Below are 57,671 nucleotides of genomic sequence, written 5' to 3'. Positions count from 1 at the left end.
GCCTGGTGGTCACCCCGGTGCCCGCCGTCGGTTACGGCGAGGTCCGGGTACGCGTCGCCGGCCAGCCGGTGAAGCTCAACGCCCGTGCCGACCACCCGATCCCGGTCGGCGCGCAGATCTTCGTGGTGCAGGCGCTGAGCGAAACCAGCGTCCACGTCGAGACCTACTGACCACCCCCTCCTCACCCCCCTTCGCAGAGACGGAACTGCCCATGCCCCTTGTCATCGCCGTCGGCGGCGCGGTCCTGCTGGCGCTCGTCCTGGTGCTCTTCGTGCTCTCCCGGATCAAGGTCGCCGGCCCCAACGAGGCGTTCATCGTCACCGGCCGCAAGGGCCGGACCACGCAGACCGCCGACGGTGGCCGCTCCACCGACATGTCCGGCCAGAAGGTCGTCCTCGGCGCCTCGGTCTTTGTGCTGCCGGTGGTGCAGAAGCTCCAGTCGCTCGACCTGTCCAGCCGCCGCATCGACGTGGGCATCCGGGGCGCGGTGAGCAAGCAGGGCATCCGCACCGACCTGCACGGTGTGGCGATCGTCAAGGTCGGCGGCACCGAGGACGCCATCCGCGCCGCCGCCCAGCGCTTCCTGCACCAGCAGGACGAGATCGACAACTTCACCCGCGAGGTGCTGGCCGGCGCGCTGCGCTCGATCGTCGGCCGGCTCACCGTCGAGGAGGTCATCCGGGACCGGGCGGCGTTCGCCAGCGCGGTGGCCGAGGAGGCCGAGCACTCGATGACCAACCAGGGTCTGGTGCTGGACACCTTCCAGCTTCAGGACATCCTCGCCGAGGGTTCCTACCTGCAGGACCTGGGTCGGCCGGAGGCCGCCCGGGTGCTCAAGGACGCGGCCATCGCCGAGGCGCGCGCCCGGCAGCAGGCCGAGCAGGAGCGGCTACTCGCCGAGGAGGCGATTGCCGAGGCCAACCGGAACCTGTCGCTCAAGCAGGCCGCGATCCAGGCCGAGATCGACGCGGCCAAGGCCCGGTCCGCGGCGGCCGGCCCGCTGGCCCAGGCCGAGCGGGACCAGGCAATCCTCTCCGAGCAGCAGAAGGTGGCCGAGCGCAACGCCGAGCTGAAGCAGCGCCAGCTCGACACCGAGGTGCGCAAGCCGGCCGACGCGGCCCGCTACAAGGTGGAGCAGGAGGCCGAGGCGGCCCGCAACGCGGCGGTGCTCAACGCCGACGCGCAGCGGCAGGCCGTCATCGCCGCCGCCCAGGCCGCCGCCGAGCAGTCCCGGCTGACCGGTGAGGGCGAGCGGGCCCGCCGGGCCGCGCTCGCCGAGGCGAACGCGATCGAGGGTGCCAAGGAGGGTGAGGCGGAGCAGCGCCGGCGTTCGGCGATCGCCGAGGCGGTCGAGCGGGAGGGCCAGGCGGAGGCCGCGGCCATCCTGGCCAGGGGGCAGGCCGAGGCCGACGCGATGGCCCGCAAGGCGGAGGCGTTCGCCGCGTACGGCGAGGCGGCCGTGCTGGACCTGCTGGTCAAGGTGCTGCCGCAGGTGGTCGAGGCGGCCAGCGCCCCGATCGGGGCGATCGACAAGATGACCGTCATCTCCACCGATGGCGCGTCGTCGCTGACGAAGTCGGTGGCCGGCAACGTGGCACAGGGCCTCCAGCTCGGCTCCGACCTCACCGGCATCGACCTGCCCGGCCTGCTCGCCCGGCTCGGCTCGGCGTCCGCCGGCGGTTCGACGTCGGCGGGCAACGGCAAGGCCGCGGTCGACGGCAGCGCGGTCGAGACCCGCTGACCAGCCGCCGAGGGCGCCGTCGGAGTCCGACGGCGCCCTCGGCGTCAGCTCTGGCCGATGATGCCCTGCTCGCGGGCCCAGCGCAGCAGCTCCGCCTCGGCCTCGTCCCGCTCCAGCGGGCCGCGCTCCAGGCGCAGCTCCTTGAGGTACTGCCAGGCCCGCCCGACGACCGGCCCCGGCGGTACGCCGAGCAGCTCCATGATCGCGTTGCCGTCGAGGTCGGGGCGGACCCGGGCGAGGTCCTCCTCGGCGGCGATCCGGGCGATCCGCTCCTCCAGCGCGTCGTAGTCCGCCGCGAGCTGGGCCGCCTTGCGGCGGTTGCGGGTGGTGCAGTCCGAGCGGGTCAGCTTGTGCAGCCGGGGCAGCAGATCACCGGCGTCGGTGACGTACCGGCGCACCGCCGAGTCGGTCCACTCGCCCCGGCCGTACCCGTAGAACCGCAGGTGCAGGGCGACCAGGGTGACCACCTGCGCGGTGACGTCCTTGGGGTAGCGCAGCGCCTTCATCCGGGCCTTGGTCAGCCGCGCGCCGACCACCTCGTGGTGGTGGAAGCTGACCCGGCCGTCCGGCCCGACCGACTTGGTGGCCGGCTTGCCCACGTCGTGCATGAGCGCGGCCATCCGGAGCACGAAATCGCAGCCGTCGGTCTCGTACGAGACCGCGTTGCTGACCACGGTGAGGGTGTGCTCGTAGACGTCCTTGTGCTGGGCGTGCTCGTCGATCTCCAGCTTGAGCCCGGTCAGCTCGGGCAGGAAGCGCTCGGCCAGCCCGGTGTCGACCAGCAGCCGCAGCCCGGTGATCGGGTCGGCGCCGCAGAGCAGCTTGCTGAACTCGTCCCGGATCCGCTCGGCGGTGATCCGGTCCAGGTCGGCGGCCATCCGGGTCATCGCCTCGTGCACGTCGGGGTGCACGGCGAAGCACAGCTGCGCGGCGAAGCGGGCCGCCCGCAGCATCCGCAGCGGGTCGTCGCCGAAGGACTCCCGGGGGGTGCCGGGGGTACGGATCACCTTGGCCGCGAGGTCGTCCAGGCCGCCGTGCGGGTCGGTGAACCGGTGGTCGGGAACACTGACCGCCATCGCGTTGATGGTGAAGTCCCGCCGCCGCAGGTCCTCGGTGAGGCTGGTCCCGTACTCGACGATCGGGTTCCGGCTGACCTGGTCGTACGCCTCGGCGCGGAAGGTCGTGATCTCGATCCGGAGCCCGTCGCGCTGGAGGCCGATGGTGCCGAACTCGCGGCCGGTCTCCCAGATCGACTCGGCCCAGCCCTTGATGATCCGCAGCGTCTGGTCGGGATGGGCGTCGGTGCAGAAGTCCAGGTCCTCACCGAGCCGGCCGAGCAGGGCGTCGCGGACGGAACCGCCCACCAGGTGCAGCTCGTGCCCGGCGCGCGCGAAGCGGCGACCGAGCTCGTCGGCGACCGGGGACACGCGGAGCAGTTCGGCGACGGCGTTGCGCTGCGCGGCGGTGAGCTCGCGGCGGTCGGCGGCGTGGGGTGCGGAGGCAGCTTCGGACATGGGATCGCCAGCCTATCGGGCCGGGGCGGGATCTGATCCGCCGGGCGCGGGTATGAGGGCGGCGTTGACTAAGGTCTTGGGCGTGCGGGCCGGTCGTCCGGCTCCGACGTACCCCCTTGGAGGCAGGAGATGAGCGGCGGGCTCTACCGCAGCGCGAACGCCACGCCGGACGGTGCGATCCCGCCGACCGACGAGGCGACCTTCATCTCCGCCGAGCCGCTGAACCAGCCGGCGGTGGAGGCCACCGCGCCGCCGCCAGAGCAGGTGGGGGAAGCCAGCGCTGCGGCGAACAGCGCGGTGATGGCGGTCGGCAGCCTGATCAGCCGGGGTACGGGCTTCATCCGCAACCTGATGATCGGCGCGGCGCTGGGCAACCTGGTCGGCAACGCGTACACCACCGCCCAGTTCCTGCCGAACCAGGTGTACGAGTTCCTGCTCGGCGGCGTGCTCACCAGCGTGCTGATCCCGGTGCTGGTCCGCCGCAGCAAGACCGACGCCGACCGGGGCGAGGCGTACGCGCAGCGGCTGCTCAGCCTGGCGGTGATCACGCTGGCCGTCGCCGCGCTGATCGCGGTGACGTCGGCGTCGGTGCTGACCGCCATCTACGCCAGCGGCAAGGACCGGGACTACACGGAACTCGTCACCAACCTGTCGTACCTGATGCTGCCGATGCTGTTCTTCACCGGCGTCAGCGCGCTGGTCGCCGCGGTGCTGAACACCCGGGGCCACTTCGCCGCCCCGATGTGGGCGCCGATCCTCAACAATCTGGTGGTCATCGGCGTCTTCGGCCTCTACATCCTGGTCTACGGGGCCGAGGCGCTGAAGCCCGGAGACCTGGGCGTGGGCCAGATCCTGCTGGTCGGCGGCGGCACCCTGCTCGGCGTGGCGGTGCAGGCCGCCGGGCTGCTGCCGGCGCTGCGCAAGGTCGGCTTCCGGTGGAAGTGGCGGTTCGACTTCCGCGAGCTGGGGCTGCGTGAGCTGGCCCAGCTCGGCGCCTGGATGTTCTGCTACGTCGCGGTCAACCAGCTCGGCCTCTTCGTGGTGGTCAACCTGCTCACCCGGGCGGCGGGCGAGGACAGCGCCGGCATCCTGATCTACAACAACGTCTTCCTGCTGCTGATGATGGCGCACGGCATCATCGCCGTCTCGATCATCACGGCGCTGATGCCGCGGATGAGCGCCGCCGCCGCGGACGGGCGCTTCCGCGACGTCACCGCCGACCTGTCCCGGGGCACCCGGATGGTGACGGCAGTGCTCGCCCCGATCGCGGTCTGCTACGCGGTCCTGGCCGGCCCGATCTCCCGGGTGGTCTTCCAGTACGGCGCCTTCGACGCCGAGAACGCCCGTGCCACGTCCACCGTGCTGCTGGTCGCGGCCGTGGGCCTCGTGCCCTTCGCGGTCAGCCAGCTCTTCACCTTCGCCTTTTACGCGCTGCCGGACACCCGCACCCCGGCGCTGGTCAACATCCCGGTGGTGGCGCTGCGGGTGCTGCTCCAGGTGGGCCTCTTCGTCGTCTTCTCGCCCGCCTTCGCGGCGGCGGGCATGATGCTCGGCAACGCGATCTCGTACGTCGCGGCGGCGGTCATCTCGGCGATGCTGCTGCGGCCGCGGGTCGGCCGGATCGGGCTCGGCGGGATCATGCGCACCATGGGCAAGGTGATCGTCGCTTCGCTCGGTGCGGCGCTGGTCGGCCTGCTGGTGGTCAACCTGCTCCCCGGCGACCCGGCCGACCTGGGCTGGCTCGCGGCGGCGGTCCAGCTGGTAATCGGCGGCGCGGTGATCGGCGCGACCTACCTCGGGCTGGCCATGGTGCTGCGGATCGGCGAGATCACCGAGGTCGTCGGGATGGTCCGCCGCCGGCTCGGCCGCTGAGCCGGCGACCGGTCGGCGGCCGGCCGCCGGCCGCCCGGTGCGGAGGGTGAACGAGGATGACCAGCCTGGGGACGTGGCTGTGGATAACCCCGCGTTTCCCCGGTCAGCTACCGAATCGGCCTGTGGACAACCAACCGTACGGCTGAGCATGGAGGGCCGTTCGGAGGGGAACCTGACAGGACGTCGGCGGACCGCCACACGAGGGCCGGCCCCTGCTGCGATCACTTGCGGTCAACCTCTAGATTGGCTAGTACATGTGCCAGCAACGTGGCTGACAACGGTCGTAACCGGGCGAGGTCGTCCACATCCGGCACGGTCGTCGGGCACGGCGGGAAGATGACATGTCGGGATGACGGGCAGTCCAGGTAAGGTCGCTCTCGACGGATACGGCAGGTGGCCGACGTACGCGTCGAGACGCCGGCCGGTTCCTTCGAAGGCAGAGCGGGAAGCCACATGCCCAGCAGCGCGGGTCCATCGATCGACACGATCACCGAGGGAGGACGGGTGACCCAGGTCGGCGAGGGTCAGGAGGCGGAGGAGACTGCTCCGCCCGTCATGACCTTCGGTGCTCCCACGGCCGGTGAGATCCTCGCCGAGCGGTACGAGCTGGTCGAGCACATCAACAACGACAGCGCCGGGCGGCTGGTCTGGCGGGGGGTCGACGTGGTGCTGCGCCGGCCGGTCGCGGTCGTGCTGCGCTACCCCGGCGGCGACTCCGCCACCGAGATGCTCCAGGCTGCGGTGGCCGCGAGCCGGGTCATCCACCCCAACCTGGTCGGCGTCTACGACGCGATCGACGAGGACGTGCGGGCGTACGTCGTCCGCGAGTGGGTCGACGGCAACTCCCTGCGCGAGATGGTCGCCGACGGGCCGATGGACCCGGCCCGGGCCACGGCCATCGGCAACGCCGTCGCCAGCGCGCTGGCCGCCGTGCACGCCACCGGCATGGTGCACGGCAACGTGCACCCGGGCACCGTGATGATCAGCGACGACGGCCGGGTGGTCCTGGCCGACGCGCGCACCGACGGCGCGGACAGCCAGGAGAACGACATCCGGGCGGTCGGCGGCATCCTCTACTTCGCCCTGACCGGGCACTGGCCGCACGCCGAGGCCCCGCTGCGCGGCGCGACCGCCGGGCACGGTCGGGCCGCCATCCCGGACGCGGTCCGGGACGCCAGCGGCGCGATCGCCGCGCCCCGGCAGGTCCGGGCCGGCGTGCCGGCGTACCTCGACGACCTGACCATGGACCTGCTCGACGCCGAGATCGCCCCGCCCTCGTCGGACGTGCTCGCCGCCGAGCTGGCCCGGCTCGACGTCCCAGCCGAGGACCACTTCCTCGACCAGACCGGCACCATCCGGTTCACCGCGGACCCGGGCGACGACCCGTCCCCGCTGGCTGCCGCCGGTGGGCGGAAGGTCGCCGTGGGCATCGCCGGCCTGCTGGCGGTCGCCCTGGTCGGCCTGCTCATCGGGATCAGCGCGCTGGGCGGCGACGACAAGTCGCCCGACACCGAGCCGGTCGCCCGCCCGTCGAACAGCGCCCCGTCCAACCAGGCGAGCGCACCCGCGCCCGCCGTGCGCAAGCTCAACGTCGAAGATGTCCGGATCGTCGACCCGGACAGCCGGGACCGCGCAGAGGTGCGCGACGCCGAGAAGGTGATCGACGGCGACGAGGACAAGGGCTGGGAGACCCAGAGCTACCGCAACAACGGCAAGTTCGGCGGCCTGAAGGATGGCATGGGCATCTGGATCGACCTGGGCGCGCCGCACACGGTGAAGTCCGTGCAGGCGGTCCTCTCGTCCACCGGGGCCTCCGCCGAGTTGCTCGCCGGTGAGGCCGACTTCCCGCCCAGCTCCGCCGGTGACAAGCAGCTGAAGGCCGCCTACACGACCCGGATCGGGCAGCCGTTCGAGGGGCACGACGGCACCAAGATGACCTTCAACGGCTTCGACGCCGACAAGACGTACCGCTATCTGCTCTTCTGGATCACCGAGCTGCCGGAGAAGGACAGCGGAGACGGCTGGAAGCTCGGCGTCCAGGAAATCACGGTCCAGGGGTCGTGAGCCGCCCGCCGCGCGCCCGGCACCGCATCCGACGGACGTGGTGATGGCCGGTCGCGGCGGGCGTACGCCCGATCCGGCGACCGGCGAGGCGGTGCCGGTCGTACCGCCGCGCGCGGTCCCGCCCGCCGAGGCGAGCGACGTCGAACTGCTCCGCGCCCACGTGGCCGGTGACCGGGACGCGTTCACCGAACTGTTCCACCGGCACCGTGACCGCCTCTGGGCGGTGGCCATGCGGACGCTCGGCGACCGCGAGGAGGCCGCCGACGCCCTCCAGGACGCGCTGCTCTCCGCCCACCGGGGCGCCGCCCGGTTCCGGGGTGACTCGGCCGTCACGACCTGGCTGCACCGGATCGTGGTGAACGCCTGCCTGGACCGGATCCGCCGCCGCCAGGCGCACCCGACCGTCCCGCTGCCCGACGGCACCCGGGTCGACGAGGGTGGCTCCGGCGGCATCGAGCCGGCCGCCCCGGCCGCGGACCACGACACCGCGCTGGTCGTCCGACAGGCCCTGGCCACGCTGCCGGTCGAGCAGCGGTCCGCCCTCGTGCTGGTCGACGTGCAGGGCTACCCGGTCGCCGAGGTGGCCCGGATCCTCGGCGTCGCCGAGGGGACGGTGAAGAGCCGCTGCGCCCGCGGCCGCGCCCGGCTGGCGGTCCAGCTCGGGCACCTGCGGACCGGCTCCGACGACGCCGGGCCGGATGCGGTCCCGGTCGCCGGCCGGGGCGTGCCCGGCGTCACCCTCGGGAACCCCCGGGCCTCGGAGGGCGTCGGATCGGGGTCGGGGCACTCCCGACGGGACCCCAACCAGGAGGACGCGTGACGGCCGGGAAGTTCAGCGGGGTCGACCACGACCTGCTCGCCGACTACCTCGGCGGGGCGCTGGACGGCACCCCGGAGGAGGCCTCCGTCGCGCGACTGGTCGAGCAGGACCCGGCCTGGGCCGAGGCGTACGCCGCGCTGGCGCCGGCCGTCGCCCGGGTCCGCGCCGACCTGGCCGACTGGGCCGAACCGGCCCCGCAGATGCCGCTCGCGGTCACCGAACGACTCACCGCCGCGCTGGCCGGCGCCGGGCCCGCCCCGGCCGACGCACCGGCGCTCACCACCCCGGCGGATGCCGTGACGCCGGCCGGCGAGCGGCATCCGCCGGTGCCGGCGCAGTCCGTGCGGGGTCCGGGGCGTACCGCCGGTGCCGGACGGGACGACGCGACCGGGCCGGGCCGTCGGCGCCGGCGCTGGGCGCGGCTCGCCGCCCCCGTCGCGCTGGCCGCGGCCTCGCTCGCGGCCGTCGGGCTCGGCGTCGACCACCTGCTCGACACCTCGGGGGGCGGCGGCACGGCCGAGTCGACGGTCGCCGGGGGCGACGCCGCCTCGGCGACGGCGCCCTTCCGGGTCACCGGCGCACCGCAGACCAGCGGCACCGACTGGACGCCGCAGACCCTGGCCGGTGGGGCGACCTCGACCGTGCTGCCCCAGGTGGCCACCGACCGCCCCGGGCTGGCACCGGGCGGGTCGACCGAGAAGGCCCCCGAGGCGGACCGGCGACCGTCCCCCGGCGGGCTCCTCCGGCTCGCCGCTCCGGACGCGCTGGACACCTGTCTCACCGAGGTCGCCGCCGAGCACGGACGCGGGGCGATCACGGTGGAACTGCTCGACTACGCCAGCTTCCAGGGGGAACCGGCGCTCGTTCTCCGGTTCGCCGATCCGTCGGGAGAGCGCTGGGCCTGGGCGAGCGGCGCGGAGTGTGGCGTGCCGGGATCCGGCGCGGACACCCGCTACCGGGCGCGGGTAGGGTGAGGTCAGGTCGCCGGCCATCCGTCGCCGCGTGACGTGACCCACCGGATGACCGGTTCGGGAATCCCCGGTTCGTACGATGACGTTCTGCAAGTCAGCCGCCGGCGTCGCTGAGCCGTCGGCACTCGGATCGGCGTCGTCCCGGCGGTGGGTCAGCCGGGGGCGGATGTCGAACACACACATCGGGAGACGGCAGTGGACGAGGTCCGCAACCTGATCATCATCGGCTCCGGGCCGGCCGGTTACACGGCGGCGGTCTACGCCGCGCGCGCCAACCTCAAGCCGCTCGTCATCGAGGGTGTGCAGTCCGGCGGCGCCCTGATGACGACCACCGAGGTGGAGAACTTCCCCGGCTTCGCCGACGGCATCCTCGGCCCCGAGCTGATGGACAACATGCGCAAGCAGGCCGAGCGGTTCGGCGCGGAGTTCCTCACCGACGACGTCACCCGGGTCGAGCTGCAGGACACCGGCATGATCGGGTCGGACGCGGTCAGCACCGTGTGGGTCGGCGAGACCGCCCACCGGGCCAGGGCCGTCATCCTCTCCACCGGTTCGGCCTGGCGTCCGCTGGGCGTGCCGGGCGAGCAGGAGTACCTGGGCCACGGCGTGTCGTCCTGCGCCACCTGTGACGGTTTCTTCTTCCGCGGCCAGCACATCGTCGTCGTCGGCGGTGGCGACTCCGCGATGGAGGAGGCGAGCTTCCTCACCCGGTTCGCCGACTCGGTCACCATCATCCACCGGCGCGACTCGTTCCGCGCCAGCAAGATCATGGCCGACCGCGCCCTCGGCAACGACAAGATCAAGGTTGAGTGGAACAGCACCGTCGAGGAGATCCTCGGCGAGGACGGCAAGGTCAGCGGCGTACGGGTCCGCAACGTGCACACCGGTGACACCAAGGTGCTCGACGTGACCGGCGTGTTCGTGGCGATCGGCCACGACCCGCGCAGCGAGCTCTTCCGGGGGCAGGTGGAGCTGGACGACGAGGGGTACGTGAAGGTCGAGGCGCCGAGCACCCGGACCAGCGTGCCGGGTGTCTTCGCCGCCGGCGACGTGGTCGACCACACCTACCGGCAGGCCATCACGGCGGCCGGCACCGGCTGCGCCGCCGCCCTCGACGCCGAGCGCTTCATCGCCACGATCAGCGGCTGAACAACCGAACAACGAAAGTCCCGGAGGAGGGTCATAGTGGGAGCAACAAAGGTCGTCACCGACGCGAACTTCGCCACTGACGTGCTGAAGTCCGACAAGCCGGTACTGGTGGACTTCTGGGCCGAGTGGTGCGGGCCGTGCCGCAAGGTCTCCCCGCTGCTGGAGGAGATCGCGGGCGAGATGGGCGACCAGGTCACCATCGTCAAGCTCAACATCGACGAGAACCCGGAGACCGCCCGCGCCTACCGGGTGATGTCCGTACCGACCCTCACCATCTTCAAGAACGGCGAGCCGGTGCAGTCGATCGCCGGCGCCAAGCCCAAGGGCGAGCTGGTCCGGCTCATCGAGTCGGCGCTCTGACGTTCGCAGCACCGGAACCCCCGTACCCTCCCCGGGTGCGGGGGTTCCGTCGTTCCCGGCCCTGAGCTGGGCGAACGCCGGGTGGACGGCCACCGGGCACGGTACGCTCCGTAGGCATCCGCTACGCGCCAGAGCACTCCGGTCGCGCGACCGTGGCGCCCGCCCAGCCAGCATCCGTGCAGAGGGGGTCGTGCGTGCGTCCGATCCGACCCGGTGACCGTGGGCCTGCGGTGACGGAGATCCGCACGGTCCTGACCGGCCTCGAACTGCTTCCGCCCGCCATCGGCGACGAGTTCGACGTCGCCACGGAACGCGCCGTCCGCGCCTTCCAGCAGTCCCGGGGGCTCAGCGTCGACGGTCGGGTGGGTGCCGAGACCTGGCGCGCCCTGGACGCCGCCCGCTGGCGGCTCGGCGCCCGCACCCTCTACCACGCGGTGCCCGAACCCCTCACCGGCGAGGACGTCCGGTCGCTCCAGGAGCGGCTGCTGGAGATGGGGTACGACGTGGGCCACGCCGACGCCATTTACGGCGTCCGCACCGCCCGCGCAGTGGCCCAGTTCCAACGCGAGGTGGGCCTGAAACCGGACGGCTCCTGCGGCCCGCACACCATGGGTGCGCTGCGCCGCCTCGGTCGCAAGGTGGTCGGCGGCCGGCCGCAGTGGCTCCGCGAGTCCGACGCGATCCGGCAGTCCGGGCCGACCCTGGTGGGGCGGACGGTGGTGATCGACCCCGGCCACGGGGGCACCGACCCGGGTGTGGTGGTGCCGGACGGCCCGCTGCGCTGGAGCGAGGCGGATCTGGTGCACGACCTGGCCAGCCGCTTGGAGGGGCGGCTGGCCGCGGCGGGCGTACGGGTGCAGCTGACCCGTGGCCCGACGCCGGCGACGTGCCTGCCGGACCCCGACCGGGCGCAGCTGGCCAACTCGCTCGGCGCGGACGTGTTCATCTCGCTGCACACCGACGGGCACGCCAACCCCGAGGCCGACGGGGTGGCCACCTACCACTACGGCACCGACAACGGCGTCACCTCGGCGACCGGGGAGCGGCTGGCCGGGCTGGTGCAGCGGGAGATCGTGGCGCGTACCGGGCTGCGCGACTGCCGTACCCACGCCAAGGCCTGGGACCTGCTGCGGCTGACCCGGATGCCGGCGGTACGCGTCGAGGTCGGCTACCTCACCTCGCCGCGGGACCGGAACCGGCTGGTGGACCCCCGGTTCCGGGACAAGGTGGTCGAGGCGATCGTGGCCGCCGTGCAGCGGATGTTCTTCCCGATCGAGCGGGACGTGCCGACGGGCTCGATCGACGTCAGCGAGCTGCGCAAGGTGGTGGCCGCCGGCGCGGTGATGGACTGAGCCGCCATCCAGGGCTTCCTTCCGGCGGGCCGGGCGTCAGCCGGTGGTGGCGCGGGTGGCCGGGGCGGGGCGTACCGGGCGGAGCAGGGTCTCCGGGCTCATCGAGCCGAGCAGCTTCTCCAGCGCGTACTCGACGTCGGACTTCCAGCTCAGCGCCGTGCGCAACTCCAGGCGCAGCCGGGGGTAGCGCGGGTGCGGCCGGACGGTCTTGAAGCCCACCGAGAGGAAGAAGTCGGCCGGGGCGACGCAGGCCCGGGTCGGGTCGTCGCCGTCGCCGAACTTGGCGTCGCCGAACGCCTCGATCGCCTTGATGCCGCGCTTGGTGAGGTCCCGCGCGACGCCCTGGACGAGCATCCGGCCCAGCCCGCCGCCGGCGAACGAGGACACCACGTTGGCGGTCATCAGCAGCGCCGCGTCGGCGGAGACCGGAGAGGTGGGGAAGGCCATCGACCGGGGGACGTAGGCGGGCGGGGCGTACATGACGAAGCCGGCGGGCATGCCGTCGACGTAGGCCAGCTTGCCGCAGGAGCCCCACTCCAGCAGGGTCTGGGAGACCCAGGCCTCCTTCTCCAGGCCGGGGTCACCGGCGGCGCAGGCCCGGTCGGCGGAGACCGGGTCGAGCTCCCAGTAGACGCACTGCCGGCACGGGCGGGGCAGGTCTTCCAGGGTGTCGAGGGTCAGACTGACCAGACGTCGCGACATTGGCGCATCCCCACAATAGGCTCGGAGGTGAAACCAGCGCGGAGGAGACGCCGCCGCCTTCCTGCCCCCCGACGAGCGATCGTACGCCGCCAGCCGACCGTACGGGAGGGGACGCGCGAACGACCACCCGAGCCGGGGACGGCGGTCCGGGATGTGGACGCGGCCCACGTCAGGGGTTCCGGGGTGGCGGCCGCGGACTAGGATCGACCAACCGGCGTCCCGCGCCGCCATGGTCGCCGGTTCCGCGGGTACCACACGGGGCGGGAGCCCGACCGACACCCGATCGAGGTGATGTCATGACCGGCACGACGCTCGACGACTACACCGACCGGTACGCCCGGCGCGTCCGCGGGATGACCGCCTCGGAGATCCGGGCGCTCTTCGCGGTGGCCAGCCGTCCGGAGGTCGTCTCGCTCGCCGGTGGGGCACCCTACATCGCCGCGCTGCCGCTCGACGCGGTCGGCGAGATGCTGGGCCGGCTCGGCTCCGAGCACGGGGCGACCACCCTCCAGTACGGCATCGGCCAGGGCACGCTGGAGCTGCGCGAGCGGATCTGCGAGGTGATGGCCCTCTCCGGCATCGACGCGTCCTGCGGCGCCTCCCCGGACGACGTGGTGGTGACCGTCGGCGGCCAGCAGGCCCTCGACCTGGTGGCCCGGCTCTTCCTCGACCCGGGGGACGTGGTGCTCGCCGAGGGCCCGACGTACGTCGGCGCGCTCGGGGTGTTCCAGGCCGCCCAGGCCCAGGTGGCGCACGTGCCGATGGACGACGAGGGGCTGATCCCCGAGGCGCTGGAGGTGGCCATCGCCGACCTGGCCCGCGCCGGGCGCCGGGTCAAGTTCCTCTACACCATCCCGACCTACCAGAACCCCACCGGCGTGACGCTGAGCGAGGAGCGCCGCGAGCGGGTGCTGGACATCTGCGAGCGCGCCGGCCTGCTCGTGGTGGAGGACGACCCGTACGGTCAGCTCGGGTTCGAGGGCGAGGCGCCCCTGCCGCTGCGGGCCCGCCGCCGCGACGGGGTCTTCTACCTGAGCACCTTCTCCAAGACCTTCGCCCCCGGCCTGCGGGTCGGCTGGATCCTCGCCCCGCACGCCGTCCGCGACAAGCTGGTGATCGCCAGCGAGGCGCAGATCCTCTGCCCCAGCGGCTACGCCCAGGCGGCCGTGGCGACGTACCTGTCGACGATGCCGTGGCGGCAGCAGCTGAAGGTCTACCGGGAGGTCTACCGGGAGCGGCGGGACGCGATGCTCACCGCGCTGGAGGACCTGATGCCGGACGGCACCACCTGGACCACCCCGGCCGGTGGCCTCTTCGTCTGGGCGAACCTGCCGGACGGGCTGGACGCCAAGGCGATGATGCCCCGCGCCATCGCCGCCCGGGTCGCCTACGTGCCGGGCACCGGCTTCTACGCGGACGGTTCCGGCACCGGCAACATGCGGCTCAACTTCTCCTTCCCGTCGCCCGAGCGGATCCGGGAGGGCGTCCGCCGCCTCGCCGGCGTGATGGAGCAGGACATCGCCATGCGCCGGGTCTTCGGCACGGTGACCCCGGCCGAACGCCGGCGGCAGGGCGGCGCGGACGCGCCCGGACCCGACTTGGCATGATTCCGGCATGGCCGTGACCTCTGCCGGGGCAACCCCCGTGACCGATCCCGCCGTCACCGCCGACCTGCACGTGCTGGTGCTCGCCGGTGGCCTCTCCTACGAGCGGGACGTCTCGCTGCGTTCCGGCCGCCGGGTGCTCGACGCGCTGCGCGCCGTCGGCGTGGAGGCGGAGCTGCGGGACGCCGACGTGGCGCTGCTGCCCGCCCTGGCCGCCGACCCGCCGGACGCGGTGGTGATCGCGCTGCACGGCGCGACCGGCGAGGACGGTTCGCTGCGCGGCGTGCTGGACCTCTGCGGCGTGCCGTACGTCGGCTGCGACGCCCGCGCCTCCCGGCTCGCCTGGGACAAGCCGTCGGCGAAGGCCGTGCTGCGGGAGAACGGCATCCCCACCCCCGACTGGGTGGCGCTGCCGCACGACCGCTTCTCCGAGTTGGGCGCGGTGGCGGTGCTCGACCGGATCGTGGACCGGTTGGGGCTGCCGCTGATGGTGAAGCCGACCCAGGGCGGTTCCGGCCTGGGCGCCGCCGTGGTCCGGGACGCCGCGGCGCTGCCCGCCGCGATGGTGGGTTGTTTCGCGTACGACTCGACGGCGCTGGTGGAGCGGTACGTGCCCGGCATGGACGTCGCCGTCTCCGTGGTGGACCTCGGTGACGGCCCGCGCGCCCTCCCGCCGGTGGAGATCGTGCCCCGCAACGGCGTGTACGACTACGCGGCCCGCTACACCGCCGGCCGGACCACCTGGCACGCCCCGGCCCGGCTGGACAGCGCCGTCGCCGACACGGTCGCCGAGGTGGCGCTGGCGGCGCACACCGCCCTGGGCCTGCGCGACCTGTCCCGGGTCGACCTGATCGTCGACGCCGACGGCCGACCGCACGTGCTGGAGGTGAACGTCTCGCCGGGCATGACCGAGACGTCGCTGCTGCCGCTGGCGGTCCAGGCGGCCGGGCTGGACTTCGGGCGGGTGCTGGGGTCGCTGGTCAGCCGCGCCGCCGTCCGGCGCGGCTGACCGCTTCCCGCGCATGCTGCGGCCTGCCGATGCGGCGGCCGCTTTGAACTACCCGCCGGCTGCATTGGGCCGGCGCGTCGGTGAACGACCGCCGAGTCGGCCCGGGCAGCGGTGACTCGCTCTCGGGAGCAGGACGACGACCGCGGCCAGTGGGTCGACGTTCCCGGCTACTACTCCACGACGGGTGTTCGCCCGCCGTGCGCTCCCGGTAGCTCCCTCACCTCGCGCTCGTTTCCGCGGCGTGGGCTACGCAGCGGACTGGCCGCCGACGCCGTTCCAGTCCCGTTGACTGCCTGGCGTCAGCAGAGCGATCAGCGTCGCGGGATCTGTCAGCGTCGCGGGATCTTTCACCGTCCCGGAGTCGTCGCTGTTCCCGGGCCCGTCGCTGTTCCCGTGCCCGTCGCTGTTCCAGACTTCGTCGCCGGGCCGGAGCTCGCCGCCGGGCCGGGAGCGTCATCGTGCCGGGGGCGTCCGCCCTGCCGGGGAGCGTTGTCCTCCTGGCCGCCGTTGCTGCCCTCCGCGTCGGCGCTGTCCGCGTCGGCCGTCATCTCGGTGTCGGCGGTCACCTCGGCGTCGTCGCCCCCGTTGCCGTCGTCGCCCGCTCTGACATCGCCAGTGTCAGCTCCTGCGGCGGCGTCGTCCGGGTCGTCCGCCGGTACGGGCGTCTCCTCGTCCGACTCGATCACCGACACCGGCTCCTCCTGCTGCTCTGCGGCGGCCTCCTGCTCCCGAGATGCCTGCGCGGACAGGCTGGACGGCGCCTGCCACTGGATGCGCGGTGGCTCGGCCAGTGGGCGTCCGCCGAACTCGGCCAGCCAGGCGGCCACCATGGCCAGGTTCTCCCGCCACTGGGACTCGGAGATGGGCGGCAGGATCGAGTCCCACAGCGACAGGAAGGTGCCCCGGAGCTGGAGCCGCCCGTACGGCCGGGCCAGGAACCACATGTGCAGGTGCGCCGACCCGTCGCCCCAGCGGTTGACGTGCACGCGGGCGACGCCGTCCAGCGACCGGATGGCGCGTTCCAGTCGTACCGTCATGACCCCCAGCTCGGCGGCGAGCAGGTTGGGCAGGTCGCCGAGGTCGAGGTGGGAGCGGGACTCCAGGATCAGCACCATCGGCAGGCCGGTGGGCCGGTCCATGGCGCGTACCCGCCAGCGCTCGCCCACCCAGATGTAGGCGTCGTCGGGGGCGTTGCAGGCCGTGCATTCCCGGTGCCCTTCGCCCTTGCGGGGCGGCTCGACCGGGACCGGATCCTCGAGTTGCTTGACGCGGAGGTCCCCCTCGAAGGGGAAGGAGGGCCACTGGGTGAAATCCGGGACTGCGGGAGGGGTGTCGTGCACGACGCTGACCCTAACCGAGTCGGAGACCGCTGTCCCTACCCGAACGACGGCGATCGTGAGTCCGTCTCGTGGGCGGCAGGGGTGCCGACCGAGGGCGTGCGGAGGCCGCCGGAGAGCAGTTGTCCACAGGCTGGTGAGATCACCACCACACCACGTCATCCACAGGCCAGGACGCCATCTGACACCGTGTTTCACGTGAAACGAGGGGTGCCTGTGGAAAACCGCTGTGGATAACCGGGGAGTCGAATCCACAGCCCTGACCACAGGCAGGGCGGGCCCGCTTCTCCCAACGAGCGAAGCGCCGGTTGGCTGCTGCCGGAGGCGGCGTTTCTGCCGAGCGTCGCGCGCCGAGAGGGCACCGGGATGGCCTTCCAGTCGACGACGGACGCCTCATCTTCAATCTGCCGCAGTTGGTGCTCCGGCTTCACCATGCCTGCGCCGCAGGGAGCGGTCCTCGGTCCGGATCGCTTCCACGTCGGTCGCGGGCGTCGGAGGTTGGAGCGGAAGCAATCCGGGGTAGGCCCGTCGCTCGTTTCACGTGGAACCTCGCCGGTTTCACGTGGAACGCCGCGAGGCGGCATCCCCGTGTGGCGATCGAGCGCGGCGATTTCGGGCCCGGCCGGGCACCGTCCCAGATGCGGACCGACCGCCGTGGCCGTCGAGCCGGTTCCGATGACAACCGGCCGACCTCCTGGAGCGAGGCGCTGACGCCGGTCGCTTGGCGTCCATTGGGTTCGACCGGAATGGCTCGGCCCGGGGTGGCGGTGTGGCTCGCTCTCGGCGTGATCCATGAGCCCACGATCACTACGCAGGCGGGCTGGATTCCGGCCCACGGCCCACGTCGCTTGGTGCATCCGGCCAACTGGCCCCCGGACTCCGCCTGCATCGGCCCGGCTGCCGCCGAGACTTTGCTGGCGTTGGCCGGCTGCCGCCAAGGCTCCGCTGGTGTTGAGGGACTGCCGCCAGGAGGTGGGGGCGGCGTACCTGCGCATCAAGAAGGCCGCCGAGAACGGCCTGACCCGCCGAGGCCTCCAGCGCCGTGGTCGGGGCTACACCACGCTCGGCCACAGGTTCCTTCGATGACGATCCGGATCTGCCCGGCGAGCGGGGACGAGGCAGCCGACATCACGAGCTGACATCGGTTAACTCGGCAGCTCGGGCAGCGCGCCGATCGCCTGTGGCGCGTTCCAGCCGCGCCGCCGAAGGCGGCACCCTGGCAGTGAGATCGATCCCGCGGGGCGAGCCTGAGTCGTGGGCATGTCACGAGAGTGCTTTCCCAGCACCTCGTTTCACGTGAAACGAGGTGCTGCGGTACCGGTCCCGTCGGGCAGGTGTCATCTCTGCCCCGACCGGAGCAACCGCCGAAGCCCCCTCAGGCGCTCCAGGCGGGACGAGGCCCGTCACTGCGACCCCGTTTGCCCCAGGGGCGCCTCGAGGGCTCAGGCGACGCTACAGGGGCCTCCCATGACTGACCTGAAAGAGCCAGCGTCGGAGCCACGCCCACGCCGGCCGTCACTGAGCGGGCGGCGGGCGGCGGGCGGCGGGCGGCGGGCGGCGGGCGGCGGGCGGCGGGCGGCGGGCGGCGGGCGGCGGCAAGATACGACCACCGCCGAGCAACCCGTCCGCCGAGTACGGGCTGTACCTCCGTGAAGCAGAACGACGGCGGCGACACGTTCCTCGCGCTGTGTTCGGCGCCCGCGTTGGTAGAGGAGCCACCCTCCCGCGCGTCCGTCCCCGTGAGCCAGGCCGGTGATGGAAGCTGCCGATCCCTGGCGAGTCCGGTGGGAACCGGAGCGTCGCGGCCCCAGCACGAACGGATCGGTCTGTCGGTTCGCGACGCATCGGCTGCCCGCCATCGGTCCCTCCCGCCGGACACCGCATCGCCTCACTACGGACGAGCACGGTGTCCCGGGTCGAGCCGGTCTCGGTGAAGTGCTCAGCGACGCAGCCCTCCGAGGAAGCCGCCGCAGCGGCCCCGGCCCCCTCGCCGGCCTCCAGCCGCCGCCAGCCCACCGCCGCGCACCGGTTTCACGTGAAACACGTCGCGGCCGCCATCCCGCCCCCAGGCCACCGACGCACGCCCGCAGCGACAGCAGGAAACGAACCGGCCGCGTGCCCTCAGGGCGACGCGGCCGGTGATGAAACCAGGGCGGGGTCAGTCCTCCGGCTCCTGCTCGCCGACGCCGATGATGCCCACGATCCGCTCCAGGTCGTCCACCGTCGCGAACTCGATGGTGATCTTGCCCTTGCTCCGGCCGATGTCGACCTTCACCCGGGTGTCGAAGCGGTCGGAGAGCCGGTCGGCCAGATCGGTGAGCGCCGGAGCGTGCGGCTTGGTACGCCGCTTCGCCGCCGGCGTCTTCGCCGGCCCGTCGTTGAGCGCGAGCGCCACGATCTCCTCGGTCGCGCGGACGGACAAGCCCTCGGCGACGATCCGGAGGGCGAGCTGTTCCTGCGCCTCCGCCTCGTCGAGGCTCAGCAGCGCCCGGGCGTGGCCCGCCGAGAGCACGCCGGCGGCGACCCGGCGCTGCACCTGCGCCGGGAGGTTCAGCAGGCGGATGGTGTTGGAGATCTGCGGCCGGCTGCGGCCGATCCGCCGCGCCAACTCCTCGTGGGTGGCGCCGAACTCCTCCAGCAGCTGCTGGTAGGCCGCGGCCTCTTCCAGCGGGTTGAGGTTCGCCCGGTGGATGTTCTCCAGGAGGGCGTCCCGGAGCATTGCGTCGTCCTTGGTGTCCCGGACGATCGCCGGAATGCTCTCCCGGCCCACCGCCTGGGCGGCCCGCCACCGGCGCTCGCCCATGACGAGCTCGTACTTCTCGGCGTCGAGCTGGCGGACGACGATCGGCTGGAGGAAGCCGACCTCCTGGATGGAGATCTTCAGCTCCTCCAGCGCCTCCTCGTCGAAGACGTGCCGGGGCTGCTTCGGGTTCGGCACGATCGCGTCGACCGGGATTTCGGCGAAGCGGGCACCCGGCACCGGGCTCAGCTGCGGCTCGGGCGGCGCCGGCGGGGTGGCGACCGGCGCGGTCACCGCCTCGACGGGAGGGGCGCCCGCCGTACCGCCGGTGTCGGCTTCGACCGGCGCGATGAGGGTGGTGCCCGGCGCCTCCGGTGCCGGCCCGGTCGGGATCAGCGCCCCGAGCCCTCGACCCAGACCGCCACGGGGACGGTTCTTCATGCGACGCCTCCCAGCGACTCGTGCCCACTACGCATTCCGGCTCACCGGCTCCTTGACACCGCGCTCGGCGATCTCCTGGGCGGCCTCGAAGTAGCTCGTCGCCCCCCGCGAACCGGGATCGTAGGTCATCACGGACTGCCCGTAGCTGGGTGCCTCGGACACCCGCACGTTGCGCGGGATGACCGCCTGGAGGACCTTGTCGCCGAAGTGGTTCCGGACGTCCTGCTCGACCGCGTCGGCCAGTCGGGTACGCCGGTCGTACATGGTGAGCAGGATCGTGGAGACCTCGAGCTTGGGGTTGAGGTGCTGCCGTACCAGGTTGATGTTGTTGATCAGCTGGTTGAGGCCCTCCAGCGCGTAGTACTCGCACTGGATGGGGATCAGCACCTCCTGCGCGGCGACCAGCGCGTTGACCGTCAGCAGGCCGAGCGAGGGCGGGCAGTCGATGAAGACGTAGTCGAAGTGCCCCGGGTACGCGTCGATGGCCCGGGCCAACCGGGACTCCCGGGCGACCACGGACACCAGCTCGATCTCCGCGCCCGCCAGGTCGATGGTGGCCGGCACGCACCACAGGTTGGGGATGCCCTCGACCTCCTGGGCGACCTCCTCCAGCGGCACGCTGTTGATCAGGCAGTCGTAGACGTCCGGCACGCCGGTGTGGTGCGGCACGTTGAGCCCGGTCGAGGCGTTGCCCTGCGGGTCGAGGTCGACCACCAGGACCCGGTTGCCGTGCAGGGCGAGCGCCACCGCCAGGTTCACCGTGGTCGTGGTCTTACCCACGCCACCCTTCTGGTTCGCGACGCACATGACCCGGGTCCGGTCGGGCCGAGGCATGGTCACCTCGCCACTCGGATTCAGGATCTGCACGGCGCGCATCGCCTCCATAGCCAACGGTGGGTCATCCTCTTCGCGCGTCGGGGTTTCACGTGAAACGTACGCGGCGGCGGCCGGGTCGACGGTCACGCCCCCGGCCGCCGGACCCGGCGTGTTCGGGGCGACGGACTCGGAGTCCGCCACCGCGCCCGGGTGCGGCTGCTGGGGTACGGCGGGCGGCACATTGCCACCGACCGGTGTCTCGAAGCGGGACGGCACGCCGGAGTTGCGTTGGACCGGGGCGGTGCGGTCGCTGGGCGCGTTGACCGGCCGGCCCGCGTCGTCCGCGATGGGCGGCGGCGGAATGTACGACTCGGGAGAGGGGCGCGCGGCGCCCACTGCGGGCACGTCCCGACCGACCACCGGATCGCAGTCCGGCGGGCCGGCGGAACCCGGCGGGCCGTCGGCGGGCCGGAGGTCGTGGTCGGTTTCACGTGAAACAGGGTCCACTCCGGAGGGGATGCCCTCCGGGCGTCTCACCCGTGGATCGTCGTACCTGCCGTCGTCATGCACCTGTCATCCCTGCCCGCTCCGGATGGTCGGTCCGCACCCCGTCAATCAGGCCACACGCGCACTCGCACCGCAGCGCGTACGGTCCCGGCGGGAGCGGTCGGGACCCGGTGCGCCCGACGCCCGCCCGCCCCACACTATCGACGCGCGGCCAGCCTACGGGGGACGGGCGCGGCGGGTCCATCTCGGTTGTCCGCCGGCCGGTGCGACACGCCGGAACCCGAGCGGGGATCACCGAGCGCGCTTGCGTCCGCCCCGTGAGCGCTTGGGTGCCTTCTTGGCGGACGGCGGACGGACCACCCGCTCGCGCACGATCTCCACCACGGTGGTCGGCGGGTCGATGACGCCGACGCCGCAGAGGTGCACGCTCGGCTCGCCACCACCGAGCCGGTCGACGGTCTCGGCGTGCTCCGCGATCTCGTCCGCCGCGGAGGAGCCCTTCAGGGCGATCAGCCGGCCGCCGGGTACGGCGAGCGGCAGGCACCAGCCGGAGAGCCGGTCGAGCGGCGCGACCGCTCGCGAGGTCACCACGTCGGCGCTGAACGGGCCGGTGCCCGTCGCGTCGGTGGCCGCCTCGTCGGCCCGGCCCCGGAACACCCGGACCGTCTTGGCCAGCCCGAGCTGCTGCACCGCCTCGATCAGGAAGGAGGTCCGCCGGGCCAGCGGCTCGACCAGGATCACCTGGAGGTCGGGGCGGGCGATCGCCAGCACCAGCCCGGGCAGCCCGGCGCCGGAGCCGACGTCGATGACGCTGGCCCCTTCCGGGATGCGCTCGGCCACGGCGGCACAGTTGAGCAGGTGCCGGTCCCAGATCCGGGGCGCCTCCCGCGGGCCGATCAGGCCGCGTACCACCCCGTCGGTGGCGAGCAGCTCGGCGTACGCGGCCGCCAGGTCCAGCCGGTCACCGAAGAGCGTCCGGGCCGCCGGGGCCAGCTCGGCCGGCAGCGCGGCGTCCTCCGGCGAGGGAACGGGGCGGACAGGCGACGGCCCGGGCGGCGTACCACCCGGGCCGGTCACGGCGTCGGCCGTGGCGTCGTCGTGGGTCACCCGGTCAGTCCGCCGGCCGGACGATGATGCGCCGGTTCGGCTCGACGCCCTCGGACTCGCTCTCCACACCGCTCATGGCGTTGACCACGTCGTGCACGCACTTGCGCTCGAAGGCGGACATCGGCTCCAGCCGGACCGGCTCGCCGTGCTCCTTGACCTTCTCCACCGCGTTCTTGGCCACGGCGGCGAGTTCCTTGCGCCGGGTGGCGCGGTAGCCGCCGACGTCGAGCAGCAGGCGGCTGGGCGTACCGGTCTGGCGGAACACCGCGAGCCGGGCCAACTCCTGAAGCGCCTCCAGGGTGGCGCCGCGCTGGCCGACCAGGTTCTGCAGCCGAGCGCCGACCACCTCGACGACCGGGCGCCCGCCGGAGACGAGCTCGTCGATGTCGCCGTCGTAGTCGAGGATGTCGAGCAGGCCCTCGATGTAGTCGGCAGCGATCTCGCTCTGCGCGAAGAGCTCGCCCTCGCCGGCGGCCTTCTTCGGGGCGGCACCCGCCTCGGCCGCCGCCTCCCCGGCCTCCTCGGGCTCGCCGTCACCGGTCGCGGCGGTCGGCACAATCTCCTCGTCCACGGACTGCTCCGCACTGGGGATGCTGGTGTCGGTCACGGTGTCATCTCCGTACTCGCTCGGCCGGACCGTCGGGTCCGCTGGTTTCCCGGGGCGCCCGGCGGGAGAAGGCCGGTGCCCACGGGCACGTCTTGTACGGGCAGTCTCGCCCGTGACCGCGCCAGGCGCGGCGGTTCCGGCCCGGCGCCGGCCGTACGGCGGCTGCGCGATGCCGGAAGGCCGCCGCCGGTGATCCCGACGGCGGCCCTGAGGTCAGCCCTGCCGCTTGGCCGGCCGACCCTTCTTCGGGTTGGTGGGCTTCGCACCCGGCTTCGGCCCGGCGACCTTCGGCGCGGCGGGCTTGGCCGGCACCTGCGCAGCCGGCTTGGCGCGATTGAGGAAGCCGCCGGTCTTGGCCGGCTGCACCGGACTGCGGGGCGCCGTGCTGCCGGGCTTCTGGTTGGTCACCAGCGGCGGGAACTTGCGCAGCACCCACTGCTGCTGGCCGAGGGTGAAGAGGTTGTTGGTGACCCAGTAGATGATCACGCCGATCGGGAAGATCGCGCCGGAGATCAGCAGCGACAGGGGGATGCCGTAGAGCATCAGTCGCTGCACCATCCGCTGCTGCGGGTCCTCCGCCCAACCGGTCTTGAGGATCATCTGGCGGCTGGTCAGGTAGGTGGTGCCCATCATGACCAGGACCAGGATGCCAGCGATGATCTTCACGGTGGTGCCGTTGGCGCCGAGGCGGGCCAGCTCGTCGGCGGTCGAGCCGAACTTGCCGGCGATCGGGGCGGTGAAGATCTTCGCCTGCGAGGCGCTCTGGAACTGGTCGACGGTCCAGCCGTAGAGGGTCTTGTTCTCCTTCGCCGGGTCGAGGCGACGCAGCACGTGGAAGAGACCGAGGAAGACCGGGATCTGGAGGAACATCGGAAGGCAGCCCATCAGCGGGTTGGCCTTTTCCTTCCGGTAGAGCTCCATCATCTCCTTCTGGAGCGTCTCCCGGTCACCCTTGTGCTTCTCCTGCAGCTCCTTGACCTTGGGCTGGAGCGCCTGCATCGCCCGCTGCGACTTGATCTGCTTGACGAAGACCGGGAAGAGGATCACCCGGACGGTGACCACCAGGAAGATGATCGCGAGGATCCAGGCCCAGTTCGTGCCGAGCACCGAGCCGACCGGCACCTTGATGGCGTCCCAGGCCGAGTGCCAGGTCAGCAGGATCCACGAGATCGCGAAGTAGATCCAGTCGAGACTCAATTCTCAGGCTCCAGTCACGTCGGCACGGCGGCGGCCGCCCGGCTCGGGCACCGGGTCGTGTCCACCTGGGTGGAAGGGGTGGCAGCGCGACAAGCGCAGGACCGTCAGCCCGGCTCCCCGGAGCGCGCCGTGCCGGGCCACCGCCTCCAGGGCGTACGCACTGCACGACGGGTAGAACCGACAGCGGGCCGGCAGCGCCGGGCTTATCCAACGACGGTACGCGATGATGGGGCCACTCAGCACTCGGGCACCCAGGCTGGTAGGCCGCGAACCGGCGGATCCGGTGCTCATCGGGACCGCCGCCCCCGGGGTGCCCGCGCGGCGGCGATCGCCGCGTCCAGGTCGGCCCCCAGCCGGAGGTAGTTCGCCTCGGCGGCGGCGGGCAGTGCGCGTACCACCAGGGTGCTTCCCTCGGGCAGCGCGGCCAGGCGCTCGCGGACCAGGTGCCGCAGCCGGCGCCGGACCTTGTTGCGGACCACGGCGGGGCCGACGGCCTTGGACACGACGAAGCCGGCGCGGGTCGGCGCGGAGATCGTCTCCGTGCCGCTGACCCGCGCCGGCTCCGGCGAGGTTGTCGCGGTGGGTTCGGGGGTCGCCGGTAGCGTCAGGTGGACGACGACGGCACCTCGTCCGGCGCGTCGGCCACCCCTGACCGCTGCGGCGAAGTCATTGCTGCGCCGCAGTCGCTGTGCGGCCGTCAGCACGACTGCCCACGTCCCCCGGACCGGACCCGGTCGGCTCAGGCCGACAGGCGGGTGCGGCCCTTGGAGCGGCGGGTCGAGATGATGGCGCGACCGGCCCGGGTGCGCATGCGCAGCCGGAAGCCGTGGGTCTTCGCGCGCCGGCGGTTGTTCGGCTGGTAGGTGCGCTTGCTCACGTCAGGCTCTCCGTTTTCGTACGTCCACGGCGCGGGATCGCCGGGGTCGTGTGGTGGTCCAGGCCACCTCGGCGGTGACCTCCGATCCATGCTGCCCGGCGACCCGGGACCTCGGCGATGCGGGGAAGCGATCGCGGACAGCAAGCACCCATCACCCTAGCAGAGGGCGACAGAGCAGCCCCTCCAGCCTACGCAGGGGGGCAATGACCGTCAAACAGGTCACCGGAGGCACGAGCAGGGCGGCCGTACGACCGAACCGGCGGTTTTCACTGATGCCGCCAAGCGGGCCGGAGCGTCGGCGGTTGATGGTGCCCGGCCGTCGCTGTTACCGTGCCCGATTGCGGTCAGCGTCGGGGGTCCGGGTTGTCGCTGGCAGGCAAGACCGGACACGGCAGTGAATCGTTCGGCACGGTGAACCCGCGCAACGTCCCGCCCGACCAGGGGGGCAGGTCCGACCCGCGCACGGCGGGCGGCACAATCGGTCGGTACACACAGGCTGTGGATAACTTGTGGATGCCGGTCGGTCAGCCGCCCGGTGGGGTGAGGTACCACCCGCTCGAACGCGGTGGCGGGCCCGGAACGGCCGACTGGACGACAGCGGCGACCGGGAGCAGAGGCGAGGGGGTGGCACGACGGTGGCCGGTACGACCGACCTTGCCGCGGTGTGGACCGCGGCGACCGACGAACTCGCCGACGAGATCATCTCCGCGCAGCAACGCGCGTACCTGCGGCTGACCCGGCTGCGGGCGATCGTCGAGGACACCGCCCTGCTCTCCGTGCCGGACGCCTTCACCCGGGACGTGATCGAGTCCCGGCTCCGCCCGGCCATCACCGAGGCGCTCACCCGCCGGCTGGGCCGGCCGATCCAGGTCGCGGTCACCGTCCGGGTCGCCGAGGACACCGCCGGTCGACCCGCCGGCACCGTCTACCGCAGCGGCCCGGAGCCGGCGCAGCTCGGCCTCGACGTGCCCGCGGACGACTTCGCCCCGGAACCGCCCGCCTTCGCGGACCTGGCGCCGGGCTACCCGGAGCTGCCCGCCGAGCCGGAGTCGCCGGTCGCGCCGCCGGCATCCGACGGCCACCGCCCGGGCCGCATCCCGGCCAGCCGGGACGGCGGCCAGGACACCCTCTTCGGCGCCGCGTTCGCCGAGCCGCTGCGGGGCGCCGGTCCCGGCCCGGACCGGCGCGGCTTCGAGGAGCGCGCCCTGCCCGACGGGCCAGGGGTCGACGGCCGCGGCTTCGAGCCCGCGTACCGGGGCGAGGCCAGGCCGCCGCGCGACCAGCACGTTCCGCGCGGCCTGCCGCGCGACGGGGGTACGGACAGCGGCCCCGGCCGGTCCGCCGCCGACCACCGACCCGGCGGGCGGGACGACCGTCGCCCCGGGGGCGCGGAGGGCGGCGGCAACCGGCTCAATCCGAAGTACATGTTCGAGACGTTCGTCATCGGCTCGTCGAACCGGTTCGCCCACGCGGCGAGCGTCGCGGTGGCCGAGTCGCCGGCGAAGGCGTACAACCCGTTGTTCATCTACGGCAGCTCCGGGTTGGGCAAGACCCACCTGTTGCACGCCATCGGGCACTACGCCACCACGTTGGGCAACGCCCGCTCGGTCCGGTACGTCTCGACCGAGGAGTTCACCAACGACTTCATCAACTCCCTGCGCGACGACAAGACCAGCGCGTTCCAGCGCCGCTACCGCGACGTCGACATCCTGCTGATCGACGACATCCAGTTCCTGGAGAACCGCGAGCGGACCCAGGAGGAGTTCTTCCACACCTTCAACACGCTGCACAACGCCAACAAGCAGATCGTGATCACCTCCGACCGCTCGCCGAAGCAGCTGGCGACGCTGGAGGACCGGTTGCGGACCCGGTTCGAGTGGGGCCTGCTCGCCGACATCCAGCCGCCGGACCTGGAGACCCGGATCGCGATCCTGCAGAAGAAGGCGGCCCAGGAGCGGCTGTACGCCCCGCCGGACGTGCTGGAGTTCATCGCCTCCCGGGTGTCGAACTCGATCCGGGAGCTGGAGGGCGCGCTGATCCGGGTCACGGCGTTCGCCAGCCTCACCCGGTCGAACGTCGAGCTGTCGCTGGCCGAGGAGGTGCTGCGGGACTTCATCCCGGACGGCACCGGGCCGGAGATCACGGCCGACCAGATCATGGTCTCCACCGCCGACTACTTCGGGGTGAGCCTGGAGGACCTGCGCGGGCACTCCCGATCCCGGGTGCTGGTCAACGCCCGCCAGGTCGCCATGTACCTGTGCCGGGAGCTGACCGACCTGTCGCTGCCCCGGATCGGGCAGGCCTTCGGTGGCCGGGACCACACCACGGTGATGCACGCCGACCGGAAGATCCGTCAGCAGATGGCGGAGCGCCGCTCGCTCTACAACCAGATCGCCGAGCTGACCAACCGGATAAAGCAGAACACCTGAGCGACGGCTTCAGGTCGCGGCGCGGCGTCAGACGCGCCGAACTGAAGTCGTCGTTACGTACGTCACGCCGGCGCCCGCCGGTGAGGGAGCGCGGAGACGCGCCCGGCCCGTTCGGCCGGGCGCTTTTTCGTGCCTGTGGAGAGCCGACGGTTGACCCTGCACCGGGTCGAGGGCCCAGGATCGGTGTCGTGTTCGTCCACAGCACGCCCCGGTTGTCCACACCCCCTGTTCCACAGGCGGTGGACAACCACGTAGCGTCCCGAGCCGGTTACCCACAGACTGTGGACAAACCCTGGGGACGGAGCTGTGGACGCCTGGGGACGACGGTCCGGTTGTCCACCGACGACGGTCGACCTGTGGGCGGCCTGTTGAAGGTTCTGGGGACGACGGCTCCGGGGGCCCTCGCCGGTGTCCACAGCACTGGGGAGAAACCCGGTGGATTACCCGTGGACAACCGGTGGACAACCGTGGACAACCTGGGGGTTCCGTCGGCCTGTGGACTCCGACACCGGTTTACCCCCCGGTTCTCCACAGCCAAACCACCGGTGGATAACCTGTCTGACCTGGGCGGACGCGGGTTCTCCACAGTTTGCACAGGTGCGATGAAGACGATGAGTTATCTCTTCTAAAAGAATCAAAAACCAATCATCACCGTTGGACTTCCTGTGGATCGGTTCGGACGCTGCCGTCAGCGGTCGCCCCGGCCCCTGGAACCACGGGGTCGGGCGCACAGCCGATGCCCACGCGCCCTAAGGTGCGATGGGTACCCGCACGGTCGGGCGGGACGGTGGGCAGCGGTCGGCATGAGAGAGTTGTCGCTGACGTCGACGCGGAGGCATTGATGAAGTTCCGAGTGGAGCGCGACGCGCTCGCCGAAGCGGTGGCGTGGACCGCGAAGAGCCTGCCCAACCGGCCGTCCGTACCGGTGCTCGCCGGAGTGATGCTCCGGGTCACCGACGGCAACCTCCAGGTCTCCGGCTTCGACTACGAGGTCTCCAGCCAGGTGACCGTCGAGGTGCAGGGGGACGCCGACGGCGCCGCCCTCGTCTCCGGCCGCCTGCTCGCCGAGATCACCAAGGCGCTGCCGGCCAAGCCGGTGGACATCGCCGCGGTCGGCGCCCACCTGGAGCTGGTCTGCGGCAGCGCCCGGTTCACCCTGCCGACCATGCCGGTGGAGGACTACCCGGCCCTGCCGGAGATGCCCGAGAGCGCGGGCACCATCGACGCGGCCGCCTTCGCCGCCGCCGTCGCCCAGGTGGCCGTGGCCGCCGGCCGCGACGAGACGCTGCCGATGATGACCGGCGTCCGGCTGGAGCTCTCCGGCGGCACGCTGGCGATGCTCGCCACCGACCGGTACCGCCTCGCCCTGCGCGAGATGGAGTGGAACCCGGACGACCCGGAGATCAGCATCAACGCGCTGGTGCCGGCGCGCACCCTGCACGACACCGCCAAGGCCCTCGGCCCGATCGGCGGCCAGGTGACCATGGCGCTCTCCCAGGGCGCCGCCGGCGAGGGCATGATCGGCTTCTCGGGCGGCACCCGGCGTACCACCAGCCGGCTGCTCGACGGGGCGAACTACCCGCCCGTGCGCTCGCTCTTCCCGGCCACCCACAACGCCGAGGCGCGGGTGGCGGTCAGCACGCTGATCGAGGTCGTCAAGCGGGTCGCCCTCGTCGCCGAGCGGACCACCCCGGTGCTGCTGAGCTTCAGCTCCGACGGCCTGGTGGTCGAGGCGGGCGGCACCGAGGAGGCGCGCGCCAGCGAGGCGATGGAGGCCACCTTCACCGGCGAGCCGCTGACCATCGGCTTCAACCCGCAGTACCTGATCGACGGCCTGGCCAACCTGGGCGCCCAGTTCGCGCAGCTGGCCTTCGTCGACGCCTTCAAGCCGGCGGTGATTTCCCCCGCCGGCGAGGATGGCGAGGTCGTCCCGGGGTACCGGTACCTCATCATGCCGATCCGCGTGTCCCGCTGATCGCAGCCCCGACAGACCCACACGCACGGAGGTAGGAGCAGATGCAGCTCGGCCTGGTAGGACTCGGCCGGATGGGCGGCAACATGCGCGAACGGTTGCGCGCCGCCGGGCACGAGGTGGTCGGCTTCGACCACAACGCGGAGCTGAGCGACGTCGCGAGCCTGTCGGCGCTGGCCGAGAAGCTGGAGTCGCCCCGCGCGGTCTGGGTGATGGTCCCGGCCGGCGTCACCGACGCGACCATCGACGAGCTCGCGGGCGTGCTGGGCGAGGGCGACATCATCATCGACGGCGGCAACTCGCGCTTCAGCGACGACGCCCCCCGCGCCGAGCGCCTCGCCGAGCAGGGCATCGGCTACCTGGACGTCGGCGTCTCCGGCGGCGTCTGGGGCCGGCAGAACGGGTACGCCCTGATGGTCGGCGGCGCCCAGGAGCACGTCGAGCGGCTGATGCCGGTCTTCGAGGCGCTCAAGCCGGAGGGCGAGTTCGGCTTCGTGCACGCCGGCCCGGTCGGCGCCGGCCACTACGCCAAGATGGTGCACAACGGCATCGAGTACGGCCTGATGCACGCCTACGCCGAGGGCTACGAGCTGCTGGCGGCCTCCGAGCTGGTGACCAACGTGCCGGGCGTGTTCAAGTCCTGGCGCGAGGGGACCGTGGTCCGCTCCTGGCTGCTCGACCTGCTAGACCGGGCCCTCGACGAGGACCCGGAGCTGGCCGAGCTGAGCGGCTACACCGAGGACACCGGTGAGGGTCGCTGGACGGTCGACGAGGCCGTCCGGCTCGCCGTGCCGCTGAACGTCATCACCGCCTCGCTCTTCGCCCGGTTCGCCTCCCGGCAGGACGACTCGCCCGCGATGAAGGCGGTCGCCGCGCTGCGCCAGCAGTTCGGCGGGCACGCCGTCCGCAAGCGCTGACCGGTATCCACAGCCTGTGTACGTCCGCCGGCTCGAACTGGTCGACTTCCGCTCGTACGAGCGGGTCGGCGTCGACCTGGAGCCGGGGCCGAACGTCCTGATCGGCGCCAACGGCGTCGGCAAGACCAACCTGGTCGAGGCGCTGGGCTACGTGGCGACCCTGGACTCGCACCGGGTCGCCACGGACGCCCCCCTCGTCCGGATGGGCGCCACCTCGGCGGTGATCCGCTGCGCGGTGGTGCACGAGGGGCGGGAGCTCCTCGTCGAGCTGGAGATCGTCCCTGGCAAGGCCAACCGGGCCCGGCTGGGCCGCTCGCCGGCGCGGCGGGCGCGGGACGTGATCGGCGCGCTGCGGCTGGTGCTCTTCGCCCCCGAGGACCTGGAACTCGTCCGGGGCGACCCGGCCGAGCGCCGCCGCTACCTGGACGACCTGCTGGTCCTGCGGCAGCCCCGGTACGCCGGGGTGCGCGCCGACTACGAGCGGGTGGTCAAGCAGCGCAACGCCCTGCTGCGCACCGCGTACCTGGCCCGCAAGACGGGTGGGTCGCGGGGCGGGGACCTGTCCACCCTGGCGGTCTGGGACACCCACCTGGCCCGGCACGGCGCCGAGCTGCTGGCCGGCCGGCTGGAACTGGTGGCAGCCCTGGCCCCGCACGTGACGAAGGCGTACGACGCGGTGGCGGCGGGCCGGGGCGCGGCGGGGATCGCGTACCGGCCGTCGCTGGACCTGGCCGAGCCGACCACCGACCGGGCGGTGCTGGCCGAGGCGCTGACCGCCGCGCTGGCCGAGGCCAGGTCGAACGAGATCGACCGCGGCACGACGCTGGTCGGCCCGCACCGTGACGAGCTCAGCCTCACCCTCGGCCCGCTGCCCGCCAAGGGGTACGCCAGCCACGGCGAGTCCTGGTCGTACGCGCTGGCCCTGCGGCTGGCCGGGTACGACCTGCTGCGCGCCGACGGCATCGAGCCGGTGCTGGTGCTGGACGACGTCTTCGCCGAGCTGGACGCGGGCCGCCGGGAGCGGCTGGCGGAGCTGGTCGGCGGGGCCGGTCAGCTCCTGGTGACCTGTGCGGTCGACGACGACGTGCCGGCGGCGCTGCGCGGCACCCGGTACGTGGTGGGCGAGGGGACGGTGCGACGTGTCGACTGAGCCGGAGCACGCCGCCGAGGGCGGTGGGCCGACCCGCCGGACCGGCGGCCCGAGTCGCGCCGCCTCGGGCGGCCAGCGCGGTGCGCGTACCCCTCGGGGAGCGGGAACCGACGCGGGCGGTGCCGCCGCCCACGCGGCCGGTGCCGGCGCGGACGCCACGCCTGGTGGTCGGGGCGCCGGAGCCGGCGGGCCGGCACGACCGGCCGCTGCGACCGGTGGGCAGGGTGCCGGGAACGGCGACGGGGCGCGCCCGGCCGGTGCCGCTGCGGACGCCGCAGCCGGGGCGGGCGCGGCCGGGCCGGAGCTGGCGCGCGCGGTGCTCGACGCGGCGAAGGCCCGCCGGGCGGAGACGGCGAAGACCCGGCGGAAGAGCGCGGTCTCCGGCGACGGCGGCGAGCGGCGGCTGCGCGGCTACTCCGGGCCCGGCCCGGACCCGCGCGACCCGCAGCCGCTCGGCGTGGTGCTGGAACGGCTGATGAAGGCGCGCGGCTGGCAGCAGCCGGCCGCGGAGGCGACGGTCTTCGGCGCCTGGGAGAAGGTCGTCGGGGCGGAGATCGCCCAGCACAGCCGACCGGTCAAGCTGGAGGACGGCGAGCTGACCGTGGAGGCGCGTTCGACGGCCTGGGCCACCCAGCTGCGGCTGCTCGCCGGCTCGCTGCTCAAGCGGATCGCCGGCGAGGTGGGCCACAACGTGGTGCGCAAGCTGCACATCCACGGCCCGGCGGCGCCGTCCTGGTCGAAGGGCCCGCGGCGGGTCCGGGGCCGCGGTCCGCGCGACACCTACGGCTGAGCCCGGGTCACCGCTCGGCGCGGCGGGCCTCGCGCTCGGCGCGCTTGCGTTCCCGCTGCTCACGGCTCCACCGCTTGCGGTTCTCCAGGTCCCGCTTCCACGCCTCGCGGGCCTGCGTGGAACCGCCCTGCACGGCACCCTGCACTCCCTCGGCCGGGCCGGCCAGGTACTTGAAGGCCCAGGCCCACAGCCTGCCGCCCTCGCCGGGAGCCCGCTGCTGTCGCTTCGCCTCGCTCATCGCGCCCGACCTCTCCTCGACGTTTTGCGCCCCAACGATTGGTACACCAATGATTGGTACGATAGCAACGACCACGAGGAGGCCGATCGGTGCGTGACCAGTTGGACGGGGACCCGCTGGCGCTGGAGCAGCAGGTGTGTTTCGCCCTCTCCGTCGCGGCACGCGGGGTCGTCGCCGTCTACCGGCCGCTGCTGGAACCGATGGGGCTGACCCACCCGCAGTACCTGGTCATGCTCGCGCTGTGGCAGCACGCACCGCTGTCGGTCCGGGAGCTGAGTCGCCTGCTCCAGCTCGATCCCGGCACGCTGTCGCCCCTGCTCAAGCGCCTGGAGGCGGCGGGCTACCTGCGGCGCGAGCGGGACGCCGCGGACGAGCGGAGCCTCGCCGTCACGCTCACCGCCAGCGGTCAGGCCCTGCGCGCCCGCGCCGAGCAGATCCCGCCGACCATCGTGGAGCGGCTCGGCATGCCGATCGAGGAGCTGCGGCGCCTGCACACGATGCTGACCGAGGTGATCGGCGCGGCCAACCGCGCCGTGACCGGCACCCCCGCCGCGCCGGGCCCGACGACTTCCTGACGACGCCGGCGACCCGCCCGGTCAGGTCGACGGGGCGGGTCGGGCCGGCGCGGGATCAGGCGTCGGCGTAGACCGCGAAGCCGCGGTCGGCGCAGCGGCGGTAGAAGGCGGCCAGCACGCCCAGCTCGGCGCAGGTGAAGTCCCACTGCGGCGGGTCGCCGTTCTCGTCGCGCAACGCGTCGAGCCGGCTGCCCAGCCAGCGCAGCTGCTGCGCGGCGAGCCGCCCGTCGGCCAGCAGCGAGCGGAGCACCTCGCTGACCGACTCGAAGGTGACCGTCTCACCGAACGGCCGGTGCTGGGCGACGAACTTCTCCACGCCGCCGGCGATCCAGGAGCACCCGTCCGGGTCGATCACCGGGTCCTCGTCCTCGGCGGCGGCGTCAGTGGCGTAGAGCACATTTTCCAGGCCGAGGATCAGGTCGACCAGTTCGGTGTAGGCGGTCGCCCGGACCGTCCCCGTCTTGGCGATGTGTTCGGCCAGCGCCGCGGTAGGTGCGGAGATCTGCGGGATGTCCACGATCTCCCCGAAGTCGACGAACTCGGCCGGCGCGACCGGATCGTAGAAGCGGCCGGTCCGCGGCCAGTGCACCGCGACGTTGTCCAGCCCCATCTGGCGTCACCCCTTGTGAGCACGTGTCGGATCGATCGAGTCGATCGTCCCGGTTACGGATGGTAAAGATCAAGACGAGCACCGGTGGCGCCGCAAAGGTACGGTACGGCCGCTCTGCGCGCGACCCCCGACCGGCCGTCGGCCCGGCCCGATTCCGTGGCGGCCCGGCCCTCGATCCCCCCTTGGCGTGTAGGGGGAGTCGCGGCCAGCGCGATTCGGGCCGCTACGGAGGTCTCAGACGCCGCGCAGGGGGTGCCGAGTGGCGTCTCTGTCGTCCGCGCACAGTAGGATTGACAACGAGACGAAGACCCGACGCGGAGCGACGGACACGGGCCCGGGAGGCCCTTGGTCAAAGTACCGCGGCGGGTGGAGCCGATCGCGATCCGCGGGCAACCGCGGCGACCGGCGTATGCGATCCGTGACCTGGAGTTCCCGGGGGCGGTCCGTGCGCCGACGTCGCGTCCTGTCCGCCGAACCCGCGCCTGGCGCGCCCCTGGCGCGGCCGGCGCGAGAAAGTGGCCGAGGGTGGCAGCGCAGGACAAGCAGGAGTACGGCGCCGAGTCGATCACCGTCCTCGAGGGGCTCGAGGCGGTGCGCAAGCGGCCCGGTATGTACATCGGGTCGACCGGCGAGCGCGGTCTGCACCACCTCGTGTGGGAGGTCGTGGACAACGCCGTGGACGAGGCGCTGGCCGGCTACTGCGACACCATCGACGTGGTGCTGCTGGAGGACGGTGGCGTCCGGGTCACCGACAACGGCCGAGGCTTCCCGGTCGACCTGCACCCCAAGCTGAAGAAGCCGGGTGTCGAGGTCGCGCTCACCGTGCTGCACGCGGGCGGCAAGTTCGACGGCAAGGCGTACGCGGTCTCCGGCGGTCTGCACGGCGTCGGCGTCTCCGTGGTCAACGCGCTCTCCACCCGGATGGCGGTGGAGATCCACAAGTCCGGCTTCGTCTGGCGGCAGCAGTACGCCAACTCCAAGCCGTCGCCGCTGGAGAAGGGCGAGACCACCGACCGCACCGGTTCGGCCGTGACCTTCTGGCCGGATCCGGACGTCTTCGAGACCGTCAACTTCGACTTCCAGACCATCTACCGGCGCCTGCAGGAGATGGCCTTCCTCAACCGTGCCCTCCGCATCCACCTGCTCGATGAGCGGGTCCCGGAGGGCGAGGAGGGCAAGCCGCGCGAGGTCACCTTCCTCTACGAGGGCGGCATCGCCGACTTCGTCCGGCACCTCAACGCCTCGAAGAACCCGATCCACAAGACGGTGGTCGAGTTCGGCGCCGAGGAGGAGGGCATGTCGGTCGAGATCGCCATGCAGTGGAACGAGTCGTACGGCGAGTCGGTCTACACCTTCGCCAACACGATCAACACGCACGAGGGCGGCACCCACGAGGAGGGCTTCCGGGCCGCGCTGACCAGCGTCGTCAACCGCTACGGCGCGGAGAAGAAGCTGCTCAAGGGCGACGAGAAGCTCTCCGGCGAGGACATCCGGGAGGGCCTGGCGGCGATCATCTCGGTCAAGCTGGCCAATCCGCAGTTCGAGGGCCAGACCAAGACCAAGCTGGGCAACACGCCGGTGAAGAGCTTCGTGCAGCGGGTCTGCAACGAGTGGCTGGTCGACTGGTTCGACCGGAACCCGGCCGAGGCCAAGACCATCATCCAGAAGGCATCCCAGGCGGCTCGGGCCCGGATCGCCGCGCAGCAGGCGCGCAAGCTGGCCCGGCGCAAGTCGCTGCTGGAGTCCGGCTCGATGCCGGGCAAGCTGGCCGACTGCCAGTCCACCGACCCGCGCGAGTCCGAGGTCTTCATCGTCGAGGGCGACTCGGCCGGCGGCTCGGCCAAGCAGGGGCGCGACCCGCGGACCCAGGCGATCCTGCCGATCCGCGGCAAGATCCTCAACGTGGAGAAGGCCCGGATCGACCGGGTGCTGAAGAACAACGAGGTCCAGGCGCTGATCACCGCGCTGGGCACCGGCATCCACGACGACTTCGACATGGAGAAGCTGCGGTACCACAAGGTGGTGCTGATGGCCGACGCCGACGTCGACGGCCAGCACATCCAGACGCTGCTGCTCACCCTGCTCTTCCGCTTCATGCGGCCGCTGGTCGAGCTGGGCCACGTCTACCTGGCCGCCCCGCCGCTCTACAAGATCAAGTGGAACAAGAAGGGCGACGACGCGCAGTACGCGTACTCGGACCGCGAGCGCGACGGCCTGATCGCGCTGCGCCAGCAGAAGAAGCCCAACGCCCGGCCGGACGACATCCAGCGGTTCAAGGGTCTCGGTGAGATGAACTATCCCGAGCTGTGGGAGACCACGATGAACCCGGCCACCCGTACCCTGCGCCAGGTCACGCTCGACGACGCCGCAACCGCCGACGAGCTGTTCAGCGTGCTGATGGGTGAGGACGTCGAGGCGCGCCGCTCGTTCATCCAGCGCAACGCCAAGGACGTGCGGTTCCTCGACATCTGACGGTGGTGGGCGGGTCGGCCGGGTGGTCCCCGGCCGACCCGCCGGTCCACAGAGTTATCCACAGCTTGGCCGGTTTCCACAGCCGTTATCCACAGCACGAAAACGACTCTGAGTCTGATAAGGGTTAACAGTGACCGATACTCCCGAGTCCACCCCGAACGAGCCGGAGATCCCGGAGACAACCGCGGCCGTCGTGGCGCACGACCGGATCGAGCCGGTCGGCCTCGAGGTCGAGATGCAGCGCTCGTACCTCGACTACGCGATGAGCGTCATCGTCGGGCGGGCCCTGCCGGACGTCCGGGACGGGCTCAAGCCGGTCCACCGCAAGATCCTTTACGCCATGTTCGACTCCGGCTACCGGCCGGACCGCGGCTACGTGAAGTGCTCCCGCGTCGTCGGTGACGTGATGGGTCAGTTCCACCCGCACGGCGACTCGGCGATCTACGACGCGCTGGTCCGGATGGCGCAGCCCTGGTCGCTGCGGTACCCGCTGGTGGACGGCAACGGCAACTTCGGCTCCCCGGGCAACGACCCGGCCGCCGCCATGCGGTACACCGAGTGCAAGCTCGACCCGCTGGCCATGGAGATGCTGCGGGACATCGACGAGGACACCGTCGACCTGCAGGACAACTACGACGGCCGGGCCAAGGAGCCCACCATCCTGCCGTCGCGGATCCCCAACCTGCTGGTCAACGGCTCCGAGGGCATCGCGGTCGGCATGGCCACCAAGATCCCGCCGCACAACCTGCGCGAGATCGGCGCGGCGGTGCAGTGGTGCCTGGAGAACCCGGACGTGGACGAGGCGACCACCCTCGAAGCGCTGCTGGAGATCGTCAAGGGCCCCGACTTCCCCACCTACGGCCTGATCGTCGGCCAGACCGCGATCCAGGACGCGTACCGGACCGGGCGCGGCTCGATCCGGATGCGCGCCGTGGTGGAGGTCGAGGAGGACAAGCGCGGCCGCCCCTGCCTGGTGGTCAGCGAGCTGCCCTACCAGGTGAACCCGGACAACCTGGCCGAGCGGATCGCCGAGCTGATCAAGGAGGGCAAGCTCGCCGGCATCGCCGACATCCGCGACGAGTCCTCCGGGCGTACCGGCATGCGGATCGTGCTCGTGCTCAAGCGCGACGCGGTCGCCAAGGTGGTGCTGAACAACCTCTACAAGCACACCCAGCTCCAGGAGACCTTCGGCGCCAACATGCTGGCCCTGGTCGACGGGGTGCCGCGCACGCTGAACCTGGCCCAGTTCATCCGCTACTACGTCGAGCACCAGATCGACGTGATCCGCCGGCGGACCGCGTTCCGGCTGCGCAAGGCCGAGGAGCGGGCGCACATCCTGCGCGGTCTGGCCAAGGCGCTGGACGCCCTCGACGAGGTGATCGCCCTGATCCGGCGCTCGCCCACGGTGGACGACGCCCGGCAGGGCCTGATCCGGCTGCTGGAGATCGACGAGATCCAGGCGACCGCGATCCTGGACATGCAGCTGCGCCGCCTGGCCGCCCTGGAGCGGCAGCGGATCATCGACGACCTCACCAAGCTCGAGGTCGAGATCGCCGACCTCAAGGACATCCTCGCCAAGCCGGAGCGGCAGCGCAGGATCGTCTCGGAAGAGCTCGGCGAGATCGTCGCGAAGTGGGGCGACGAGCGGCGTACGAAGATCGTGCCGTTCGACGGCGAGGTCTCGATGGAGGACCTGATCGCCCGCGAGGACGTGGTGGTCACGATCACCCGCACCGGGTACGCCAAGCGGACCAAGGCCGACCTGTACCGCTCGCAGCGGCGCGGCGGCAAGGGCGTCAGCGGCGCGACGCTGCGGCAGGACGACATCGTCAGCCACTTTTTCGTATGCTCCACCCACGACTGGATCCTGTTCTTCACGAACAAGGGCCGCGTCTACCGGGCCAAGGCGTACGAACTGCCGGAAGCCAGTAGGGTGGCCAAGGGCCAGCACGTGGCCAACCTGCTCGCCTTCCAACCGGACGAGCAGATCGCGCAGATCATCGAAATCCCGAACTACCAGGTGGCTCCCTACCTGGTACTGGCCACGAAGAACGGCCTGGTGAAGAAGACGCGGCTCGAGGAGTTCGACTCCCCCCGTTCCGGCGGCATCATCGCGATCAACCTGCGCGATGAGGACGAGCTGGTCGGTGCTGCCCTCGTCGCGCCCTCCGACGACCTGCTGATGGTGTCGAAGAAGGCGCAGGCGATCCGGTTCAACGCCTCCGACGAGGCGCTGCGGCCGATGGGGCGGGCGACCACGGGCGTGATCGGCATGCGCTTCACCGACGACGACGTGCTCCTGGCCATGGAGGTGGTTCGGGAGGGTCTGGACGTTCTGGTGGCCACGAACGGGGGATACGCGAAACGTACCCCGATCGAGGAATACCCGGTCCAGGGCCGGGGAGGTAAGGGCGTGCTGACTGCGAAGATCACCGAGCGACGCGGTGGTCTGGTCGGCGCGGTCGTGATCGACCCGGAGGACGAGTTGTTCGCGATCACGAGCAACGGCGGCGTCATCCGGACTCCGGTGAAGCCTGTACGCCGTACGCGTGACCGGAACACAATGGGGGTCAAGCTGATGGACCTCCCGGACGGCGTGACTATCGTGGCGATTGCTCGCAATGCCGACGAGCCTGACGAACAGGACTAGTTGAATGACGGAGACACAGGCGAAGTCGGGGAACACGGGGACCTCGGCCAACCCGGTCGACGAAGAGGCCGCCAAGAGCGGCACATCGGCGGCCGGCCGCGCCGCCGTGGGCCGGGCGACCGTCCCCGCCGACGCGCCTGCCCCGAAGTTCACCCGGGCTCCCGGCATGGCACCGCCGCCGGACAAGCCCGGGGAGGACTCGGGGGCGAGCGAGAAGGCCGAGACACCGGGACCCGACGCGCCGACCTCCGCGGCCGCGCCGGTCAGCGCCCCGGTCGCGCCGGCTACCACCACGCAGCCGATCAAGGCGGGCACCGCCACGTCCCCGTCCAGCACCGGCACCCAGCCGAAGGTGGGCGGCCCGACCAGGCCGTCGCCCGACGGCGGCCGTGCGGCCGGCACCGCCCGCCCCGCCAACGGTGGCGGCCTGCCGCCGGGCATCAGCGGAGCGGCGGCCGTCGGGGCCGCGCGCGTGGGTGACGCGGTACGCGCCGCGCGTAGCTCGGTCAGCTCGGCCGCGTCCCGCGGGCCGCGCCGGGCCCGGCTGAACCTCAAGCGGATCGACCCGTGGTCCGTGATGAAGTTCGCCTTCGCCGTCTCGGTGGTGCTCTTCATCGTGGTGGTCGTCGCCACCTCGGTGCTCTACCTGGCCCTGGACGCGATGGGCGTCTTCCAGAGCGTCAACGACAGCCTCACCGACCTGGTCAACGCCGGCGGGCAGAGCTCCGGCGGGTTCCAGATCACCGCCCGGGGCGTGATCCTCAGCTCGGCGCTGATCGGCCTGGTCAACGTCGTCCTGTTCACGGCGCTCGCCACCCTCGGCGCGTTCGTCTACAACGTCTGCGCCGACCTGGTCGGCGGGATCGAGCTGACGCTCGCCGAGCGCGACTGACACCCGACGACGCCGGGGCACCGCCACCCGCGGTCGCCCCGGCGTCGCCGTGTCCGGCCCCCTTCACCGGCCCCGCCCGTCGTCGGGGCTCGGCGCACGGTTTGCGGCGTGTCGCGGTGTCCCGGCGAGCTGACACCGCGACACGCCGCAAACGGAGTTGATCTCGGCGCGGGGCCGCCCGGGGAAAGCAGTCGCCGCCTCGTCGCCGGTACGGGTACCGTCGGGTGGGACGGGCGCCACGACCGCCCCGATTTGGGGTCGGACGTGGCGATGGGTTAACCTTGCTCGTCGCCACGCGGGGCTATAGCTCAGTCGGTTAGAGCGCAGAGCTGATAACTCTGAGGTCGCTGGTTCGATTCCAGCTAGCCCCACCGCACACCGTTCCGACGGCTAGTCGAGCGCGAGGGGTCGCCCCATGTTCAAGAAGCTTCTGTTCCTGGTCGGCGTCGTCGGCGTGGCCGCCCTGGTCGCCAAGAAGGTCAAGGCTTCCAACGACGAGCGCGCCCTCTGGCACGAGGCCACCACCGCGCCCGACCTGCGCTGATCCCGCTGGCACCGGCCAGCACCAGGCGGCTCCGACCGCCCTCGGGGCCCTAGCTCAACTGGCAGAGCACTGCCTTTGCAAGGCAGGGGTTAGGGGTTCAAGTCCCCTGGGCTCCACCAGCACTTTCCTTGGTTGATCTCGGTCGCGAGTACAGCCATCCGTACAGCCAAGCGGTCACGCCGTGTCCTCCTCGCCCAACGCGCGATCGATGGCCGAGGCAGCCTGACGAGCCCGAGCAGGCAGGACGTGCCCGTAGGTGTCGGCTGTCATCCGGATCGTGGAGTGCCCCAGCAGCTCCATCACCGTGCGCAGTTCCTCGCCCTGGTCGAGCAGGAACGTGGCGAAGGCGTGCCGCAGGTCGTGCAGGTGCAGCCAATCCAAGTCGGCCGCCGCCCGGAGCTGCTCGAAGCGCCGGTTCACGTTCCGCGGCTCCATCGCGGTGCCGATTGTGCTGGCAAAGACCAGGCCCAGATCCGACCACACCTCCCCGGCGGTGAGCCGTTCCTTCGCCTGGCGCACCCGCTGTGCCTCCAACGTCCGGACGGCCAGCGCCGACAGCGGCAGCGGGCGACTCGACCGGTGCGTCTTCGGTGGCACGAACTCCAACCCGCGATCCGTTCGCTGGAGCGTCTGCCGAACAAACAGCGCCCGTCCCGACAGGTCGACATCCGACCAGCGCAGGCCCAACAGCTCAGCGCGCCGGAGCCCGGTCGCCAGCGCTAGGACGAACAGCGATTCCAACCGGTCCCCGGTCAGCACCGACAGCAACGTCTTGGCTTCCTCGGGCGTCAGCGCGCGCCGCTCGGTCCGGCCGAGGGCCGGAGGCTTGGCCGCCTTGGCGACGTTGCGCGGCACCAGGTCCATCCGCTCAGCGTCGGCCAGGGCGACCCGCAGCACCGCGTGCACCTTGATGATGCTGGCCGGCGCGAGCTTGCCCCGCAGCCCGGTCAGGAACCGCTGCACGTCGCGAGGCGTCAGCCGATCGAGCTTCACCCGGCCCAGCCCCGGCACCAGGTGCTTGCTCACGGCCAGGCGGTAGCGCACCAGCGTTGACGGCCGAGTGCCGTCGTGCGCCTTCACGTCCCGCAGCCACTCGGTCAACCAGGCTTCCACGGTCCGAGGCTGCGCGGGCTTGAGGCCGGTTGGCGGCAGTGCCGCCTACGCTGCCGGGATGAACGCGGACAGGGTGCTGGCCAAGCTGACGGCGGACATCGACAGGAGACGGGCATGAGTAGGCGAAAGATCGTGCTTGTGGCCGTCGGCCTCCTGGTAGCGCTGTTGCCAGGTGCCCTTGCCTGGCGCGCACTGTGGCCGGTTCGCATCGACGCTTTGTGCGGGGTCTTCCAGTCCCGGCAGGGTGGGGTCATCCAGATCACGCCAGATCACGCCTTCAGGGTGTCTGAGGCCATGTTCGGTCCCAACGAGGACGGATCTACGGACACGGTTTCCGGTAGCGGCCAGCTGCGCCCGGGCGACTTGGCAGCTGACGGCCAGCTAGTTCTGAGGATGAAGGATGCCAAAGCAAGCCTTGAGTTAAACACTCAGCGCAGTTGGCGGGGGGAGATGAGCCTGTGGCACTGGGCCGACGACCCGGACACCGGGGAACGCGAGACCTTCGTCCAGAAGTCTGCCTGCTAGCTGCGGACGGTCCGCATCTAGTCCGCAAGAGGTCCACCGAAGGTAGGGGAGCGCTGAGAGATGTCGGCGGGTCGCCCATCTTGATCTCATAATCCCTCGGTCGCGGGTTCGAGTCCCGCCCGCCCCACCACGGAACGCCCTGCGCTCCTCGCGGCCCTCGGGATCGTCGGCCCGGCGGTCGGGATCCTGGAGGGCCAGCTGCGCACCGCCGACACCGGTCACCCGTCGAGGGTCACCGGATGGCCCGGCGTCGTCGGGTCAGGAGCAGCAGCACGCCGCCACCCACCAGCATGGCGAGGCCGGCCCCGGCGGTCAGCCCGGCCTGGGACCCGGTGATCGGCAAGCTGCCGCCACCACCAGCGCCACCACCGTCACCGGGGCTGCCGCCACTACCTCCGCCGCTGCTGTTCGCGGCCACCACGACCGCGAACCCGTCCTGGTTGTCGCTGTCGTCCACGTCGACCGCCCGAACGGCGACGGCGTTCGTGGGAAGGTCGCTCCGCGCCGGGCCGGAAAGGTCCGACCGCGGGTCGCTCAGGCCCTCGACCCGGACGGTCCCGTTCCGCAACGTGACCGGCGCCTTCGTGGCGGCCGACACCGTCACCAGGTGGTACAGCTCGACGGCGGAGTGGAGCTGGTCGTTCGGGTCGGTGTCCTGGTCGACAGGAACGAGGGCCAGCCGGTCGTAGGTGCAGACCGCCGCACGCCCGGCGTCACTGAGGATGCATTCATCCGGCGGCCTGGTGAACGTCGCACCCGTGGGCACGCGCAGTTCGACCTTGACCCCATCGACCGGCTTCCGCCCCTGGTTGGCGATCGTGTAGCGCACCGCGCCCGTCTCGCCCGGATTCAACGTGCCGGTGGATGCGAGGCTGCCGTCGGCAGCGATCCGCACCGACTGCGTCACGTCCGGCGCGACCACCGAAAGGTCGGCTTCGGGGTGATCCACCACCTGGATCGGGAACCACTTCGTATTGTCGGCCGGATTCGTGTCGACCGGCTTGACCTCGACCGTCACCTTGATCCGGCCCGCGAGGGGCTCTCCGGTCTGGACGGTGGCGAGGATGGGAAGCTCCACCGTCTCGCCCGGCCCCGGAAGCTGATCCGGCAGCAGGTCGCAGTACCAGCCGGAGACATCGCCGTCGCAGTCACGCGGCCCGCCGGTCGGCCAGAGCATGATCCTGAAATCGAACCTATCCAGCTCCGACGCGTCGACCCGGACGACGACCCGGGTCGGGGTCGCGTCGCCCTGGTTGCTGATCTTCAGGTGAAGCGTCTTCTTCGTGACCCCCAGCGGAATCGTCGCGCCGGCCAGGTCGACAGTGAGGTCCGCCCCCGCCGGCGCCGCCGAGGCGGACGCGGCGGGCACGCCGACCCCTCCGAGAAGAAGCAGCACGGTGGCCACCGTTCGGGGCAGCCACGGAAGTCCGAACCTCATGACGGAGCCCTCCGGATGAACGGGCGGTGCGATCCGTGGACACTATCGGCACCCGGCCGGGTTCGGTATCCCCCGCGTGACCCGCGTCGGAGGGCGCGTCCGCCCGCCCCGCTGTGACGATGCGGGGCGGGCGGGGAGTGCGTGCGGGTCGCGTCAGGCGGTGAGGAGCACCTTGATGGCGCGCCGCTCGTCCATCGCCTTGTAGCCCTCCGCGGCCTCCTCCAGCGGCAGCGTCAGATCGAAGACCTTGCCGGGGTCGATCTTGCGGTCCCAGATCAGCTGGATCAGGTCGGGCAGGAACCGGCGCACCGGGGCAGGGCCGCCGTGCAGATGAATGTCGGCGAAGAACAGCTCCAGGCCGGGCAGCTCGACATCGTGGGCGACGCCGACGAAGCCGACGTGCCCGCCGGGCCGGGTGGACCGGATGGCCTGCATCATCGACTCCTGGGTGCCGACCGCCTCGATCACGCTGTGCGCACCCAGTCCGTTCGTGAGCTCCTTGATCTTCGCCACGCCCTCGTCGCCGCGCTCCTGCACGATGTCGGTCGCGCCGTAGAACCGGGCCAGCTCCTGCCGCTGAGGGTTGCGGGACATCGCGATGATCCGCCCTGCGCCCAGCTGCTTGGCGGCGAGGACGCCCATCAGGCCAACAGCGCCGTCACCGACAACCGCGACCGTCTTGCCAGGGCCGGCGTCGGCGGCGACGGCAGCGAACCAGCCGGTGCCGAGCACGTCGGACGCGGCCAGCAGCGACGGGATCAGCCCCGGGTCCGGCTGCCCCGGCGTGGCAACCAGGGTGCCATCCGCCAGGGGGATACGGGCCTTATCGGACTGGGTCCCAACCGTCGCCGCCACGAATTCGCCGTGCACGCAGCGGGACTGGTAGCCGGACCGGCAGATCTCGCACGTGTTGTCGGAGATGACGAACGACCCGACGACGAAATCGCCGACCTTGACGTTCTTCACCTCGGGGCCGATCTCCTCGACGACGCCCACGTACTCGTGACCCATGACCTGATCCTTCACGGGCTCGAGGCCCCGGTACGGCCACAGATCCGAACCGCAGATACAGCTCGCGGTCACGCGGATGATGGCGTCGGTGGGCTCGATGATCTTCGGGTCTTCACGCTCCTCGACGCGGACGTCGCCGGCGGCGCGCATGACTACTCCACGCATCAGGTGTATCTCCTTGCTCTGTTGGTGCCTGCGGCGCCGAGCCGAGTCTTGGAGCCGCGGCATCCCCGTCTTCCCGACCCATGAAACTTCTGTGCCGGCCCGGCTGGGAGGGTGTGACGGGCCCCCTCAGGCGCCTTCCTGCGCTGCCCCGCCCGAAACTCTTGCCGTCGGCCTGCTAGGTCCTATACCGATGGGTGACTTGCCCTCTTCGGAGTGGCGCAAGCCACGTGTCGCAGTCAGCGGGAAGTCAGCAAGAGCGCAGACAGCCGTTGTGATCGCTCAGCAAAGACGACCGAGGTGCAGCGATTTAGGTCAGAGGGCCGCTGACAGCAACCGAGGCGGGCTCTGGCATGCCGGGCGTTCGTCCGGGTACGTGCCGACCGTGACCTTCTCGATCGCCGCACGGTGTCCACGTACCGGCCAGCTCGGGGTGGGAGCCCTCACGGCCAGACCAGCGGTCGGCAAGCTCGTCGCACACGTCCACTCGGGCGGTGGTGCGGTGGCGACCCAGGCCACCCCCAACCCGTTCCTGGCCTACGACGGCCTGCCGCTGCTCGGCGAGGGCCGCTCGCCGCAGGACGTCCTGACCGAGCTGCTGGCCAGTGACCCAGGTCGGGAGGTGCGACAGGTGGGCATGGTCGACCGCCAGGGTCGCTCGCACGCCTTCACCGGCTCCCGTACAAGTGACTGGGCGGGGCACCGCACCGGGCCGGGGTACGCGGTGCAGGGCAACCGCCTGGTGGGCCCGGAAACCCTCGCGGAGATCGTCCGGGTGTTCGAGGACAGTCGGGAACTCGACCTGGCGGAGCGGCTCGTGCTGGCCATCGGGGCCGGTGAGGAGACCGGCGGTGACCGGCACGGCGCACGGTCGGCGACCATGACGGTGATCGGCGATCAGCCGTACCCGCTCTGGGACGTGCGGGTCGACGACGCCGAGCATCCGGCGTGGGAACTGCGCCGGCTGCACGGCGTCTTCCAGGAGGAAGTGCTGCCGACCATCCAGCGGCTGCCCACCCGCGACGACCCCATGGGCGAGGCCGCCCGGCAGGCGCTCGGGGCACAGATGGAACACAAGACACCGTCAAACGTCGTCGACCAGCCAGCAACGATGGCAAGCCGCGAGGCCCTTTGAGCAGGCGTCGGTTGGGATTGGGTCCGCCCCGATATGGTGCATGGCATGATCAACTCGTACGCGGGCCTTGACGATGCCGGGGTCGCGGTAGCTGCGGCACGTGCCGGCGCGAACGTGGTGCGCAACATGTACAGCCAGCGGCTCACCCGCATCGACAAGGGCGCCGGGGATTTCGCCACCGCTGCCGATGTGGAGGCTGAGCAGACGATCCTCGACGTCATCCGTGCTGCTCGGCCCGATGACGCGGTGCTCGGCGAGGAAGGCGGGCAGCGGGGCGCGGCCGACGTCGTGCGCCAGTGGTTGGTGGATCCGCTGTGCGGCACGCTGAACTACGCCGTCGGCAACATGCTGGTGGCCGTCAACGTGGCGCTGCGCGATGGGGCAGCGGCGGTGGCCGACCCCTTCAGCGGCGAGGTCTTCTTCACTGACGGTGAGACCGCCTGGGTGCGGAATGACGGTGTCGATGCGCGGCTGACCCCCACGCCCGGCACCCAGTTGGTGGACGTCAACCTGGATCCGCCGTTTCCGAGCGCGCCTGGATTCCGGGCCGTGGACCTGCTGGCCCACCCTGGGTTCGTCGAACGGTTCCGGCCGCGGGTCGTGTCCACAACGCTGGCCTTGGCCTGGGTCGCGGCCGGCAAGCGCGCCGCATACGTCACCGATGGCGATGACCTGGTCGAGAGCGTGCATTTCGCCGCCGGCATCGCTTTGTGCCGGGCCGCCGGCTGCGTCGTCACCGGAATCGACGGCGCCCCGATCGGGCGCGCAGGCCGCGGGCTTGTGGTGGCCGGCGACGCCGAGACCCACGGGCTGCTGATGTCGATGATCGGCAGCCGAAGCTGGAAGCTGTGACCGCACAGGTTTCCGGGCTGGGTCGGCCGACGCGTGAAGATCCGGTCTCGGGACGCGCGGGACAGATCCGGCTGGATGATCTACGGCCAGCGATGGGTACCTGTCGGTTGGGATACTCGGCTGGATGGTGAGCGATCGATTGCAGGCATGGGTACGGGCACGCTTCGGACCGTCCGAGGCGGAAGCTGTCCTGGACCTCCTGACCGATCTCGTGCCGTTGGCCCCCGGTAGCACTGCCGAAAGCGCCGAGCGCGTCCAAGCTGCGGTGGTCATCCTGTCCAGTGGAGACAGCCGGCGGTTCCTTGATGCTGTGGCCCTGGCGCAGCAGGATTGGCGCGACGTTCTGGTTGGGGCGGGGCTCGCCGATGATGACTGGGCCGACCAGCTGAACTCCGTGCTCGGTAACACCTCGCCGGGCCGGGTGCGCCAGTAGCCCGTAGCCCGTCGACGTCACGCAGTCACCCAGGTCCCGAGACCGGACACCGGCTGCCGGTGACGTGGTTCAAAGCGCCGCCGACGGGGCCGCGCCGGCCGTTGTCGCTGTCGCCTCTGCGGCCGTCATGCCTGACACCCGGCGGCTGGCGCGGAGAGCGGGAGCCCGGAGGGCCGCCGCGGAATGACAGGCCACTGACAGGTGGGGTGGTGGGCCGGCAGCCGGTCGGGCCGCGGGGCCAGGACCCGCGCGGCGGACGCCGACCGCGTCGGCGAGAGGGAGGGCGGTCCGGTGGCAGGCCGCCCTGACCCACTGGCAACCGGCCGCGCTGTGGTCAGTTCCCTCTCAGGCAGAACTCGTTGCCGTCGGGATCGGCCAGCATGACGGCACCGTCCTCACCGACCTCGAGCCGAGTGGCCCCGAGGGAGACCAGTCGGTCGACCTCCGCCTGCTGGTCGCCACCGGCCGGGGCGAGGTCGAAGCGCTGCCGGTTCCTCACCTCTTTCGGGGCCAAGGGGGGGCCTCCCCACGCGACCTTTGTGCCGCCGTGCGGTGACTGGATCGCGGTTTCCTGGTCCTGATCCCACACCAGCGGCCAGCCCAGCGCCTCGCTCCAGAAGAGGCCGACCTCCCGGGTGCCGTCGCAGGCGACCTCCCCGAGCAAGCCACAACCGGCGAGGAAGGCATTGCCTGGCTCGATCACGCAGAACGCGTTGCCCTCGGGGTCGGCCAGGACGATGTGCCCCTCCTCGGGGCGCTGCCCGACGTCGAGGTGGCCGGCGCCGAGCCCCAGCGCCGTCGCCACCGTGTGCTGCTGGTCGGCGTGGCTGGCGCTGGTCAGGTGAAGGTGCATGCGGCGGTTCGGCCCCACCTTCTCGGCGCCGCTCGGGATGAACCGGAGGCTGAGTTGGTTGTCGTCACCAGGCAGGAGCGCGCCACCAGCGTCCTCGGCGACCTCCCGGCCGAGCAGGCCGGACCAGAACTGCGCCAGGCGAGCCGGGTCGTGCGCATCGAAGGTCACCGTCAGCATTCTGGAGAGCATCACTGCACGGTAGGCATGGGCCAGCAGGACAACAAGGCGGTTTCGGAGGCATCCACCACCGGCAGCGCTTGTTTCGATACATACCTAGGTTGACAGACTTCAAAACAAGGTGCGACAGTGGGGCCTCTGCTTCGAAAACCGTCTAGACAAGCCGGTTGAGCCGTCCAGGAGGAGAACCATGTCCCGCGTCCAGCTCGCCCTGCGCGTTTCCGACCTCGAAGGCTCCGTCGCCTTCTACTCCAAGCTGTTCGGCGTCGAGCCGGCGAAGCGTCGACCCGGCTACGCCAACTTCGCCGTCGAGAACCCGCCGCTGAAGCTCGTCCTGCTCGAAGGCGAGCCCGACCAGCCCACCGTCATGGACCACCTCGGGGTGGAGGTGTTCAGCACCGACGAGGTCAGCGCGGCGACCAGGCGCCTCACCGACGCCGGCCTCATCACGCTGGAGGAGAACAGCACGGAGTGCTGCTACGCCCTCCAGGACAAGGTCTGGGTACGCGGACCCGGCAACGAGCCGTGGGAGGTCTACACCGTCAAGGCCGACTCCCCGCAGTTGGAGAAGGCGACGGCGAGCGCCTGCTGTACCCCGGCCGCCGAGAAGGAGCTCGCCACCAGCGGAGCCGCCGCAAGCTGCTGCTGACCGTCGCGGCTGCCTGCCCCACCAAACCATCCGGCAGGAACGACGAGGCCTTGGCTGTACGAGAATCCGTACAGCCAAGCCTGTCGGCCTTCGTCGGCCGGGACACGCCGCACGTCCTCCAGATGTACTGCCGGGTGGAGGTGTCGGTGACCGACCCCGCCGCCCTGACCGCACACGCGGTGGCCCAGCTCCGCGCGGCCGACATCGACTGGTCGCGGGACGAGGGCGACCTGGACTCGGCGGACGCGGAACTGCGCGGCGACCTGGCTCGTGCCCTCGCGTCGGTCGCCGACATCAGCCGGATCCTCGACGACGTGCCGGGAGTGGAGTTCCGGGGCGGGGCCTGCCGGGCCGAGGGCGGGTGATCGCGCGGCCGACCGGAGGACCGGTACGTCGGCAGGCTAGCGTCGGGGCGTGAGCACCGGATCCCCACGCGTCCTGCCCGCCGACAGCGGCATCGCCGAGGCCGCCGCCGTCCTGCGCGACGGCGGGCTGGTGGCCTTCCCGACCGAGACCGTCTACGGCCTCGGCGCGAACGCCCTGGACGCCCGGGCCGCCGCCCGGATCTTCGAGGCCAAGGCCCGGCCCAGCTTCGACCCGCTGATCACCCACCTGGCCGACGCCGCCGACCTGGAGAAGCTCGTCGGACCGGTGCCCCCGGCGGTGGCCGCGCTGGCCGAGCGGTTCTGGCCGGGGCCGCTCACGCTGATCGTGGACCGACCGGCCGAGATTCCGCCGATCGTCACCTCGGGGCTGGACACCATGGCCGTCCGGGTGCCGGACGAGCCCTCCGCGCGGGCCCTGATCCGGGCCGCCGGGGTGCCGGTGGCGGCGCCGAGCGCGAACCGCTTCGGGCAGCTCAGCCCGACCCGGGCCGAGCACGTCGTCAAGGGGCTCGGCGCGGCGGTGGACGTGGTGCTCGACGGCGGGCCGACCCGGTGCGGGATCGAGTCGACCATCGTCGACGCGCGCGGCCCGCAGCCGGTGGTGCTGCGGCTCGGCGCACTCGCCCTCGAGGAGCTGGTCGAGGCGGTCGGGCCGGTGAGCGTACGGCCGGGCAGTTCCGGGCAGCCGGTGGCGCCGGGGACGCTGGCCGCGCACTACGCGCCGCGTACCCCGTTGCGGGTCGTGGTGGGGGCGCAGCCGGCGCCGGCCGACGGCGGCCGGCGCGGTTTCCTGGCCTTCCGGGAGCGGCCGGCCGACGGGTACGCGGCGGTCGAGGTGCTCTCACCCGCCGGGGACGTCACCGAGGCCGCCGCCCGGCTCTTCGACGCCCTGCACCGGCTGGACGCGGCCGATGTGACCGAGATCCTGGCGGAGGCGGCGCCCGACACCGGGGTGGGCCGCGCGATCAACGACCGGTTGCGCCGCGCCGCCGCCACCTGGGAGCCGGCCGGCTGACGCTCGGATGCATGGTCCCGCGGACCGGGGGTACCGATTCAGTTACCAACCCCCGGAAAGCGAGGTGTCACCATGCCGACCGCACGCGACATCATGACCAACGACGTGACCTGCGTCCGTGAGCAGGACGACCTGCGGGCCGCCGCCAAGCGGATGGCCGAGCTGGGCGTCGGCGCGCTGCCGATCTGCGGCGACGACAACAAGCTGAAGGGCATGCTCACCGACCGCGACATCGTGGTGAAGGTTCTCGCGCAGGGCAAGGACCCGGCCAACGTGACCGCCGGCGAGCTGGCCCAGGGCGAGGCGGTGACCATCGGCGCCGACGACGACGCCGCGGAGATCCTGCGCACGATGGGCCAGCACCAGGTACGCCGGCTGCCGGTGATCGACGGGCACGAGCTCGTCGGGATCGTGGCGGTGGCCGACGTGGCCCGGTCGCTGCCCGAGCGCCCGGTGGGCGACCTGATCGAGGCCATCTCCGAGCGCTCCTGATCCCGTCCCGTCATCGGTCGCCGCCTTCCGGCTCCACGCCGGACGGCGGCGATCGGTGTACGGGGACCTCCGCTCAGCCGGTCAGCGGCACGGTCTCGCCACGCAGGATGGTGCGCACCCCCGACACCAGCCCGCGCCGCTTCGCCTCCTCGACGAAGTGCCGCAGCGGCGACCGGAACACCGGGTAGTCGTCGTAGTGGATCGGCACGGTCAGCTTCGGCCGGATCAGCTCGACCAGGTCGGCGCCCTGCTTCGCGTCCATGGTGAGCAGGATGCCGCCGACCCTCGTGCCGCCCAGGTGGATCAGCATCGCGTCGATGTCCGGGAAGCGCTGCGGGATCTCGGCGAGCTGCGGGCGGCGCAGGGTGTCCCCGGTGACGTAGAGGCGGAACAGGCGCGTCCCGTCCCGGTCCAGGTCGATCATCGTGCCCATCACGTCGGGCAGCAGCCGGTCCAGCGCCCCCGGGCCGTGCTGACCGGGCAACGAGGTCAGCCGCAGGGTGCTGGACCCCCGATTGAACTCCCGGGACCGCCAGGTGGGCAGGCCCTCGGTCGCCCGGAATCCCCACTTGCGCAGCTTCCGCTCGGCCGCCTGGGTGGTGATGATCGGCAGCTCGCGGTCGAGCCCCTTGCGGGCCACCCGGTCGAAGTGGTCGCCGTGCAGGTGGGACAGGACCACCGCGTCCAGGGCGGGCAGTTCGGGGATGGTCAGCGCCGGCTCGGTGCTGCGGCGGGACCACAGGCCCTTGCCCAGGTACGCCCGCTGGCCCCGGTGCAGGAAGTTCGGATCGGTCAACAGGGTGAAGCCCCCGATCCGGAGCACCGTCGTCGCGGTGCCGATGAACGTCACGTTTGGCTGATCCGTCTCCACGGGTCCCACCTCCACCCCCGGCCGTACCCGGGACGGGCGTGGCCATGCGGGCCGCCGGCCTACCGACCGGACGGCTCCGCCGCGGCGGACCCGTCGCCGGCGCTCTCCTCGGCCGGCCCGTCCCCGGCCGATTCGTCGGCGGCCGACCCGGCCGGTCCGTCGGCGGTCGACCGGGTCGGTCCGTCGCCGGTCGGCGGGAAGCGCTCGACCAGTCGGGTCAGCGCGCCGTTGGCGAAGGTGGCGCCGAGCGCCGAGCCGGCGGCGATGCCCCACCCGACCGGCCCGAGCGGGGTGCAGCCGAAGAACTGGCTCACCCCGGGGGTCTGCACCACCGCGCCCAGCACCCCGAGGGACACGGCGGTGGAGGCGAGCACCATCGGGCTGGTGCCGCCGGCCAGCACGGTCTGCCCGAGCTGCGTGCCGACCAGCGACACCAGCGCCACCGTGCCGGCCCGTTTGCGCCGTCCGGTGTACCGGGCGACCGTCCAGCCGGCGGTCGCGCCGAGGGTGGTGGCCGCCGCGCGCAGGCCGATCTCCCGGGTCATCGTCTCGCCGAGGGAGGTGTCCGGACCCTCGCGCAGCAGCCCGTCGGCGTGGTCGGCGCCGGGCGGCCGGACCGCGATGGCCAGCGCCGGCGCCAGGTCGGTGAGCAGGTTGACCAGGAGCAGTTGCCGCCCGGTCAACGCGGACCGGCCGGTCGCGGCGGCGGTCAGCACGCTGAACGCGATCTCGCCGAGGTTGCCACCGACCAGGATGCTCAGCGCGTGGCGTACCGAGGACCACATCGCCCGCCCCTCGACCAGGGTGGCGATGATGGTCTCCAGCCGATCGTCGGTGACCACCAGGTCGGCGGCGGCCCGCGCGGCGGGGGTGCCCCGCTGGCCGAGGGCGATGCCCACGTCGGCCAGCCGGATCGCCGGCGCGTCGTTGGCGCCGTCGCCCGTCATCGCCACGGTACGGCCGCACTTCTGCAACGCCTGGATGATCCGCACCTTGTGGGTGGGGGTGCAGCGGGCGACCACGTCGGTGCGGGCCAGCCGCTCGCCGAGCGCGTCGTCGTCGAGCTGGTCCAGCTCGGTGGCGGTCACCACCCGCTGCGCGTCGTGGCCGTCGCTGATGATCGAGGCGATCGCCTCGGCGGTGGCCGGATGGTCTCCGGTGATCATGATGGTGTGCACGCCGGCCTGCCGGATCCGGCGCACGGCCGGGGCGGCGCTCTCGCGCACCCCGTCGGCGAGGGCGAGGAAGCCGACGAAGACCAGGTCGGTCACCTGCTCGTCGGTGACCGTCTCGGCGCCCACCCGGCACTCTGCGACGGCGAGAATGCGGTGCCCGGCCCGGGCCCGGTCGGCGAGCATCGCGTGCAGCCCGGCCCGTCCGTCGTCGTCCAGTTGCTCGTCCCGGCCACCCGGGGTACGCCAGGCGCTGCACCGGGGCAGCACCGTCTCCGGCGCCCCCTTGACGCTGAGCAGCAGTCGGTCACCGGTCCGCCCGACGGTGGCGTGGTAGCCGCGGGACGGCTCGAAGGGCAGCCCGCCGACCGCCGCCCAGCCGTCCGCGCCGACCTGCTCCACCACCCCGGCGTCGCGGGCGCCGTGCCGGACCGCCCGATCGGTGTGCTGCGGCAGGTCGTCCGGGTCGTCGGCGGCGGGGGTGGCCCGCAGCGCGGCGGCGAGGGTCCGTCGCAGCCCGTCGTCGAGCCGGTCCACCGGGGCGTACCGGCCGTCGTCGCCGACGCCGGCCAGCCGCAGGCTCCCCTCGGTGAGGGTGCCGGTCTTGTCGAAGCAGAGCACGTCGACCCGGCCCAGCGCCTCGATGGTGCGCGGGTTGCGGACCAGCGCGCCGTGCTCGGCCAGCCGCCGGGCCGCGGCCAGCTGCGCGGCGCTGACCAGGAACGGCAGCCCCTCGGGCACCGACGCCACGGCCAGGTTCGCGGCGGTCGCCGCCGTCTCCGCCAGGGGTACGCCCCGCAGCAGCCCCGCCCCGGCCACCGCGATCGCCGATCCGGCCGCCAGCGGGAGCGCCGCGCTGGTCAGCTTGCCGAGCCGGGCCTCCACCCCGCTGGCCGGCGGCGCCTGCCCGGCCAGCGCGAGGCTGCGGCCGGACTCGGTCTCGGCGCCGGTCGCCACCACCACGGCGGTGCCGTGTCCGGCGGCCACGGTCGTCCCCTCGTAGAGCATCGAGTGGCGGTCCGCCACGGCGGCGGCGACCACCGGTTCGACGGTCTTGCCGACCGGCAGCGACTCCCCGGTCAGCGACGACTCGTCCGCCTCCAGCCCGTCGGCGGTGAGCACCCGGCAGTCGGCCGGCACCGCGTCGCCCGGCCCGAGCGTGACCACGTCGCCGGGCACCAGCGCCTCGGCGGGGAGCACCCGCTCGGCCCCGTCGCGCAGGACCCGGGCGGTGACCTCCGTACGGGACAGCAGCTCGGCCAGGGACCGCTCGGTGTTGCGCTGGTGCACCGCCCCGATCAGCGCGGAGCCGCCCACCACCCCGCCGACCAGGGCGGCGTCGACCAGCGAGCCGAACACGGTGGAGAGCACCGCCCCGGCGACCAGCACCGGGGTGAGCGGGTTGGACAGTTCGTCGACGAAGGCGCGTAGCAGGCCGCCGCCCGCGCCAGGCCCCGCGCCCGTGCCGGCGGTGTGCCGGCGGCGCGCCTCGGCCTCGGCCAGCCCGCCGGGAGTGGTGTCGAGCTGCCGCAGCACGGTGTCCACCGGCATCAGGTGCCAGGCGGTGGTGGCCGGGGTGGGCGCGCCGTCCGGGTGGGGCAACCGGTGCGCCCGCCAGACGCCGTGGGCGAAGGCCAGCGCGGCCGCTCCGTTCACCGCCGCCAGGCTGCGTCCGGGCAGCTCCTGGCGGTCGGCGGTGAAGGCGCCCAGCGCGCCGAGGCCGGCGCCGGCCACGGCGAGCCGGATGTTCTGCCGGGTCATCCGGCGGGCCACCCCCGCCGCCTCGATGACCAGGGCCGGGATCCGCAGGTCGGTGCCGACCAGCAGGTGGGCGCCCCAGGGCGGCAGGGCCTCCGGGTCGGCGACGCCGAGACCGCAGTCGGACGCGGCGAGCGCCGCCCGGTCAGCGGACACCACCAGCACCACCGCGCCCTCGCGTTGCAGGGTGCGCACCGACTCGGCGAGGCGGTCACCGCCGGGCAGGACGGTGTCGGCGAAGGCGTACCGCTGCGGGTCGTCGCCGGCCACGACCAGCCGTAGGCCGGCCTGCCGGGCGGCGGTGGGCAGCGCGTCGACGCCCGGCGCCGGCTCCGGCTCGACCCGGATGACGGCCGTGAGGGTGTCGTGGTGGGCGAGCCCCAGGAGCTGGCCGCCGCCCTCGCGCAGCCGGCTGCTGTCCGGGGTGTCCCCGGGATCGGTGACGTCGAGGCCGTCGAGCGGACCGAGCCGCCAGCCGTCCGCCTCCCGCGAGGCGTCCGGGTCGGCCGGGTCGAAGAGCGCGAACGCGCGGGCCGCCACCTCGCCGGTCGCCGCGCCGCCCAGCGGGGCCAGGTCGGCGAGCACACCCCGGGCCGAGCCCAGCACGGCCGCGTCCAGCACCACCGTGTCGATCCGGTCCAGTTCGCGCAGCACGCTGCGGTCCATCGCGATCACGCCGCGCCGGGCGAGCATCCGGCCGAGCTGTGCGGCGTACCCCTCGCGACCGCTGCCCGGGGCCTTCGGCAGCGAGGACAGGGCGAGCGCGGCGGCGCGCTTGCGGCCGACGACCGGCACCGCGGCGGCCCCGGCCGCCGCGCCGGCGGCCAGCGCCCAGCTGCTGTACCGCTCGACCGGGCCGTCGGCCTTCGGCTGGCCCCGCTCGGTGGCGGGCGAGCGGGCGACGGCCCGCTCCGGGTCGCCGGTCAACCGCGGTTCGGCCTTGTTCCAGGCGGAGAGCTGCGCCCGCGCCTCACCCCACTGCACGATCCGCTGCACGCTGTCCAGGGCGATGCCGGTCCAGCCGCCGGTGAGCCCTTGGACGACCGCCTCGGCCAGCGGGAACAGCACCTCGGCGCGGGGGTCGGCGCGCAGCCCCCGGTCGGCCAGCGCGTGCAGCTTCGGGTGCAGGTCGATCGCGCCCAGCAGGCCGGCCACCTCGCCGGGGACCGGTGTGAAGGGCAGGATCCGGGTGGCCGCCGAGATGGTCAGGCCGAACGCGTCGGAGGCGAGCGCGCCGAGCGTCCGGGGCGTCCGCGGCCCCTCCTCGGCCGGGTGCGGGGGCGCGATCTCCGGATCCGGCTCGTACGGGCAGACCCGTTCGGTGCGGGCCACCGTGGCGATCAGGTCGCGCAGCCGGGGCTTCGGCTCCTCGACGGCCACCACCACCCGGCCGGACGGCGCGTTGACCCGGGCCCAGGTGACCCCGGGCATCCGTTCCAGCGCCGTCTCGACCTGCCGGGCCAGCCGGTCGCCGCCGTCCTGGCAGACGCCGTGCACCTCGATGTGGTGCCGTCCGCCGCGCGACCAGACCCGGCGCTGCGTCAGACCGACCGCGCGGACCAGCCGCGACGCGGCCGAGCCGACGGTACGGGACGCGTCGGCGACCAGCGGTGGCACCGGCGGGAGCACGCGGTCGGCGACCCGGCCCAGCGCCGTCATCGAGCGGTACGGCCGAGCCGCCGGCCCCGCTCCCCGCCGTGCCCGCCGCTGCTGCCGTACGCCATCTCGCCTCCCGCGCTCGTCAGGCGGCCTGGCTTCCCGGCGAGCCGCCCGTTATGCCGTCGGAAGGAGGGAAGTTTGCGCCGGTAGGGGCGCATGGAGGCGGGGTGGACGTGGAATCCGGGTGGGCGTCGGAGGAGTCGGATCAGGAGGAGGCCGCAATGAGCACCATCACGCGACAACTCAGCGGTGGCCAGGAGATGGTCCGTGCGTACACCCGCCGGGTGCAGGTCCCGATGATGGGCGAGATGGCGGTGCCACCGCCGGACAAGCTCGCCTACTACGCGGGGCTGGGGGTGCTGGCCGCCCTCCAGGTGATCGAGTGGCCACTGGCGCTGGTGGTGACCGCCGGTCACGTCCTCGCCGACCAGCACATGTCCGGCCTCGCCAAGGGGCTCGGCGAGGCGCTGCAGTCGGCCTGACGAGACCGGGCTCACGGTTGACCTCAACCCGGGTTGAGGTCGCAGGCTGAGCCCATGTCGATCACATCTCGCCGGGCCCGGTCGGGCCGGTGACGGCCACCGCCACGCCGCCGGTCGCCCCGGCCGCCCGCCTCTACGACCCGCGCCTGCGGGCGATGACGGTGGGCAGCGTCGCCCTGGTCTCCCTGCTGGCGTTCGAGGCGCTGGCGGTCGGCACCGCGATGCCCACGGTCGCCCGCGCGCTGGACGGTCTCGCCCTGTACGCGCTCGCCTTCGGCGGCACGTTCGCCGCCGGGGTGCTCGCGATGGTGCTCTCCGGCATCTGGTGCGACGCCCGGGGTCCCCGGGTGCCGATGTGGAGCGGGGTCGGGCTCTTCGTGGCCGGGCTGCTGCTGGCCGGCACCGCCACCGCGATGGGGCAGCTCGTCGTCGGCCGGGCCGTGCAGGGCTTCGGCTCCGGGCTGCTCTCGGTCGCGTTGTACGTGGTGGTCGGGCAGGCGTACCCGGAGGAGCTGCGCCGGCGGGTGTTCGCGGCGTTCGCCGCCGCCTGGGTCGTACCGTCGCTGGTCGGGCCGGCGGTGGCCGGGCTGATCGTGGAGCACCTGGGGTGGCGCTGGGTCTTCCTCGTGGTGCCGGCGGTGGCGGTCCCGGCGGCGCTGCTGGTCCACTCCGGCCTGCGCACCCTGTCCGCGCCGGTCGGCGGTCGGGCGCCCGCCGGGGCGCTGGCGAGGATCGGCTGGGCGGCCGGGGCGGGGGTGAGCGCCGCACTGCTGCACCACGGGGGGCAGCAGCGCGGCGCGCTCGCCGTACCGCTGGTGGTGCTGGCGCTGGTCGGCCTGGCCTGCTGCGCGCCCCGGCTGCTGCCGGCGGGGTTCCTGCGTGCGGCGCGTGGGCTGCCCACGGTGATCGGCCTGCGCGGTCTGGCCTCGGCGGCGTTCACCGGCGCCGAGGTGGTGATCCCGCTGATGCTCTCCCGCGAGCGTGGCTTCACGCCGACCGCCGCGGGTCTGGTGCTCACCGTCGGGGCGGTCTCCTGGTCGGCCGGCTCCTGGTTGCAGGGGCGGCTGCCGGCGCCCCGCTCCTCGGCGGCGTTCCCCCGGGCCGGGCTGGCCTGCATCACGGTGGGGACCGCGACGGTCGCGCTGGTGGTCGCCCCGGCCGTGCCGGTGGCGGTCGCGGTGGCGGGCTGGGCGGTGGCCGGCACCGGGATGGGCCTGCTCTTCCCGTCCCTGTCGGTGCTCACCCTGGACCTGTCCGCCCCCGGTGAGCAGGGGCGCAACAGTTCGTCGCTGCAACTGGGCGACTCGCTCTTCGCCGCCACGGTGCTGGCGCTCACCGGCACCGTGCTGGCCGCCGGGGCGGCGCCCGGTCCGGTCGACTACGCGGGGATGCTGGCGGTCGCGGCGGGCTGCGGCCTGCTCGGACTGCTGCTCGTCGGGCGGGTGGTGCCCGCCGTACCCCG

50 protein-coding genes, 2 tRNA genes and 1 pseudogene (2 of these 53 cut by a window edge) are annotated in these 57,671 nt (G+C 72.5%); 33 read left to right on the top strand and 20 right to left on the bottom strand.

Annotated elements, in window-relative coordinates:
- Together ACTMTB_RS08070 and ACTMTB_RS08065 are read left to right on the top strand one after the other, a co-directional pair.
- Positions 1-170, top strand: the 3' portion of a protein-coding gene (locus tag ACTMTB_RS08070) for a hypothetical protein (RefSeq protein ID WP_441143707.1). 373 nt of this gene lie to the left of the window's left edge; the window shows 170 of its 543 coding nt (coding positions 374-543); the start codon falls outside the window, past its left edge; the stop codon is at positions 168-170.
- 41 nt (positions 171-211) lie between these two features.
- Entirely contained in the window at positions 212-1,741 is a 1,530-nt protein-coding gene (locus ACTMTB_RS08065; protein ID WP_441143705.1) for a flotillin family protein, read from the top strand.
- Positions 1,742-1,785: 44 nt separating this feature from the next.
- On the opposite strand, the gene ACTMTB_RS08060 is transcribed toward ACTMTB_RS08065, so the two are convergent.
- On the bottom strand, positions 1,786-3,255 hold the full coding sequence (locus tag ACTMTB_RS08060) for a CCA tRNA nucleotidyltransferase (RefSeq protein WP_441143703.1): 1,470 nt from the start codon (positions 3,253-3,255) through the stop codon (positions 1,786-1,788).
- Positions 3,256-3,384: 129 nt separating this feature from the next.
- On the opposite strand from ACTMTB_RS08060, the gene murJ reads away from it, so the two are divergent.
- From murJ to ACTMTB_RS08025, 7 genes are all read left to right on the top strand, one after another.
- Complete coding sequence (gene murJ / locus ACTMTB_RS08055) at positions 3,385-5,127, top strand: murein biosynthesis integral membrane protein MurJ (RefSeq protein WP_441143701.1); 1,743 nt, start codon at positions 3,385-3,387, stop codon at positions 5,125-5,127.
- Positions 5,128-5,580: 453 nt separating this feature from the next.
- Positions 5,581-7,191 carry a protein kinase family protein gene (locus ACTMTB_RS08050; protein WP_441143699.1) on the top strand — a complete coding sequence of 537 codons (1,611 nt, stop codon included), beginning with the start codon at positions 5,581-5,583 and terminating at the stop codon, positions 7,189-7,191.
- 43 nt (positions 7,192-7,234) lie between these two features.
- Complete coding sequence (gene sigM / locus ACTMTB_RS08045; RefSeq protein WP_441143697.1) at positions 7,235-8,011, top strand: RNA polymerase sigma factor SigM; 777 nt, start codon at positions 7,235-7,237, stop codon at positions 8,009-8,011.
- The gene (locus ACTMTB_RS08040) at positions 8,008-8,985 is read left to right on the top strand and encodes a hypothetical protein (protein WP_441143695.1); all 978 of its coding nucleotides are present in this window, start codon (positions 8,008-8,010) and stop codon (positions 8,983-8,985) included. Before sigM ends, ACTMTB_RS08040 begins: the two co-directional genes overlap by 4 nt.
- A gap of 192 nt (positions 8,986-9,177) precedes the next feature.
- The gene (trxB, locus tag ACTMTB_RS08035; protein WP_280838865.1) at positions 9,178-10,131 is read left to right on the top strand and encodes a thioredoxin-disulfide reductase; all 954 of its coding nucleotides are present in this window, start codon (positions 9,178-9,180) and stop codon (positions 10,129-10,131) included.
- 36 nt (positions 10,132-10,167) lie between these two features.
- Positions 10,168-10,491 carry a thioredoxin gene (gene trxA, locus ACTMTB_RS08030; protein ID WP_088959679.1) on the top strand — a complete coding sequence of 108 codons (324 nt, stop codon included), beginning with the start codon at positions 10,168-10,170 and terminating at the stop codon, positions 10,489-10,491.
- Positions 10,492-10,685: 194 nt separating this feature from the next.
- Positions 10,686-11,843 (top strand): N-acetylmuramoyl-L-alanine amidase, encoded by a 1,158-nt coding sequence (locus tag ACTMTB_RS08025; protein WP_441143692.1) that lies wholly within the window; start codon positions 10,686-10,688, stop codon positions 11,841-11,843.
- 36 nt (positions 11,844-11,879) lie between these two features.
- Here the strand turns inward: ACTMTB_RS08025 and ACTMTB_RS08020 are convergent, their stop codons facing one another.
- Positions 11,880-12,545: a GNAT family N-acetyltransferase gene (locus tag ACTMTB_RS08020; RefSeq protein WP_357614606.1), complete on the bottom strand. Its 666-nt coding sequence runs from the start codon at positions 12,543-12,545 to the stop codon at positions 11,880-11,882.
- Between the two features lie 296 nt (positions 12,546-12,841).
- On the opposite strand from ACTMTB_RS08020, the gene ACTMTB_RS08015 reads away from it, so the two are divergent.
- Both ACTMTB_RS08015 and ACTMTB_RS08010 read left to right on the top strand, forming a co-directional pair.
- Positions 12,842-14,152, top strand: a complete 1,311-nt coding sequence (locus tag ACTMTB_RS08015) for a PLP-dependent aminotransferase family protein (protein WP_441143689.1) — start codon at positions 12,842-12,844, stop codon at positions 14,150-14,152.
- Positions 14,153-14,159: 7 nt separating this feature from the next.
- Complete coding sequence (locus ACTMTB_RS08010; protein ID WP_441143687.1) at positions 14,160-15,158, top strand: D-alanine--D-alanine ligase family protein; 999 nt, start codon at positions 14,160-14,162, stop codon at positions 15,156-15,158.
- A 347-nt stretch (positions 15,159-15,505) separates the two neighbouring features.
- Here ACTMTB_RS08010 and ACTMTB_RS08005 read toward each other — a convergent pair whose 3' ends face one another.
- Positions 15,506-16,498: a hypothetical protein gene (locus tag ACTMTB_RS08005; RefSeq protein WP_441143685.1), complete on the bottom strand. Its 993-nt coding sequence runs from the start codon at positions 16,496-16,498 to the stop codon at positions 15,506-15,508.
- Between the two features lie 945 nt (positions 16,499-17,443).
- Here ACTMTB_RS08005 and ACTMTB_RS08000 point away from each other — a divergent pair.
- A complete protein-coding gene (locus tag ACTMTB_RS08000; protein ID WP_441143683.1) occupies positions 17,444-17,581 on the top strand; it encodes a hypothetical protein in 138 nt (45 codons plus the stop codon).
- A 1,072-nt stretch (positions 17,582-18,653) separates the two neighbouring features.
- On the opposite strand, the gene ACTMTB_RS07995 is transcribed toward ACTMTB_RS08000, so the two are convergent.
- The 8 genes from ACTMTB_RS07995 to rpmH form a co-directional block, all read right to left on the bottom strand.
- Positions 18,654-19,676: a ParB/RepB/Spo0J family partition protein gene (locus ACTMTB_RS07995; protein WP_441143681.1), complete on the bottom strand. Its 1,023-nt coding sequence runs from the start codon at positions 19,674-19,676 to the stop codon at positions 18,654-18,656.
- A 27-nt stretch (positions 19,677-19,703) separates the two neighbouring features.
- Positions 19,704-21,062 carry an AAA family ATPase gene (locus ACTMTB_RS07990; RefSeq protein WP_441143679.1) on the bottom strand — a complete coding sequence of 453 codons (1,359 nt, stop codon included), beginning with the start codon at positions 21,060-21,062 and terminating at the stop codon, positions 19,704-19,706.
- Positions 21,063-21,290: 228 nt separating this feature from the next.
- On the bottom strand, positions 21,291-21,992 hold the full coding sequence (rsmG, locus tag ACTMTB_RS07985) for a 16S rRNA (guanine(527)-N(7))-methyltransferase RsmG (protein WP_441144027.1): 702 nt from the start codon (positions 21,990-21,992) through the stop codon (positions 21,291-21,293).
- Between the two features lie 118 nt (positions 21,993-22,110).
- Positions 22,111-22,713, bottom strand: a complete 603-nt coding sequence (locus tag ACTMTB_RS07980) for a Jag family protein (RefSeq protein ID WP_334569978.1) — start codon at positions 22,711-22,713, stop codon at positions 22,111-22,113.
- 213 nt (positions 22,714-22,926) lie between these two features.
- Entirely contained in the window at positions 22,927-23,910 is a 984-nt protein-coding gene (gene yidC / locus ACTMTB_RS07975; protein ID WP_441143677.1) for a membrane protein insertase YidC, read from the bottom strand.
- 3 nt (positions 23,911-23,913) lie between these two features.
- Positions 23,914-24,201 (bottom strand): membrane protein insertion efficiency factor YidD, encoded by a 288-nt coding sequence (gene yidD / locus ACTMTB_RS07970; protein WP_088959669.1) that lies wholly within the window; start codon positions 24,199-24,201, stop codon positions 23,914-23,916.
- Positions 24,198-24,614 carry a ribonuclease P protein component gene (gene rnpA, locus ACTMTB_RS07965; RefSeq protein WP_179802436.1) on the bottom strand — a complete coding sequence of 139 codons (417 nt, stop codon included), beginning with the start codon at positions 24,612-24,614 and terminating at the stop codon, positions 24,198-24,200. The genes yidD and rnpA overlap by 4 nt, the downstream gene beginning before the upstream one ends.
- Before the next feature lie 35 nt (positions 24,615-24,649).
- Entirely contained in the window at positions 24,650-24,787 is a 138-nt protein-coding gene (gene rpmH, locus ACTMTB_RS07960) for a 50S ribosomal protein L34 (protein WP_117668129.1), read from the bottom strand.
- Positions 24,788-25,422: 635 nt separating this feature from the next.
- Between rpmH and dnaA the strand changes: the two genes are divergently transcribed.
- The 5 genes and pseudogenes from dnaA to ACTMTB_RS07935 form a co-directional block, all read left to right on the top strand.
- Positions 25,423-27,216, top strand: coding sequence for a chromosomal replication initiator protein DnaA (dnaA, locus tag ACTMTB_RS07955; protein ID WP_441143674.1), 1,794 nt, complete (start codon positions 25,423-25,425; stop codon positions 27,214-27,216).
- An 841-nt stretch (positions 27,217-28,057) separates the two neighbouring features.
- Positions 28,058-29,191 carry a DNA polymerase III subunit beta gene (gene dnaN, locus ACTMTB_RS07950; protein WP_441143672.1) on the top strand — a complete coding sequence of 378 codons (1,134 nt, stop codon included), beginning with the start codon at positions 28,058-28,060 and terminating at the stop codon, positions 29,189-29,191.
- A gap of 41 nt (positions 29,192-29,232) precedes the next feature.
- Positions 29,233-30,105, top strand: coding sequence for a phosphogluconate dehydrogenase (NAD(+)-dependent, decarboxylating) (gene gnd, locus ACTMTB_RS07945; protein ID WP_441143670.1), 873 nt, complete (start codon positions 29,233-29,235; stop codon positions 30,103-30,105).
- A 16-nt stretch (positions 30,106-30,121) separates the two neighbouring features.
- Positions 30,122-31,255, top strand: a complete 1,134-nt coding sequence (gene recF / locus ACTMTB_RS07940; protein WP_441143668.1) for a DNA replication/repair protein RecF — start codon at positions 30,122-30,124, stop codon at positions 31,253-31,255.
- Between the two features lie 217 nt (positions 31,256-31,472).
- Positions 31,473-32,045: pseudogene (locus ACTMTB_RS07935) on the top strand (DUF721 domain-containing protein); the annotation flags it as partial.
- A gap of 7 nt (positions 32,046-32,052) precedes the next feature.
- On the opposite strand, the gene ACTMTB_RS07930 reads toward ACTMTB_RS07935, so the two are convergent.
- Positions 32,053-32,283, bottom strand: coding sequence for a hypothetical protein (locus ACTMTB_RS07930; RefSeq protein ID WP_088959662.1), 231 nt, complete (start codon positions 32,281-32,283; stop codon positions 32,053-32,055).
- 89 nt (positions 32,284-32,372) lie between these two features.
- Here ACTMTB_RS07930 and ACTMTB_RS07925 point away from each other — a divergent pair, with 89 nt between their 5' ends.
- Complete coding sequence (locus ACTMTB_RS07925) at positions 32,373-32,858, top strand: MarR family winged helix-turn-helix transcriptional regulator (protein ID WP_210774053.1); 486 nt, start codon at positions 32,373-32,375, stop codon at positions 32,856-32,858.
- A gap of 55 nt (positions 32,859-32,913) precedes the next feature.
- Here the strand turns inward: ACTMTB_RS07925 and ACTMTB_RS07920 are convergent, their stop codons facing one another.
- A complete protein-coding gene (locus ACTMTB_RS07920) occupies positions 32,914-33,468 on the bottom strand; it encodes a hypothetical protein (protein WP_441143665.1) in 555 nt (184 codons plus the stop codon).
- A gap of 525 nt (positions 33,469-33,993) precedes the next feature.
- Between ACTMTB_RS07920 and gyrB the strand changes: the two genes are divergently transcribed.
- The 6 genes from gyrB (at position 33,994) to ACTMTB_RS07890 (ending at position 40,145) form a co-directional block, all read left to right on the top strand.
- Positions 33,994-35,940, top strand: a complete 1,947-nt coding sequence (gene gyrB, locus ACTMTB_RS07915; protein WP_441143663.1) for a DNA topoisomerase (ATP-hydrolyzing) subunit B — start codon at positions 33,994-33,996, stop codon at positions 35,938-35,940.
- A gap of 130 nt (positions 35,941-36,070) precedes the next feature.
- The gene (gene gyrA / locus ACTMTB_RS07910; RefSeq protein ID WP_441143661.1) at positions 36,071-38,590 is read left to right on the top strand and encodes a DNA gyrase subunit A; all 2,520 of its coding nucleotides are present in this window, start codon (positions 36,071-36,073) and stop codon (positions 38,588-38,590) included.
- A gap of 4 nt (positions 38,591-38,594) precedes the next feature.
- Positions 38,595-39,482, top strand: coding sequence for a DUF3566 domain-containing protein (locus ACTMTB_RS07905; RefSeq protein WP_441143659.1), 888 nt, complete (start codon positions 38,595-38,597; stop codon positions 39,480-39,482).
- Between the two features lie 297 nt (positions 39,483-39,779).
- A tRNA-Ile gene (locus ACTMTB_RS07900) sits at positions 39,780-39,853 on the top strand.
- Between the two features lie 44 nt (positions 39,854-39,897).
- On the top strand, positions 39,898-40,026 hold the full coding sequence (locus ACTMTB_RS07895) for a DLW-39 family protein (protein WP_210774060.1): 129 nt from the start codon (positions 39,898-39,900) through the stop codon (positions 40,024-40,026).
- A 43-nt stretch (positions 40,027-40,069) separates the two neighbouring features.
- Positions 40,070-40,145: transfer RNA gene (locus ACTMTB_RS07890), tRNA-Ala, on the top strand.
- 55 nt (positions 40,146-40,200) lie between these two features.
- Here ACTMTB_RS07890 and ACTMTB_RS07885 read toward each other — a convergent pair.
- The 4 genes from ACTMTB_RS07885 to ACTMTB_RS07870 all read right to left on the bottom strand — a co-directional run bounded on the left by ACTMTB_RS07885 (position 40,201) and on the right by ACTMTB_RS07870 (position 44,263).
- A complete protein-coding gene (locus ACTMTB_RS07885) occupies positions 40,201-41,139 on the bottom strand; it encodes a tyrosine-type recombinase/integrase (RefSeq protein ID WP_441143657.1) in 939 nt (312 codons plus the stop codon).
- A 45-nt stretch (positions 41,140-41,184) separates the two neighbouring features.
- On the bottom strand, positions 41,185-41,412 hold the full coding sequence (locus tag ACTMTB_RS07880) for a hypothetical protein (RefSeq protein WP_441143655.1): 228 nt from the start codon (positions 41,410-41,412) through the stop codon (positions 41,185-41,187).
- Between the two features lie 484 nt (positions 41,413-41,896).
- Complete coding sequence (locus tag ACTMTB_RS07875; RefSeq protein ID WP_441143653.1) at positions 41,897-43,069, bottom strand: LPXTG cell wall anchor domain-containing protein; 1,173 nt, start codon at positions 43,067-43,069, stop codon at positions 41,897-41,899.
- A gap of 186 nt (positions 43,070-43,255) precedes the next feature.
- A complete protein-coding gene (locus tag ACTMTB_RS07870; protein ID WP_441143651.1) occupies positions 43,256-44,263 on the bottom strand; it encodes a zinc-dependent alcohol dehydrogenase family protein in 1,008 nt (335 codons plus the stop codon).
- Between ACTMTB_RS07870 and ACTMTB_RS07865 the strand changes: the two genes are divergently transcribed.
- The 3 genes from ACTMTB_RS07865 (at position 44,190) to ACTMTB_RS07855 (ending at position 46,695) form a co-directional block, all read left to right on the top strand.
- Positions 44,190-45,410 (top strand): DUF1028 domain-containing protein, encoded by a 1,221-nt coding sequence (locus ACTMTB_RS07865; protein ID WP_441143649.1) that lies wholly within the window; start codon positions 44,190-44,192, stop codon positions 45,408-45,410. The genes ACTMTB_RS07870 and ACTMTB_RS07865 overlap by 74 nt on opposite strands.
- A 45-nt stretch (positions 45,411-45,455) precedes the next feature.
- A complete protein-coding gene (locus ACTMTB_RS07860; protein WP_441143648.1) occupies positions 45,456-46,262 on the top strand; it encodes an inositol monophosphatase family protein in 807 nt (268 codons plus the stop codon).
- 124 nt (positions 46,263-46,386) lie between these two features.
- Positions 46,387-46,695 carry a hypothetical protein gene (locus ACTMTB_RS07855; RefSeq protein WP_441143646.1) on the top strand — a complete coding sequence of 103 codons (309 nt, stop codon included), beginning with the start codon at positions 46,387-46,389 and terminating at the stop codon, positions 46,693-46,695.
- Positions 46,696-47,029: 334 nt separating this feature from the next.
- On the opposite strand, the gene ACTMTB_RS07850 is transcribed toward ACTMTB_RS07855, so the two are convergent.
- Positions 47,030-47,737: a VOC family protein gene (locus ACTMTB_RS07850; protein WP_441143644.1), complete on the bottom strand. Its 708-nt coding sequence runs from the start codon at positions 47,735-47,737 to the stop codon at positions 47,030-47,032.
- Between the two features lie 178 nt (positions 47,738-47,915).
- Here ACTMTB_RS07850 and ACTMTB_RS07845 point away from each other — a divergent pair, with 178 nt between their 5' ends.
- From ACTMTB_RS07845 to ACTMTB_RS07830, 4 genes are all read left to right on the top strand, one after another.
- Complete coding sequence (locus ACTMTB_RS07845; protein ID WP_441143642.1) at positions 47,916-48,374, top strand: ArsI/CadI family heavy metal resistance metalloenzyme; 459 nt, start codon at positions 47,916-47,918, stop codon at positions 48,372-48,374.
- Between the two features lie 50 nt (positions 48,375-48,424).
- Positions 48,425-48,739: a hypothetical protein gene (locus tag ACTMTB_RS07840; protein ID WP_441143640.1), complete on the top strand. Its 315-nt coding sequence runs from the start codon at positions 48,425-48,427 to the stop codon at positions 48,737-48,739.
- Positions 48,740-48,812: 73 nt separating this feature from the next.
- The gene (locus ACTMTB_RS07835; RefSeq protein WP_441144025.1) at positions 48,813-49,775 is read left to right on the top strand and encodes an L-threonylcarbamoyladenylate synthase; all 963 of its coding nucleotides are present in this window, start codon (positions 48,813-48,815) and stop codon (positions 49,773-49,775) included.
- A gap of 72 nt (positions 49,776-49,847) precedes the next feature.
- On the top strand, positions 49,848-50,267 hold the full coding sequence (locus ACTMTB_RS07830) for a CBS domain-containing protein (RefSeq protein ID WP_441143638.1): 420 nt from the start codon (positions 49,848-49,850) through the stop codon (positions 50,265-50,267).
- Between the two features lie 73 nt (positions 50,268-50,340).
- Here the strand turns inward: ACTMTB_RS07830 and ACTMTB_RS07825 are convergent, their stop codons facing one another.
- Both ACTMTB_RS07825 and ACTMTB_RS07820 read right to left on the bottom strand, forming a co-directional pair.
- Entirely contained in the window at positions 50,341-51,138 is a 798-nt protein-coding gene (locus tag ACTMTB_RS07825) for an MBL fold metallo-hydrolase (protein ID WP_441143636.1), read from the bottom strand.
- 59 nt (positions 51,139-51,197) lie between these two features.
- Complete coding sequence (locus tag ACTMTB_RS07820) at positions 51,198-55,727, bottom strand: HAD-IC family P-type ATPase (protein ID WP_441143634.1); 4,530 nt, start codon at positions 55,725-55,727, stop codon at positions 51,198-51,200.
- A 221-nt stretch (positions 55,728-55,948) separates the two neighbouring features.
- Here ACTMTB_RS07820 and ACTMTB_RS07815 point away from each other — a divergent pair, with 221 nt between their 5' ends.
- The gene (locus ACTMTB_RS07815; RefSeq protein ID WP_441143632.1) at positions 55,949-56,209 is read left to right on the top strand and encodes a hypothetical protein; all 261 of its coding nucleotides are present in this window, start codon (positions 55,949-55,951) and stop codon (positions 56,207-56,209) included.
- Positions 56,210-56,298: 89 nt separating this feature from the next.
- On the top strand, positions 56,299-57,671 hold the 5' portion of the coding sequence (locus ACTMTB_RS07810) for an MFS transporter (protein WP_441143630.1). It continues 4 nt past the right edge of the window; only the first 1,373 of its 1,377 coding nucleotides appear in the window; it begins with the start codon at positions 56,299-56,301; its stop codon lies beyond the right edge, outside the window.

The sequence above is a fragment of the Micromonospora sp. L32 genome, assembly GCF_052068055.1.
GTDB classification, from domain to species: domain Bacteria; phylum Actinomycetota; class Actinomycetes; order Mycobacteriales; family Micromonosporaceae; genus Micromonospora; species Micromonospora purpureochromogenes.
Note: the sequence above shows the minus strand (reverse complement) of the source record. Positions and strands in the feature narration are given on the sequence as shown.

Coding starts and splice junctions, on each gene's coding strand:
- ACTMTB_RS08065 (WP_441143705.1), top strand. CDS start 212: ATGCCCCTTGTCATCGCCGTCGGCGGCGCGGTCCTGCTGGCGCTCGTC.
- ACTMTB_RS08060 (WP_441143703.1), bottom strand. CDS start 3,255: ATGTCCGAAGCTGCCTCCGCACCCCACGCCGCCGACCGCCGCGAGCTC.
- murJ (WP_441143701.1), top strand. CDS start 3,385: ATGAGCGGCGGGCTCTACCGCAGCGCGAACGCCACGCCGGACGGTGCG.
- ACTMTB_RS08050 (WP_441143699.1), top strand. CDS start 5,581: ATGCCCAGCAGCGCGGGTCCATCGATCGACACGATCACCGAGGGAGGA.
- sigM (WP_441143697.1), top strand. CDS start 7,235: ATGGCCGGTCGCGGCGGGCGTACGCCCGATCCGGCGACCGGCGAGGCG.
- ACTMTB_RS08020 (WP_357614606.1), bottom strand. CDS start 12,545: ATGTCGCGACGTCTGGTCAGTCTGACCCTCGACACCCTGGAAGACCTG.
- ACTMTB_RS08015 (WP_441143689.1), top strand. CDS start 12,842: ATGACCGGCACGACGCTCGACGACTACACCGACCGGTACGCCCGGCGC.
- ACTMTB_RS08010 (WP_441143687.1), top strand. CDS start 14,160: ATGGCCGTGACCTCTGCCGGGGCAACCCCCGTGACCGATCCCGCCGTC.
- ACTMTB_RS07995 (WP_441143681.1), bottom strand. CDS start 19,676: ATGAAGAACCGTCCCCGTGGCGGTCTGGGTCGAGGGCTCGGGGCGCTG.
- yidD (WP_088959669.1), bottom strand. CDS start 24,201: ATGAGCACCGGATCCGCCGGTTCGCGGCCTACCAGCCTGGGTGCCCGA.
- dnaN (WP_441143672.1), top strand. CDS start 28,058: ATGAAGTTCCGAGTGGAGCGCGACGCGCTCGCCGAAGCGGTGGCGTGG.
- gnd (WP_441143670.1), top strand. CDS start 29,233: ATGCAGCTCGGCCTGGTAGGACTCGGCCGGATGGGCGGCAACATGCGC.
- ACTMTB_RS07930 (WP_088959662.1), bottom strand. CDS start 32,283: ATGAGCGAGGCGAAGCGACAGCAGCGGGCTCCCGGCGAGGGCGGCAGG.
- ACTMTB_RS07920 (WP_441143665.1), bottom strand. CDS start 33,468: ATGGGGCTGGACAACGTCGCGGTGCACTGGCCGCGGACCGGCCGCTTC.
- ACTMTB_RS07905 (WP_441143659.1), top strand. CDS start 38,595: ATGACGGAGACACAGGCGAAGTCGGGGAACACGGGGACCTCGGCCAAC.
- ACTMTB_RS07895 (WP_210774060.1), top strand. CDS start 39,898: ATGTTCAAGAAGCTTCTGTTCCTGGTCGGCGTCGTCGGCGTGGCCGCC.
- ACTMTB_RS07865 (WP_441143649.1), top strand. CDS start 44,190: ATGATGGCGTCGGTGGGCTCGATGATCTTCGGGTCTTCACGCTCCTCG.
- ACTMTB_RS07870 (WP_441143651.1), bottom strand. CDS start 44,263: ATGCGCGCCGCCGGCGACGTCCGCGTCGAGGAGCGTGAAGACCCGAAG.
- ACTMTB_RS07860 (WP_441143648.1), top strand. CDS start 45,456: ATGATCAACTCGTACGCGGGCCTTGACGATGCCGGGGTCGCGGTAGCT.
- ACTMTB_RS07855 (WP_441143646.1), top strand. CDS start 46,387: ATGGTGAGCGATCGATTGCAGGCATGGGTACGGGCACGCTTCGGACCG.
- ACTMTB_RS07850 (WP_441143644.1), bottom strand. CDS start 47,737: ATGCTCTCCAGAATGCTGACGGTGACCTTCGATGCGCACGACCCGGCT.
- ACTMTB_RS07845 (WP_441143642.1), top strand. CDS start 47,916: ATGTCCCGCGTCCAGCTCGCCCTGCGCGTTTCCGACCTCGAAGGCTCC.
- ACTMTB_RS07830 (WP_441143638.1), top strand. CDS start 49,848: ATGCCGACCGCACGCGACATCATGACCAACGACGTGACCTGCGTCCGT.
- ACTMTB_RS07820 (WP_441143634.1), bottom strand. CDS start 55,727: ATGACGGCGCTGGGCCGGGTCGCCGACCGCGTGCTCCCGCCGGTGCCA.
- ACTMTB_RS07815 (WP_441143632.1), top strand. CDS start 55,949: ATGAGCACCATCACGCGACAACTCAGCGGTGGCCAGGAGATGGTCCGT.